At 42.9% G+C, this 57,671-nt stretch carries 53 protein-coding genes and 5 tRNA genes; 38 read left to right on the top strand and 20 right to left on the bottom strand.

Translation table 11 applies throughout. The annotated features are described in order from the left end of the window. Positions 1-158 precede the first annotated feature (158 nt). Positions 159-1,277, top strand: coding sequence for a C40 family peptidase (locus M3180_RS17710; protein WP_251669937.1), 1,119 nt, complete (start codon positions 159-161; stop codon positions 1,275-1,277). A 225-nt stretch (positions 1,278-1,502) separates the two neighbouring features. Here M3180_RS17710 and M3180_RS17705 read toward each other — a convergent pair whose 3' ends face one another. After that, the gene (locus M3180_RS17705; RefSeq protein ID WP_251669935.1) at positions 1,503-2,114 is read right to left on the bottom strand and encodes a YqaA family protein; all 612 of its coding nucleotides are present in this window, start codon (positions 2,112-2,114) and stop codon (positions 1,503-1,505) included. Positions 2,115-2,276: 162 nt separating this feature from the next. Further along, positions 2,277-3,389, bottom strand: a complete 1,113-nt coding sequence (locus tag M3180_RS17700) for an MGDG synthase family glycosyltransferase (RefSeq protein ID WP_251669933.1) — start codon at positions 3,387-3,389, stop codon at positions 2,277-2,279. A 127-nt stretch (positions 3,390-3,516) separates the two neighbouring features. On the opposite strand from M3180_RS17700, the gene kapB reads away from it, so the two are divergent. Further along, complete coding sequence (gene kapB, locus M3180_RS17695) at positions 3,517-3,894, top strand: kinase-associated lipoprotein KapB (protein ID WP_251669931.1); 378 nt, start codon at positions 3,517-3,519, stop codon at positions 3,892-3,894. Between the two features lie 718 nt (positions 3,895-4,612). On the opposite strand, the gene M3180_RS17690 is transcribed toward kapB, so the two are convergent. After that, the gene (locus tag M3180_RS17690) at positions 4,613-5,851 is read right to left on the bottom strand and encodes a stalk domain-containing protein (protein WP_251669929.1); all 1,239 of its coding nucleotides are present in this window, start codon (positions 5,849-5,851) and stop codon (positions 4,613-4,615) included. A gap of 404 nt (positions 5,852-6,255) precedes the next feature. Here M3180_RS17690 and gltB point away from each other — a divergent pair, with 404 nt between their 5' ends. Further along, positions 6,256-10,860: a glutamate synthase large subunit gene (gene gltB, locus M3180_RS17685; protein WP_251669926.1), complete on the top strand. Its 4,605-nt coding sequence runs from the start codon at positions 6,256-6,258 to the stop codon at positions 10,858-10,860. 882 nt (positions 10,861-11,742) lie between these two features. On the opposite strand, the gene M3180_RS17680 is transcribed toward gltB, so the two are convergent. Together M3180_RS17680 and M3180_RS22950 are read right to left on the bottom strand one after the other, a co-directional pair. Further along, entirely contained in the window at positions 11,743-12,180 is a 438-nt protein-coding gene (locus M3180_RS17680; RefSeq protein WP_251669924.1) for a bactofilin family protein, read from the bottom strand. After that, positions 12,173-13,207, bottom strand: coding sequence for a M23 family metallopeptidase (locus tag M3180_RS22950; RefSeq protein WP_251669922.1), 1,035 nt, complete (start codon positions 13,205-13,207; stop codon positions 12,173-12,175). Before M3180_RS22950 ends, M3180_RS17680 begins: the two co-directional genes overlap by 8 nt. 266 nt (positions 13,208-13,473) lie before the next feature. On the opposite strand from M3180_RS22950, the gene M3180_RS17670 reads away from it, so the two are divergent. Further along, positions 13,474-13,662: a hypothetical protein gene (locus M3180_RS17670; RefSeq protein WP_251670031.1), complete on the top strand. Its 189-nt coding sequence runs from the start codon at positions 13,474-13,476 to the stop codon at positions 13,660-13,662. Positions 13,663-13,786: 124 nt separating this feature from the next. Here M3180_RS17670 and M3180_RS17665 read toward each other — a convergent pair whose 3' ends face one another. Further along, positions 13,787-14,098 carry a dehydrogenase gene (locus tag M3180_RS17665; RefSeq protein WP_251669920.1) on the bottom strand — a complete coding sequence of 104 codons (312 nt, stop codon included), beginning with the start codon at positions 14,096-14,098 and terminating at the stop codon, positions 13,787-13,789. A 151-nt stretch (positions 14,099-14,249) separates the two neighbouring features. On the opposite strand from M3180_RS17665, the gene M3180_RS17660 reads away from it, so the two are divergent. The 4 genes from M3180_RS17660 to M3180_RS17645 all read left to right on the top strand — a co-directional run bounded on the left by M3180_RS17660 (position 14,250) and on the right by M3180_RS17645 (position 18,376). Further along, positions 14,250-14,861, top strand: coding sequence for a DedA family protein (locus tag M3180_RS17660; RefSeq protein WP_251669918.1), 612 nt, complete (start codon positions 14,250-14,252; stop codon positions 14,859-14,861). Positions 14,862-14,899: 38 nt separating this feature from the next. Then, positions 14,900-15,466 (top strand): thioredoxin family protein, encoded by a 567-nt coding sequence (locus tag M3180_RS17655; protein ID WP_251669916.1) that lies wholly within the window; start codon positions 14,900-14,902, stop codon positions 15,464-15,466. Positions 15,467-15,468: 2 nt separating this feature from the next. Continuing rightward, positions 15,469-16,119 (top strand): MBL fold metallo-hydrolase, encoded by a 651-nt coding sequence (locus M3180_RS17650; protein WP_251669914.1) that lies wholly within the window; start codon positions 15,469-15,471, stop codon positions 16,117-16,119. A gap of 100 nt (positions 16,120-16,219) precedes the next feature. Then, on the top strand, positions 16,220-18,376 hold the full coding sequence (locus M3180_RS17645) for a Tex family protein (protein WP_251669913.1): 2,157 nt from the start codon (positions 16,220-16,222) through the stop codon (positions 18,374-18,376). Between the two features lie 118 nt (positions 18,377-18,494). Here M3180_RS17645 and cmpA read toward each other — a convergent pair whose 3' ends face one another. Both cmpA and M3180_RS17635 read right to left on the bottom strand, forming a co-directional pair. Next, positions 18,495-18,641 carry a cortex morphogenetic protein CmpA gene (cmpA, locus tag M3180_RS17640; RefSeq protein WP_251669911.1) on the bottom strand — a complete coding sequence of 49 codons (147 nt, stop codon included), beginning with the start codon at positions 18,639-18,641 and terminating at the stop codon, positions 18,495-18,497. A 267-nt stretch (positions 18,642-18,908) separates the two neighbouring features. Further along, positions 18,909-19,265 (bottom strand): hydrolase/acyltransferase, encoded by a 357-nt coding sequence (locus M3180_RS17635; RefSeq protein WP_251669908.1) that lies wholly within the window; start codon positions 19,263-19,265, stop codon positions 18,909-18,911. 143 nt (positions 19,266-19,408) lie between these two features. On the opposite strand from M3180_RS17635, the gene M3180_RS17630 reads away from it, so the two are divergent. The 7 genes from M3180_RS17630 (at position 19,409) to M3180_RS17600 (ending at position 20,855) form a co-directional block, all read left to right on the top strand. After that, positions 19,409-19,879, top strand: a complete 471-nt coding sequence (locus M3180_RS17630) for a SprT family protein (protein WP_251669906.1) — start codon at positions 19,409-19,411, stop codon at positions 19,877-19,879. Between the two features lie 44 nt (positions 19,880-19,923). Further along, positions 19,924-19,999, top strand: a tRNA-Asn gene (locus M3180_RS17625). 5 nt (positions 20,000-20,004) lie between these two features. Then, positions 20,005-20,095, top strand: a tRNA-Ser gene (locus M3180_RS17620). Between the two features lie 142 nt (positions 20,096-20,237). After that, a tRNA-Glu gene (locus tag M3180_RS17615) sits at positions 20,238-20,312 on the top strand. A gap of 43 nt (positions 20,313-20,355) precedes the next feature. Beyond that, positions 20,356-20,431 (top strand) — tRNA-Lys (locus M3180_RS17610). A gap of 49 nt (positions 20,432-20,480) precedes the next feature. Continuing rightward, positions 20,481-20,566: transfer RNA gene (locus M3180_RS17605), tRNA-Leu, on the top strand. A gap of 79 nt (positions 20,567-20,645) precedes the next feature. Continuing rightward, positions 20,646-20,855: a hypothetical protein gene (locus tag M3180_RS17600; RefSeq protein ID WP_251669903.1), complete on the top strand. Its 210-nt coding sequence runs from the start codon at positions 20,646-20,648 to the stop codon at positions 20,853-20,855. A gap of 80 nt (positions 20,856-20,935) precedes the next feature. On the opposite strand, the gene M3180_RS17595 is transcribed toward M3180_RS17600, so the two are convergent. Next, on the bottom strand, positions 20,936-21,181 hold the full coding sequence (locus tag M3180_RS17595; protein WP_251669901.1) for a translation initiation factor 2: 246 nt from the start codon (positions 21,179-21,181) through the stop codon (positions 20,936-20,938). Between the two features lie 476 nt (positions 21,182-21,657). On the opposite strand from M3180_RS17595, the gene M3180_RS17590 reads away from it, so the two are divergent. Next, complete coding sequence (locus M3180_RS17590; RefSeq protein ID WP_251669899.1) at positions 21,658-21,906, top strand: hypothetical protein; 249 nt, start codon at positions 21,658-21,660, stop codon at positions 21,904-21,906. 138 nt (positions 21,907-22,044) lie between these two features. On the opposite strand, the gene M3180_RS17585 is transcribed toward M3180_RS17590, so the two are convergent. Continuing rightward, positions 22,045-24,219 carry a DUF2339 domain-containing protein gene (locus M3180_RS17585; RefSeq protein WP_251669897.1) on the bottom strand — a complete coding sequence of 725 codons (2,175 nt, stop codon included), beginning with the start codon at positions 24,217-24,219 and terminating at the stop codon, positions 22,045-22,047. Between the two features lie 143 nt (positions 24,220-24,362). Between M3180_RS17585 and M3180_RS17580 the strand changes: the two genes are divergently transcribed. The 4 genes from M3180_RS17580 (at position 24,363) to M3180_RS17565 (ending at position 29,184) form a co-directional block, all read left to right on the top strand. Then, positions 24,363-25,271, top strand: coding sequence for a copper amine oxidase N-terminal domain-containing protein (locus M3180_RS17580; RefSeq protein ID WP_251669895.1), 909 nt, complete (start codon positions 24,363-24,365; stop codon positions 25,269-25,271). A 148-nt stretch (positions 25,272-25,419) separates the two neighbouring features. Further along, positions 25,420-26,487: an FtsH protease activity modulator HflK gene (gene hflK, locus M3180_RS17575; protein ID WP_251669894.1), complete on the top strand. Its 1,068-nt coding sequence runs from the start codon at positions 25,420-25,422 to the stop codon at positions 26,485-26,487. A 14-nt stretch (positions 26,488-26,501) separates the two neighbouring features. Then, on the top strand, positions 26,502-27,368 hold the full coding sequence (gene hflC, locus M3180_RS17570) for a protease modulator HflC (protein ID WP_251669893.1): 867 nt from the start codon (positions 26,502-26,504) through the stop codon (positions 27,366-27,368). Between the two features lie 556 nt (positions 27,369-27,924). After that, entirely contained in the window at positions 27,925-29,184 is a 1,260-nt protein-coding gene (locus tag M3180_RS17565) for an MFS transporter (RefSeq protein ID WP_251669890.1), read from the top strand. Positions 29,185-29,341: 157 nt separating this feature from the next. Here the strand turns inward: M3180_RS17565 and M3180_RS17560 are convergent, their stop codons facing one another. After that, entirely contained in the window at positions 29,342-29,569 is a 228-nt protein-coding gene (locus tag M3180_RS17560) for a 3-dehydroquinate dehydratase (RefSeq protein ID WP_251669888.1), read from the bottom strand. 155 nt (positions 29,570-29,724) lie between these two features. Next, positions 29,725-30,639: an AraC family transcriptional regulator gene (locus tag M3180_RS17555; protein ID WP_251669886.1), complete on the bottom strand. Its 915-nt coding sequence runs from the start codon at positions 30,637-30,639 to the stop codon at positions 29,725-29,727. 148 nt (positions 30,640-30,787) lie between these two features. On the opposite strand from M3180_RS17555, the gene yicI reads away from it, so the two are divergent. The 11 genes from yicI (at position 30,788) to M3180_RS17500 (ending at position 44,044) form a co-directional block, all read left to right on the top strand. Next, positions 30,788-33,109, top strand: coding sequence for an alpha-xylosidase (yicI, locus tag M3180_RS17550; RefSeq protein WP_251669883.1), 2,322 nt, complete (start codon positions 30,788-30,790; stop codon positions 33,107-33,109). A gap of 154 nt (positions 33,110-33,263) precedes the next feature. Then, complete coding sequence (locus M3180_RS17545) at positions 33,264-34,307, top strand: AbrB family transcriptional regulator (protein ID WP_251669881.1); 1,044 nt, start codon at positions 33,264-33,266, stop codon at positions 34,305-34,307. A gap of 121 nt (positions 34,308-34,428) precedes the next feature. Then, positions 34,429-35,208 carry a sugar phosphate isomerase/epimerase family protein gene (locus M3180_RS17540; protein ID WP_251669879.1) on the top strand — a complete coding sequence of 260 codons (780 nt, stop codon included), beginning with the start codon at positions 34,429-34,431 and terminating at the stop codon, positions 35,206-35,208. Between the two features lie 27 nt (positions 35,209-35,235). After that, the gene (locus tag M3180_RS17535) at positions 35,236-36,261 is read left to right on the top strand and encodes a Gfo/Idh/MocA family protein (RefSeq protein WP_251669877.1); all 1,026 of its coding nucleotides are present in this window, start codon (positions 35,236-35,238) and stop codon (positions 36,259-36,261) included. A gap of 138 nt (positions 36,262-36,399) precedes the next feature. Then, entirely contained in the window at positions 36,400-37,329 is a 930-nt protein-coding gene (locus M3180_RS17530; RefSeq protein ID WP_251669875.1) for a glycoside hydrolase family 43 protein, read from the top strand. Between the two features lie 25 nt (positions 37,330-37,354). Then, entirely contained in the window at positions 37,355-39,160 is a 1,806-nt protein-coding gene (locus M3180_RS17525; protein ID WP_251669872.1) for a glycoside hydrolase family 43 protein, read from the top strand. A gap of 306 nt (positions 39,161-39,466) precedes the next feature. After that, positions 39,467-39,910, top strand: a complete 444-nt coding sequence (locus tag M3180_RS17520; RefSeq protein WP_251669870.1) for a hypothetical protein — start codon at positions 39,467-39,469, stop codon at positions 39,908-39,910. A 1-nt stretch (position 39,911) separates the two neighbouring features. Continuing rightward, positions 39,912-40,136: a helix-turn-helix transcriptional regulator gene (locus M3180_RS17515; RefSeq protein WP_251669868.1), complete on the top strand. Its 225-nt coding sequence runs from the start codon at positions 39,912-39,914 to the stop codon at positions 40,134-40,136. Positions 40,137-40,169: 33 nt separating this feature from the next. Then, a complete protein-coding gene (locus tag M3180_RS17510; RefSeq protein ID WP_251669866.1) occupies positions 40,170-40,892 on the top strand; it encodes a DUF4386 domain-containing protein in 723 nt (240 codons plus the stop codon). Between the two features lie 45 nt (positions 40,893-40,937). Further along, positions 40,938-43,307: a winged helix-turn-helix domain-containing protein gene (locus tag M3180_RS17505; protein WP_251669865.1), complete on the top strand. Its 2,370-nt coding sequence runs from the start codon at positions 40,938-40,940 to the stop codon at positions 43,305-43,307. A gap of 86 nt (positions 43,308-43,393) precedes the next feature. After that, on the top strand, positions 43,394-44,044 hold the full coding sequence (locus M3180_RS17500; RefSeq protein WP_251669862.1) for a DUF4386 domain-containing protein: 651 nt from the start codon (positions 43,394-43,396) through the stop codon (positions 44,042-44,044). 108 nt (positions 44,045-44,152) lie between these two features. Here the strand turns inward: M3180_RS17500 and M3180_RS17495 are convergent, their stop codons facing one another. After that, positions 44,153-44,545, bottom strand: a complete 393-nt coding sequence (locus M3180_RS17495; RefSeq protein ID WP_251669860.1) for a VOC family protein — start codon at positions 44,543-44,545, stop codon at positions 44,153-44,155. A gap of 251 nt (positions 44,546-44,796) precedes the next feature. Between M3180_RS17495 and M3180_RS17490 the strand changes: the two genes are divergently transcribed. After that, on the top strand, positions 44,797-45,738 hold the full coding sequence (locus M3180_RS17490; protein WP_251669858.1) for a CAP domain-containing protein: 942 nt from the start codon (positions 44,797-44,799) through the stop codon (positions 45,736-45,738). A 125-nt stretch (positions 45,739-45,863) separates the two neighbouring features. Here M3180_RS17490 and M3180_RS17485 read toward each other — a convergent pair whose 3' ends face one another. After that, on the bottom strand, positions 45,864-47,135 hold the full coding sequence (locus M3180_RS17485; protein ID WP_251669856.1) for a methyl-accepting chemotaxis protein: 1,272 nt from the start codon (positions 47,133-47,135) through the stop codon (positions 45,864-45,866). A 241-nt stretch (positions 47,136-47,376) separates the two neighbouring features. Here M3180_RS17485 and M3180_RS17480 point away from each other — a divergent pair, with 241 nt between their 5' ends. After that, positions 47,377-47,784 (top strand): O-methyltransferase, encoded by a 408-nt coding sequence (locus tag M3180_RS17480; RefSeq protein WP_251669854.1) that lies wholly within the window; start codon positions 47,377-47,379, stop codon positions 47,782-47,784. On the opposite strand, the gene M3180_RS17475 is transcribed toward M3180_RS17480, so the two are convergent. Continuing rightward, positions 47,772-47,966 (bottom strand): hypothetical protein, encoded by a 195-nt coding sequence (locus tag M3180_RS17475; RefSeq protein ID WP_251669852.1) that lies wholly within the window; start codon positions 47,964-47,966, stop codon positions 47,772-47,774. The genes M3180_RS17480 and M3180_RS17475 overlap by 13 nt on opposite strands. A 119-nt stretch (positions 47,967-48,085) precedes the next feature. On the opposite strand from M3180_RS17475, the gene M3180_RS17470 reads away from it, so the two are divergent. After that, positions 48,086-48,298 carry an alpha/beta-type small acid-soluble spore protein gene (locus tag M3180_RS17470; RefSeq protein WP_251669851.1) on the top strand — a complete coding sequence of 71 codons (213 nt, stop codon included), beginning with the start codon at positions 48,086-48,088 and terminating at the stop codon, positions 48,296-48,298. 87 nt (positions 48,299-48,385) lie between these two features. On the opposite strand, the gene M3180_RS17465 is transcribed toward M3180_RS17470, so the two are convergent. The 3 genes from M3180_RS17465 to M3180_RS17455 form a co-directional block, all read right to left on the bottom strand. After that, positions 48,386-49,387 carry a metal-dependent hydrolase gene (locus M3180_RS17465; RefSeq protein ID WP_251669850.1) on the bottom strand — a complete coding sequence of 334 codons (1,002 nt, stop codon included), beginning with the start codon at positions 49,385-49,387 and terminating at the stop codon, positions 48,386-48,388. A gap of 155 nt (positions 49,388-49,542) precedes the next feature. Continuing rightward, entirely contained in the window at positions 49,543-49,965 is a 423-nt protein-coding gene (gerQ, locus tag M3180_RS17460) for a spore coat protein GerQ (RefSeq protein WP_432806954.1), read from the bottom strand. 99 nt (positions 49,966-50,064) lie between these two features. Further along, on the bottom strand, positions 50,065-50,487 hold the full coding sequence (locus M3180_RS17455; RefSeq protein ID WP_251669848.1) for a cell wall hydrolase: 423 nt from the start codon (positions 50,485-50,487) through the stop codon (positions 50,065-50,067). 253 nt (positions 50,488-50,740) lie between these two features. On the opposite strand from M3180_RS17455, the gene cyoE reads away from it, so the two are divergent. Next, entirely contained in the window at positions 50,741-51,598 is an 858-nt protein-coding gene (gene cyoE, locus M3180_RS17450) for a heme o synthase (RefSeq protein WP_251669847.1), read from the top strand. Between the two features lie 22 nt (positions 51,599-51,620). Beyond that, complete coding sequence (locus tag M3180_RS17445; protein ID WP_251669846.1) at positions 51,621-52,250, top strand: SCO family protein; 630 nt, start codon at positions 51,621-51,623, stop codon at positions 52,248-52,250. On the opposite strand, the gene M3180_RS17440 is transcribed toward M3180_RS17445, so the two are convergent. Both M3180_RS17440 and M3180_RS17435 read right to left on the bottom strand, forming a co-directional pair. Further along, positions 52,247-52,615: a toprim domain-containing protein gene (locus tag M3180_RS17440; protein WP_251669844.1), complete on the bottom strand. Its 369-nt coding sequence runs from the start codon at positions 52,613-52,615 to the stop codon at positions 52,247-52,249. The two genes, M3180_RS17445 and M3180_RS17440, sit on opposite strands and share 4 nt — an antisense overlap. A gap of 964 nt (positions 52,616-53,579) precedes the next feature. Further along, on the bottom strand, positions 53,580-54,764 hold the full coding sequence (locus M3180_RS17435; protein ID WP_251669842.1) for an MFS transporter: 1,185 nt from the start codon (positions 54,762-54,764) through the stop codon (positions 53,580-53,582). A gap of 100 nt (positions 54,765-54,864) precedes the next feature. On the opposite strand from M3180_RS17435, the gene M3180_RS17430 reads away from it, so the two are divergent. Next, positions 54,865-55,365: a hypothetical protein gene (locus M3180_RS17430; RefSeq protein ID WP_251669840.1), complete on the top strand. Its 501-nt coding sequence runs from the start codon at positions 54,865-54,867 to the stop codon at positions 55,363-55,365. 22 nt (positions 55,366-55,387) lie between these two features. After that, positions 55,388-57,508, top strand: a complete 2,121-nt coding sequence (locus M3180_RS17425) for a peptidoglycan D,D-transpeptidase FtsI family protein (protein WP_251669838.1) — start codon at positions 55,388-55,390, stop codon at positions 57,506-57,508. The last annotated feature ends 163 nt before the right edge of the window (positions 57,509-57,671 follow it).

Genomic DNA, 57,671 nt, shown 5'->3' with positions numbered 1-57,671 from the left:
ATTAATTTTCTCTCACCATTAGAGAGCCCAGTTTTCGGGCGTTAGCGGTCTTAGTTATTTAGGAACCAAGGCAGATGCCCGTTGTTCCCTTCTAATTCTATAATGTGTACAACGCTTAACGAAGCGAATATGCAGCAAGAGGAAGGAGAACAGCAAGAATGAACTATTCTATAAAGTACAAAGTAACAACAGCAGCATTAGCAATTAGCATAGCTGTAGGAGGGTTATCGCTAGCACCAGCACCGACCACTTATGCAGCAGAGGTAAGCGCCATTAATCAGGTTGCAGAAGTAACTTGGGGTGTTAATCTTCGTACAGGCCCTAGCACAGCGAACAAAGCTATTCGTATGATCTCTAAAGGAGAGCAAGTAACAGTTATCGGTGTTGCAGCTAATGGCTGGCTGCAAGTAACAGACGGTAAAGGGAATACTGGTTACATCTCCAATGGTAGCAAATATACTGAGGTTGTAGGTAATTCAACAAGCGCACCAAGCAGCTCTAGCTCTAACAGTGCAGGTAACACAGTTAGTGCAAGCAGCAATCTTGGTAAAGGTACAATTGTTAGATCTGTATCTTTCCGTGAAGGAGCAGGTACATCATATCCTCGCATGCGTTATATTAAAAAAGGTGAGCAGGTTACTGTTCTAAGCAAAACAGGCAGCTGGTACAAAGTAACAGATGCTAATGGTGTAACAGGTTATGTATCTAGCTCAAGCAAATATATTTCTGTAAATGGGACAGGCTCTAACATTAATACTGGTTCCAGCAGTAACACAGGTTCTAGCAACAACACAGGCTCCAGCAGCAATTCTGGTTCAACGGTAACCAATTCAAATGCAGCTGTAGAAAAAGTGATCGCTGCAGGTATGAAATACTTGGGTACTCCATACGAGTATGGCTCGAACCGCAACACAACAACAACATTTGACTGCTCTGACTTTGTAAGACAAGCCTTCAAGGATGCGCTTGGTATTAATGTAGGTGGCGACTCTAGAAAACAGGGTGCCTATGTAAAAGAACTAGGCAATGCGAAAACAAGCATTAGCCAGCTAGAGCGTGGTGACCTTATGTTCTTCATGTCTTATAAAGGTACAAGCAAATCAAGCTACAGCGGAATCAATAAATCTACTGCTCGTATTACGCATGTAGGGATTTACTTGGGTGACGGTAAAATTCTACACACATACTCTAAAGAGAGTGGTGGCGTAAAAGTAGATACATTTACAGGCAAGCATTGGGAACATCGCTTCTTGTACGGCGGTAGTGCGATTAAATAATGTTGTGCAAATAGCTAAATAAAAAGCAGTGGGTGTCTCTAAAGTCAGAATAGTATGACTTAGAGACACCCACTTTTTGTATATATGCTGTGCTTTTCATGGCTAGAATGAGGATTTCGGGGAGAGTGAGCAAGCAGATGTCTACAAGTGAATGAAGCCAGTATTGAGAGTTAATAACCTTTCAATACTGGCTTCATTGCATTTCAATATAGAATATATATTATTTTACATTTCAGCTTGCTGTTCATTACCTTGCTCAAGCGCTAATAGCTTGCGCTCCTTGCGTTTTTTCATCCATTTTCTAACGAGTAGGAAGATGACAATGATCGGCACAACCGTAATGAAAATATAAAGCGAAACATTATGAACCATAGATTCCGCGGTTTTACCAAACATATAAAACAATGCGCCTACAACATAAAACTTTGTTGCTCTACCAATCGCGGCATAAGCCATCAGCTGCCAGAGTGGGTACTTTAATACGCCAGATAAGATAGTGAAAACTTTAAAGGGAATCGGCGTGAACGCACCGATGAGTATGGCGACAGAGCCTTTATTTTTAAAGTAGTTCGTTGCTTTTTCAGTAAGCTCAGGCTTTACAAAGCGAGTCAAGATACCTGTTCCGAATACTTTACCGATTAAGTAGCCGATAGGCGTTCCAATGAGACAAGCGATGAATCCAAATGTAGCTAACCAAAGTGCGTTAGTCGGATTGAGCATGCTTAACGATACCTGTGTAAAGAAAGCAGGTATTGGGAAAATAATGGCATCCAGAAAAGAGTGGATGGCAAGACCTAGAGGTCCGAAATTCCCCATAAATTCTACAAATTCTTCCATTAATAGCTTGCTCCTTTAACGAAATCTTCCAAAAACTATGACGAAAAAAGCAGATCTGCTACTTTATTGGTCAAGTAATTTCAGTTTAACACAGAATAAAAAGGTGTAGCGTCTATTTTTTTACGTAATGGGTAGGTAATTGGTTTCAAAAAAAAAGCAGTGCTACAAAAATTTGAGCACTGCTTTTACACAATGTAAAGGGTCGTAGTGTGTATTACGCGTATGCACAAGCTGTTCTCGAACCTCACTAATTTTTGTGCGATCATGAATAATCTTGAACCAACGATCGACAGTATCTGTGCTCGAAAGCATTTCACCAAAGCCCATATTAATAAAATACTCGCAGTTTTCTTCCTCTTGACCAGGAATGGGCTCGTAGAATAACATGGGGAGTGCTTTGCTTAGTCCTTCAGTACAGGTCATGCCACCTGGCTTCGTAACCAGTAGATCGCTAACTTCCATTAACTCATTAATATGCTGAGTAAAGCCAATAACATGAATATTTGGATGCTTAAATAGCGGATCAGCATCCAATTTTTCCTTCATATCATTATTGGAGCCTACACAATAGATGAGCTGAGTTGATTCTCGCCATTTGGTCATATAGGATAATACACTATCCTCGTGCAGGATTCCCCATCCGCCACCCATAATGAGTACCGTTGGCATATCCTTCAGGTTAAACTTAGCACGTAGCTCTTCTTTTGGTGAGGACTTCCAAAACTTCGGGTGAATAGGAATGCCTGTTACTGAGATTCTGTCCCGACGTGTTCCCTTTTCGATCAGCCGATCCTTCACAACATCTGAAGAGACTAGATATTGATTGACCTCATCATTCACCCATGAGCCATGGGCATCGTAATCTGTTATAACGGTTAACAGCGGCGTTTTTAAGCCATCTTCCTTCAGTTTACCGATCATCATGCCGGGTACGGGATGCGTACATATAATAACCTGTGGGTTGAGCTTCGCTACAACCTTTGCCGTTTGAGTATAGAATAAACGATAAAGTGCATTTTTGGTAATACGGTTCGTTGGCTTTCGGTAATTGCTCCGATACATCATGCCTACTACTTTAGGCTGCTTGCTGACGGTTTTTCGATACGCATTAATAATGATTGGAGCCATTACTGGGTTAAGAAAGCTGCCTAGCTCTAGGACTTTTGTAGAGATTTCAGGATTGATATGTTTTAATCCTTCACTAAGAGCATGCGCTGCTTGAGTATGACCAGAACCGAAGCCTTCAGATAGCAGCAATACTCTTTTCTTGCTCATAACATTCACCTTCTTCTTATCTTCCATATTACCCCGCAACTTCATCGTTACACAAGTCCAGTTTATTCTAGTTGCATCAAAAATCATCATCATTTACAGTAAATTTATAACAGAAGGAGGTATGTATATGAGTTCATTAGAGTTCCACATTGGTCAACGGGTTACTGCAAAGGTGAGAACTGGAGTTTACATAGGTGAGATTGTCGAGCGTTATGACCCAAGACTCGTTGTACAAGTATTAGCGGTCGTAAAGCATCCTGAGCAAGGAGATCTGCATCATCCATACAACCCGGATGTACCGATGTTTCATGAACGGAGAGCACTGGCCTATAGTGAGAAAACAACGGTACTGCCGAGAGATGTCGAGCATTATGAGGGCGATATTCCTGATTATAAAGAATCGCTGCTTCATGCAGCCCAGCAAGAGCTTGAAAAGCTAGACAAGCTTAATCGCTGGACTGCCAAGAGCATGGAAAATATGAAAGCATTAATGGAGTCCTATTAGTTCAGAGTTACCAGGACCGAGAAGGTTGAAAGAAGCTAGGGACTGAGAAGCACAGCGTACGTATTGGGTACGTGAGCACCGTAGCTTTCGGTAGCGTGACCTATTCGATGCCGAATAATCATCTCAGTCCTACTTCGTCATCAAATTCAAGTTTTTTGAACTTCAATTCTAATACGTGTTCAAAAAGTTCAGGATTCAGGACCGAGAAGGTTGAAAGAAGCTAGGGCTTGAGAAGCACAGCGTACGTATTGGGTACGTGAGCATCGGAAAGCCCGGCTGAATTCAAGATTCGAAGTCGAAAGACTCTCAGACATACATCGTCATTAAGCCTGGATTTTTTGAACTTCTAATTCAATGTGTGTTCGAAAGGCTTGGATTTCAGGACCGAGAAGATGGCACGCTACTAGAAAGCGAGGAGCGCAGCGTACGTAGTTAGTACGTGAGCACCGTAGCTTTCGGTAGCGTGACATATTCGATGCCGAATAATCATCTCAGTCCCGCATCGTCATCAAATTCAAGTTTTTTGAACTTCAATTCTAATACGTGTTCAAAAAGTTCAGGATTCAGGACCGAGAAGGTTGAAAGAAGCTAGGGCTTGAGAAGCACAGCGTACGTATTGGGTACGTGAGCATCGGAAAGCCCGGCTGAATTCAAGATTCGAAGTCGAAACACTCTCAGACATACATCGTCATCAAGCCTGGATTTTTTGAACTTCCTCTTAACGGTTTACGTATACCGTTTTCGTCTTAGCATGATACTCCACAAACAACCCAAGACCTTCAGATAGAGCAGCTACTGGTACATACGTCTTATTAAGCTCCTTATCTAGAAATGCTGGAGAAGCGTTTAATGTGTAGGATTGTCCGTTGACCTTGTAGGTTTTTGCGTCGATGGTTAATTCTACTACACGATCATCTATCGTAACGGTAGCTGTTTGTGTCTTGTTGCTCCAGCCAAGCTTTGCACCCATCGCTTGTGTAATATCACTCAAGACAAGATATGTTCGGCCTTCAATGAGCTTCGTTGGATAGCTGCTAATCACTTCCTTGCCGTTTACAACAACCGATAGAGGTATACCTTCCTTGCGTGGCTCCACGGTACGATAATCTCCCCATATTAATCGGCTATACTCTTCAGCTAATTTTTTGTAGCCTTTCTCATTCGGATGGATATCCAATTGAGCGATAGAGGTTAGATTTAACGCGTTATCCTCAATAACAGTTGATGCATCGATGTATTGAATGGCGAGCCCTTTTTTATTGAATTCTGCAATGATCTCCGAGAAGCTATTGTTTATAGTCGCGCGCGCATCAATTAAAACGTTCGCTAAATTACTGTCTACCTCTAAGTAGACCTCCTTGCCATTAATATTTAGCTTTGGAACGGGCAAGTATTGATTTTGCGTTGCAATCATAACGTCTGGATTCAGCTCAGATAGAATTGAGAGAATAGAGGTTAGCTGCTGCGCGTAGTTTTCCGTCGTTGCAGCAAGCTGACTGTTCAGCTGCTCTCGCTCCGCTGCAGTCCAGCTGCTCCAAGTTTTTTTCAAATCAAGCTGGGTCAAAATTTGTAGAAAGTCATTGCCGCCGATAGATAGCATAATAAGATCAGCATTAACAATATCGTCATGCAACTGTGCAGTATCTCCAATTAATGTATCCACACGCGGGTCTTTTAATCCAAGCTGAACTGCTGCTGGCTTTATCGCCTGCTGCTGCTTAGCCGCATCAAGCCATAGTTTCAGTCCTTCTGTACGTAAGCCTAGTACTCCATAGTTCGCATAGGTTGCACGATGACCATGGAATAGCGCTTGTTCATAAATCTGTTCTCCAATTCCGTAAGGCTTGAATTGATTGTTCAAGCGATGCTCATGCTCATAGCCAACAGCTAAAGAATCTCCTAAAACTAAAATATTTAAAGAATTTTTTTCTGTTTGCACTTTTCCGCTACTAACCATTGGCTGGCTAGCTGCTGCTTGCTGGGGTAAAAGTGTAGAAAATATAAGTACTGAAATGAATAATACTACAAAAACGCGATTTGTTGCGGTCTTACAATACTCCAAATTAGTGCACATAAAACACAAATCCTTTCGACTTAAATTCCTTTATTATAAAGGTTTTTCGCAAATACCCCTCTATATTTATTGTTCAAAAAGTGCTAAAATCATTTCATTACCAAACAAACGGGTGATTAAGACGCTTTGTTGTGAAACAGGCAATACGAAAAATGAAAAAAATTTAGACAAGGTGAACAATTAGGGATAAGAGAACATTCTTAAAATCTCTTATATCTATTCTATTATAAGTTGTTCCAAAGCAGAAGAGAGATATGGAAATTTTTATGATAGAGGGGAAATAGATAATGAACAGAAAATTAGTTAATTTACCACCTAGACAAGGACTATATGACCCGCAATTTGAGAAAGATGCTTGTGGTATGGGCTTTGTCGCTAGCATTAAGGGAGTAAAGTCGCATGATGTTATAAGTAAAGCATTAAACTTGCTTGAAAATATGGAGCATCGCGGCGGTCAAGGCAGCGAGCCGAATACAGGCGATGGCGCAGGGATACTAATTCAAATTCCACACCAATTTTACTCAAGTGAGTGGAAAAAGCAGAACATTGAGCTGCCAGAGCCAGAGCAATATGCGGTCGGAATGATGTTTATGCCGCAAGATGCTGCTTCACGTCAAGAAATCGAAGCAGTACTGGCTCAAATCATAGAAGAAGAAGGACAGGAGCTAATCGGTTTTCGTGAGGTTCCTACGAACGATAATGGGCTAGGACAATCAGCGCTGTCGGTTAAGCCATATGTCGCGCAAGTATTTATTAGACGTAATGCAAATTTAACAGACACAATGGCTTTTGAGCGTAAGCTGTATGTTATTCGCAAACGTGCTGAGCTTGCTGTGCGGTACGGGGAACAGAGCGGAGGAGAGATGTTCTACTTCTCTAGCATGTCCTCTCGTAAAATCGTATACAAAGGAATGCTGACAACCGAACAGGTTCGTTCCTTTTACATTGAATTGAACAACCCTGAAGTCGTGTCCGCTATGGCAATGGTGCATTCACGCTTCAGTACAAACACATTTCCGAGCTGGGAGCGTGCGCATCCTTTCCACTATATGATTCATAATGGAGAAATTAATACGTTGCGCGGCAATGTAAACTGGATGCACGCTAGACAGACGCTGCTTGCTAGCGAGTTGTTCGGCGATGATCTGGAAAAAATTATGCCGATTATTGCTCCGGATGGTTCAGATACAGCGATGTTTGACAACACCTTTGAGTTTTTACATCTTGCAGGACGCTCTTTGGCTCATGTGGCTATGATGATGGTGCCAGAGCCATGGTCTAACCATAAGGAAATGGATAGCTCGCGCAAAGCGTTCTATGAGTACCATAGTACGTTAATGGAGCCATGGGATGGCCCAGCGGCTATGGGCTTTACGGACGGCTTGCAGATTGGTGCGATGCTTGACCGTAACGGCTTGCGACCTGCTCGCTATTACGTGACGAAGGATGAGCACATTATACTAGGCTCTGAGGCTGGTGCTGTTCCAATTGAGCCAGAGGAAGTGCTCTACAAGGATCGACTGCGTCCTGGTCGCATGCTGCTTATAGATACTGTGAAAGGCTGCATCGTTCCAGATGAGGAGATTAAGGCAATGATTGCTGAGGAGCATCCTTATCGTCAGTGGCTTAATGAGCATTTAGTCGATCTAAATGATCTTCCAGATGCGCCTCTTCTGCCAGAGGTTCGCCCAGAGAGCTTGCAGCAGCGTCAGCAAGCGTTTGGCTTTACGTATGAAGAAATTCAACGCATTATCGAGCCGATGGCAATTAGTGGCCAAGAGCCGCTTAGCTCAATGGGCTACGATGCACCGCTTGCAGTATTATCCGAGCGACCACAGAGACTTTACAGCTACTTTAAACAGTTATTCGCACAGGTGACGAATCCTCCGATTGATGCGATTCGTGAAGAATTGATTACATCGACGGTAACGACGATTGGCCCTGAGCGCAATCTACTTATGCCGGAGCCAGAAAGCTGTCGTCATGTAAAGCTCGCTACCCCGATTCTATCGAACGAGCAATTCGCTAAGCTTAGACATATTCGTCGCGAGGGCTTCAAGGCGATGACGCTTCCGATCTTCTTTGCTTCTGGTAGCGGAGAAAAAGGGCTAGAGCGAGCACTGGATGAGATGTTTGAAGCCGCTGATCGCATTATTGCGAAAGGGCATAACTTAATCATTCTATCTGATCGCGGTCTAGATAAAGATAATACAGCGATCCCAGCTTTGCTTGCGGTATCTGCACTGCATCATCATTTAATTCGCAATGGTAATCGTACGAAGGTTTCCATCTTGTTAGAGTCTGGGGAGCCAAGAGAGGTACATCATTTTGCATTGCTGCTTGGATATGGCGCAAATGTAATTAACCCTTACCTTGTTTTCGAGACGTTGGAAGCACATATCGATAAAGGGACTCTTCGTGGTCTGTCCTACTATAAGGCGGTTAATAACTATATTAAAGCTGCTACAAAAGGTGTTGTTAAGGTTCTATCTAAAATGGGCATATCGACCATTCAGTCGTACCGAGGCGCTCAAATCTTCGAGGCAGTAGGACTTGAGGAAAGCTTAATTGAGAAGTACTTTACTTGGACGCCATCTCGTATTGGCGGTATACATCTGACGCAAATCGCGAAGGATGCACAGGCTGCACATGATCTCGGCTTCTCTGCCAATGAAGGTGTTGATCGAGTACTTGACTCAGGTGGAGAATATCAATGGAGACGTGAAGGCGAGGAGCATTTGCTAACTCCGCAAACGATCCATACGTTGCAGCAGGCAGCGCGTAAAAATGATTATAAGCTGTACAAAAAATTCTCTACGCTTATTCAAGGAGAAAACAAAAAACATCTAATGCTTCGATCCTTGCTTGATTTTAAGAAGGATGCTCCATCTGTACCGTTAGAAGAGGTTGAGAGTGTGTCCTCTATTGTAAAACGCTTCAAAACCGGAGCAATGTCCTTCGGCTCTATTAGCCAAGAGGCTCATGAAAGCTTAGCGATTGCAATGAATCGTCTAGGTGGACGTTCCAATACGGGTGAAGGCGGCGAGCATCCATCACGCTTCCAACCAGATGAGAATGGCGATCTTCGTCGCAGCTCCATTAAGCAGGTTGCATCCGGACGCTTTGGTGTAACTAGTCAGTATTTGACAAATGCCGATGAAATCCAAATCAAAATGGCACAGGGAGCAAAACCGGGTGAAGGTGGTCAGCTTCCAGGTCAGAAGGTGTACCCATGGGTTGCTGAGGTTCGTGGCTCAACGCCAGGCGTTGGACTAATCTCACCTCCTCCACATCATGATATTTATTCGATCGAGGATTTGGCTGAGCTAATTCACGATTTGAAAAATGCGAATCCTGCTGCACGAATTAGTGTTAAGCTTGTCGCTGGTTCAGGTGTCGGAACGATTGCTGCTGGTGTGGCAAAAGCAAGAGCGGATGTTATTACGATTAGTGGCTATGATGGAGGAACAGGTGCTTCACCAATTGGCTCAATTCGACACGCAGGCTTGCCATGGGAGCTAGGTTTGTCTGAAACGCATCAGACGCTAATGCTTAACCAATTGAGAGATCGGGTAGTGCTGGAGACGGATGGTAAGCTGATGAACGGTCGCGATGTTGCGATTGCAGCATTGCTTGGTGCAGAGGAGTTTGGCTTCTCTACTGCTCCGCTTATCGTGTTAGGCTGTGTCATGATGCGTGTATGTCAGCTGGATACTTGTCCTGTTGGTGTAGCGACACAAAATCCAGAGCTACGCAAAAACTTTACCGGAGATCCTCAGCATATTGTGAACTATCTAACCTTTATTGCTGAAGAGCTGCGTGAATGGATGGCTGAGCTAGGCTTCCGCACCGTGGAGGAGATGGTAGGCCGAGTAGATCGTTTGCAGACGAGAGAGCTTGATGAGCATTTGAAAGCGAAAGGAATCGATCTGTCTGCAATCCTGTACAATCAAGAGCCAGCAGAAGGCTCAACACGCTATCAATCTAAGCTGCAAAACCATGGTCTTGAGCTGTCACTTGATGCACGTGAGCTGATCCCTAACGCTAAAGCAGCACTAGAGAGCAAGCAGCAGGTGAGAGGAACGTATCCGATAAAAAATACGGACCGTGTTGTCGGCACAACATTAGGCTACGAGGTAACGAAGCGCTATGGCGGGGAAGGCCTTCCTGAAGATACGATCTGGTATCATTTCGTTGGAACAGCGGGTCAATCGTTTGGGGCGTTTGTACCGCAGGGGATAACCTTATCTGTTGAAGGTGATACGAACGATTATTTCGGTAAAGGACTATCAGGCGGTAAGCTAATCGTCGCACCTTCTGAGAAATCAACATTTGCCGCTGAAAGCAATGTCGTTACGGGTAATACGGTGCTCTACGGAGCAACGAGCGGTGAAGCTTATATCCGCGGTATAGCGGGCGAACGTTTTGCCGTGAGAAACTCGGGCGTACGTGTCGTTGTTGAAGGAGTAGGCGATCATGGCTGTGAGTATATGACGGGTGGCCGAGTTGTTATTCTTGGCGAAACGGGCAGAAACTTTGGTGCAGGGATGTCTGGTGGCGTCGCTTATGTATACGATCCTGACCGCAAGCTGATCGAGCGTAGTAATCTTGAAATGATTCTGCTTGAGCATATGGAAGAGCAAGAGGATATCAATGAGCTGCAAATGATGCTGAAAAACCATGTTCAGTACACAGGAAGCACGGTGGCATCTCGAATTTTGTTGCACTTTGCTGATGAACTAGACAAATTTGTTAAAGTAATTCCGAAGGATTATAAAAAAATGCTGCAGCATATTAAATCTGCGCAGCAAGCTGGACACGATCAGCAGGATGCACTGCTAATCGCATTCGAGTCTAGTAAAAAAGAAGCGTTATTAACGACAGCAAAATAAGAATTGTCGAGATAATCGCAAGCTAAAGCTTTGGGACTACATAATTGTAGTCCCAAAGCTTTAACATCACCTCATTTGAAAACTGCACCTCAATTGTTACATTCCATAACAATTGTAGGTGCAGTTTTTTTATGGTGAAGTATACATTTTAAGAAGATAAACGTGCAACGCTATGCTACGAATCAGACTACACTATGGATTGCTGATTGGTCGGAACAAGATTGTTGGATATAGAGAGTATGTTAATAAATGCTAGAAGAAATAATACAAGATGTAGGGAGAAGCCGAGTGCACTTTGCCATGTGAAGTCTGCTCCACCAACGAGTATCCACCAAAACAAAGGGAGCAATTGAGCGGCAGACGTAATCAGCATAGAAAGCAATATTATTCCTTGCAGACTCCGTTTTACTATAGCGTGGTGCTTGAATATGCTTGTCAGAAAGATAAGAATTAGAATGCTAATTCCGCTATAGATCGTGTATGTAGCCCAAAGCTCAACGAGCCCTTGCCCATCTGCAACCGAAGAAACAGCTTTGAATAAAGAGAATGTTGAATGAAAATTTAGTGTATATAAAAGCCCTACACACACAGATAAGATGGCTGCAGCATATGAGATGACATTGCTAGTAACTAAACGTTTTATACTTATAATATGAACTCACTCCTTACAAATGGAACTAATATCCAGACGCAATTTCTTATTACAATGTTTCAGCTTCGGCATTATGCTTTTATGCACAATACCAACTATTAAGTCATGCTAGCAATGCTACCACAACGAAAAGGCGGAGTAATTTGGTATCAGCTGTAGGCTAACCAATTACTCCACCTATTATGAAACTAACTTTTATGAGACAAAACTCTTGTTACCAAGTGAGGGAATTATCCAGCCTGACGGGCCTTTGCCTTCTCTTGTTTGTCGTGCTTATCCTGTTTATCTTCTTGTGATTTTGGTATCGTGCTAAGCTCAGATTTTATAGCAGTGTTCATCTGACATTCACCGTTAAACGCGCCTCCCTCTTGTACGATAATCGAGTGAACGAGTGCATTACCGTTAAGCTGGCCAGAAGGAGTAATAATAAGACGACCGCTTACCGTGACATTTCCTTGCACTTGACCGGCAATCGTTAGTGTAACACAGCTAATATCGGCTTGCGCCACTCCGAATTCCCCGACAATAATATCTCCCTTTGTAGTAATTTCACCGTGAAATTCACCTTCGATCCGTAAATTGGCCTCTGTCAAAATATTGCCTTCCACTACTGTTCCTTGACCAATTAATGTATCGGTTCCAATTAGTTTCTTCGTATCCTTAAACATGTTGATCCTCCTTAACGATCTTTTCATTACGTAGAAATGGAAGGGGCGAAACGGCTTGCTCGTGCTGCAAAACCTGAAAGTGAAGATGGGTGCCTGTGCTTCGTCCACTGCTTCCCATCGTACCGATCTTTTCGCCTCTAACGACTTCATCTCCTTCCTTCGCTTCAATAGAATCCAAGTGCATGTAAACGGTGCGAAGGTTGTGAAGATGCTCCACGATGACAAAGTTGCCGTAAGCTCTATCGAAGCCAGATTCGACGATAACACCATCGGCTGCACTAAAGACGCCGTCGCCTTTTTTACCTGCAATATCAATCCCTGCATGGAAGCGAAGACGTCCTGTAAAAGGATCTGATCGATAACCGAAGCCAGACGTAATATAGTGCTCCTCCGTTGGCCAATAATTAGGATAGCTATCAACCTGCTCTCTTACATATTGTGCTCGTGTCAACGTAGTCTCCATAGATGCTTTAAGATTCTCCAGTGTTTGGCTCATTTGAACAATTGGAGCATCGTTTTGATAAGCCATAGTTGCAATATGATATTGACTACGAGCTAATTCAGAGCTTGCAGCCTGGTTAGGTATGACCTGTGATAATGGCTGTTTTGTAAGTTCTCTATTCATGTGCAACGGCACATCTTCTCCATAGGTTTGAATAAAGTCCTGTAGCTGAGCTTCTAGCGCTTTAAGCTCTTGCAGTTTGCTGGAGATGGATAGTTGCTCCTGCTGTAAAGCTGACAATTGAGCAGCTAGATTGCTAATTGTAGCCTCCTTCGTTAATAATTCATCACTATGCTCATGAATCATAGTGGAATATTGAAGCTGCAAGGCTTTATGTTCTTGTTGAATTCGATGAAGATCCGAATGAGCCTTAATCTGGAGTCCGACAACGACACCACTAAAAATCGCCATCAGTGCTACAGGTGCAGCAATTACAGATCGCTTAGATACGTTAAATTGCTTCACGGACTGATCAGGTCCACGCATCAACAAAAACGACCAATGGGAGCGCTGTTTCTGCTTCACGCACATACTCCTTTCGTCTTCGTGCATCTCTTTCGAATAGAACGTTCTATCACTATGTATTCTGAAAAGCTATAAAACATGCATTCAATTTGAAAAAGTAGTCTAAAAGAATGATGAATGGCTGCGCACAATTGCACGAAAAAGTGCGATGTATGAGGGGAAAAATGCTGGGAACGATAATATCGATTTACTAGCGAAGTCAGCAAGCTGCAGGCAGCAGAATAGATGTTGTCGGTGGTGGGCTGTCAGGAAAGGGGTGACGAATGATGAGAAATCGATCTAAAAAGAATCAAGATTCACCCGATCTTTACTTTGATGGACGAAGAGAATATGAGATGGACATTGATCGTATGGTGAATGAAGGTCTTGGCGGCGGGACTGTTACGCTGCATAACGGCTTAATCGACGAAACAACGACAGATACGACAGGCGTTTCTGACGGCGTTGCTGAATAGCTGCTATTGCATAGTGATTAAACAATACAGGGCTGAATGCCAGCTGTTAGGTAACAGCGGATTCAGCCCTGTAATTGTAGGTGAAAGAGTGCGGTGATACAACCTATGATTAGCGATGACGGGCTCAGCAGCCATAGGCAGCCTTGAAAGCCTCTACGAAACGATCACGGTCAACCTCCAGAATGCTAACGAGCTCGTCGCATACGTTTGCTTCCCACCACTCAACTTGCTTTTTTCGATTGCTGCGGTGCTCATGTATCCATATAAGATTAGCGGCAACCTTCTGAAAATACACCTTTTCGGCTTCTTTTATTTTATGCTCGGGTATCCATACCTTCATCCGTTTAATCGTACGATATAACTCGGATTTACAGGTTCGGCGAATGCTGCGAGCAGTTGGCAGGTCAGGCTGATGATTAGCTCTCTGTTGCTTCAACACGAATCAGCTCCCTTCTACTTATGTATATGCAGCTAGAGTTGGGCTGGTCACCAAAGCCTTTGTATCAAGGACATATGATGTTCGATTGGAAGCATGTCTTTACATATGGTAGAATATCGTTTAGTAATACATATGATGGGGGTTGGAGATGGAAAGCTGGATTATTGAAATTATGGAAAAATTTGGGTATCTTGGGATTTTAATTTTAATTGCGGTTGAAAATATTTTCCCGCCGATACCATCCGAGATCATTCTTACTTTTGGCGGCTTTATGACGACAAGAACGGATTTGACTCCGCTTGGAGTTATAATCACTGCAACGCTAGGATCATTGATTGGTGCAATTATTCTATATTATATCGGGCGTATCTTAGAGGTTGAACGTCTGGAGAAGATCATTGATCGTTGGGGGAAGCTGCTGCGAGTGAAGAAAGAGGATATTCACCGTGCAGATGCTTGGTTTGATAAGCACGGAAATAAGGCTGTATTTTTTTGTCGCATGATTCCATTAATTCGCAGCTTGATATCGGTTCCTGCCGGGATGTCAGGGATGAAGCTGACTCCTTTCTTGTTCTATACGACGATTGGAACGCTGATTTGGAACACAGTGCTTGTACTACTAGGTACAACGCTTGGTGATCGTTGGGAAGACATTGTAGAGTTTATGGATGTATATTCGAATATCGCTTATGCAATTATTGCAATTGCGATTGTCGTTGTTCTGGTGCTGTATTTGCGCCGATTCAAAAAGAATAACTAATTCGCTTAAAAATTTAAATAGAAAGAGGTCTACATACGATGAGTAAAAATGTTGCAAACAAGCTTGGAAAAGGACTTACACCTGAGCAATTTATCGCGGGCATGACGAAAAACCAAGAGCAATTTATCCACAATAAGGAGCAGTTCAGCTGGCCTTCTGAGGATGATCGTGAGTTTTTTGAGTCACTAAACAATCGTGATGATTTGCGCTGCTTAATTCTGATGGCAGATTGGTGTGGCGACGCTGTTCGCAATATTCCGGTCGTATTTAATGTATTGGAAAACAGCGGCATTCCGATTGATGTGTTAATTATGGAAGAGCATACCGACACGATGGATCAATTTTTAACTTTCGGCGGTCGATCCATTCCAATCGTTCTTATTGCAGATACGGGTGGAGCAGTTCTAGGACAATGGGGGCCTAGACCAAAGCATGTACAAGCAGTAATGGCTGAATTCAAAGCGACTAATCCGGATCCAAATGCTCCAGACTATGCTGACCGCATGGCTAAAGTTCGTGAAGAGATTATGAGACAATATGGCGAAGGCTATGGCTATCAAAATTATGTTGTAGCTGAATTACGTGAAGTATTGGAGAGCATTTAACGATGAGCAATTTTTCGGTAGAGAGCTTTTCATTAGGACCATTGCAGACGAATTGTTATCTGCTAACGGTGCAAGGAGAAACAGAAGGTAAGCGTAAAGGAATTATTATCGATCCCGGCATGAATCCGAAGCGACTCCTTGATCGCATTGAGCAGGTAGAGATTGAAGCGATTCTGCTGACACACGCTCATTTTGATCATATGGGTGGTGTTGACGAGGTGCGCAAGGAGGCAAATTGCCCTGTCTATGTGCATGATCTGGAAGCCGATTGGCTGACGGATTCTCGCAAAAATGGATCGATGCGCTGGCAGGATGTTACCCCGCCGCTTGCAACAGATCCAGCCGAGCACGCACTGGATGAAGGGATGGAGCTGAAGCTGATCGACCATACGTTCAAGGTACTGCATACGCCAGGGCATTCGCCAGGCAGTGTAAGCTTTGTGTGCGATGGTCATATCTTCTCTGGCGATGTGTTGTTCCGCTCCTCAGTAGGCCGTACGGACCTTCCTGGCGGACGTGAAGCAGATCTGTTTGATTCCATACAAAATAAATTGTACAAGCTAGCAGACGAGACGATTGTCTATCCAGGACATGGTCCACGGACTTCGATCGGCTATGAAAAAGCTAACAATCCATACGTAAGACTGACATAGAACATTTCAGAAGCATTCCTGCACTAGTCGAGGGATGCTTCTGTTGCCTATTGCTACGGTAATGCTGCGGTAAGCATGGAGAAAAGGATGGGGTATAGACATGGCATTGAATATGGTAGAGGAAATTGCAAAACAGCTCGCAATTCCTGTGAAAAAGATTAAGTCTGCAGTCGAGCTGCTCGATGAAGGGAATACGATTCCATTTATCGCGCGCTATCGAAAAGAGATGACCGGCGAGCTGGATGAAGTACAGCTCAGATCGATTGAGGAAAAGCTGCAGTACTTGCGTAATCTGCAAGCACGAAAGGAAGAGGTGCTCCGTCTAATTGAGGAGCAAGGCAAGCTTACAGACGAGCTTGCAGCAGCGATTACAGCAAGCGCGAAGCTTCAAGAGGTTGAGGATCTGTATCGTCCTTATCGTCAGAAGCGTAAAACAAGAGCAAGTGTGGCTAAGGAGAAGGGGCTTGAGCCACTTGCCTTATGGCTGCTGGAGCAAAAGGGTACGGACTTGCTAGGTGAGGCTGCACGTTATGTCAATGAGGAAAAAGGGGTTGCTACAGCTGAAGACGCGCTGGCGGGAGCGAAGGATATCATCGCTGAGCAGCTTGCAGACGATGCGAAAATACGCACTTGGATTCGGACCTTCACCTTCAGTCAGGGAATTATGCGTACGGTGGCAAAGGATGCAGAGGCCGAGAGTGTGTATGAGATGTATTATGATTACCAGGAGCCGATTGCTAAGCTGCCACCGCATCGCATCCTTGCGATTAATCGTGGAGAGCGTGAGGAGCTGCTAAAGGTTAGTCTCGAGCTCGATATTGATAAAATTGAGCAGTACATCCATAAGGGGATTGTGAAAAGCTATGCAAAGCCCGAGGTCGTTGAGCTGCTTGACGATGTGATTCAGGATGTCTACAAGCGTTTGATTGCACCGTCAATCGAGCGTGAGGTGCGCGGCGAATTGACCGATAAGGCCGAAGCACATGCGATTACGATCTTCTCTGCCAATCTGCGTAATCTGCTGCTGCAACCACCGGTTCGCGGTAAAATTGTGCTTGGCGTAGACCCTGCATTCCGTACGGGCTGCAAGCTTGCAGTCGTTGATGATATTGGGAAGATGCTAGAGGTTGGTGTATGCTACCCGACTGCACCGCATCATAAAACAGCAGAGGCTGAAAAGCTGATCCGCGGGTTGATCGATAAATACAGCATTGAGCTCATTGTCATTGGCAACGGAACGGCATCAAGAGAAACGGAGCAATTTATTGCGGATGTCATTAAACGCCACTCGCGAGCTGGAGAACTGAAATACATCATCGTCAATGAAGCGGGGGCATCTGTGTACTCTGCTTCACCGCTCGCAGCTGACGAGTTTCCTGATCTGGATGTAGCAGAGCGCAGTGCAGTTTCGATTGCGCGACGTTTGCAGGACCCGCTAGCAGAGCTCGTTAAAATAGAGCCCAAAGCTATTGGAGTAGGACAATATCAGCATGACGTAACGCAGAAGCGCTTGGAGGAGTCGCTGGGAGCTGTAGTCGAATCGGCAGTTAACCACGTTGGTGTTGATGTGAATACAGCTTCACCTTCCTTGCTTTCTTATGTTGCTGGCATCAATGGGACGATCGCCAAAAACATCGTGCGTTACCGTGATGAGAATGGTCGCTTTACGAAGCGTAATCAGCTTCAGAAGGTGCCCCGCCTCGGTGCAAAGTCCTACGAGCAATGTATCGGCTTCCTGCGCATTGTAGATGGTGAGCAGGTGCTGGACAATACTCCGATTCACCCTGAGTCCTATAATGTTGTCAAAGCGCTGCTTAAGGAGCTTGGTATGTCGGAGGCAGCTGTAGGAACGGATGTGTTGAACGAAGCGCTGAATTCAATCCAGCTTGAGGAGCTGGCGCAAAAGCTGGAGGTCGGTGTGCCAACGCTGACGGATATCGTCGAGAGTCTTCTGCGTCCAGGTCGTGACCCGCGTGAGGAGCTTCCGCCGCCGATTTTCCATACCGATGTGCTTAACATTGAGGATTTAACGAAGGGCATGGAGCTACAAGGCACGGTGCGCAACGTCATTGACTTTGGAGCATTTGTCGATATTGGCTTGAAGAATGATGGGCTTGTCCATATCTCTCAGCTAAGCGATCGCTTCGTAAAGCATCCGATGGACGTTGTATCTGTTGGTGATACCGTAACGGTATGGGTGCTCGATGTTGATCTTAAGCGAAGCCGTGTCGCATTAACGATGAAAAAACCACAATGATCGTGGTCATAAAACTGAATTAATTAAGTGATTAAACATGAAAGCCATTCATTTTGCGCGAGAGATCTAAGTCTAACGCAAATGAATGGCTTAATTGTTTGTACGTGCTAATGTCCAATTATATGGATTGATTGTTATCCGTATCGCTTTTCATATGATAGGATTGAGAACGGTAGAAGTACCAGCAATCATTAAGTAGACGTATTTTTCGTTTATCGCCACGTTGGAATGCTCGCATTAATTGATTCTTAAGCCAGTGGGGCATCGCTATACCTCCTTGTGCATGTAGCTTATGGTGTTGTATAACATATGTCCTCTGGGCTTATCTCGTGCCTGTCTTAATCGAGTCAATAAGAAGAGCTGCCAGGGTGTAATCCCATGACAGCTCTAGTGATGTAGCATATGATTGAATTATACCGTGTAGTACATAACTTAATAACTAAGTAATAACCTTAGCGTCGAAAGCCTATAGAGAATATGTGCACTTTTAAGCTTATAAACTTATGGAGTTGAGCGTCACTACGGTAATTGCTTAAGCTTCTTCTTCTAGTTCTTCATACCATTGCTCTAGCTGGGCTTGAAGTGCACGAATTTCCGTTAACAATGAAATTAGCGGGTAAGATTTTTCTTTAATTGCAGAGAAATCTGCTTCAAGTGTATTAATATAATCTAAGCCTGAGACGATGCGGGCATCGCTTGAATGAAGCTCAACGGCATCACATTCAGCAACAGCAAGCGGAAGAACAGGTACTTCTTCTGCTGTTAATTTATCGATTTCCTTCTGCAGGCGCAGGTTAAGCGCACTTAGCTGGTATGCATGCGTAGCGGGCATTTCAACAAAAGTGAGCTGGGTTTGTTGCTGCAATAAGACATAGCGCATAATAGCCATAATAAAATGAAACTCTCCCCTCAATGATAGCAGTTCTACTTGACAGTTTAGCGTATAATTCAATTACAATTCAAGTAGTGAACGGATACTAGAAGAGATACACGATAATATTATTTTATTTTTCATAATTAAGGTGATTGTATATGAACAATGAAGAGCTTCAGCAATGGGTGGAGGAGGTTTCGCTGCAATACTTTGGCAGACCCTTTATCCATAAGGCGACATTCAACGCAAGACTAAAGGCGACTGGTGGCCGCTATTTTACTCAGTCACACAATATTGAGATTAGTCCCCATCAGCTGGCTGCATTCGGTAAGGAAGAAACGGAAAAAATTATAAAGCATGAGCTATGCCATTATCATTTGCATATATTAAACCGTGGCTACAAGCATAGGGATCAAGATTTTAAGCAATTGCTTGCTCATGTGGGAGGCTCGCGCTATTGCAACACGCTTCCTGAGCGAAAGGAAGCTAAGAAACGGGAATATCGCTACTTGCTGCAATGCGTGCATTGTGGCCAGCAATATTATCGGAAAAGAAGGATGGATGTAAGCAAATATCGCTGTGGTAGATGCAGTGGAAAATTAAATGTAAAAATGCTTGACAAAGAATAAGGGACATGGTAGATTATTACTTGTCCGCTTTATCTTTTTGTTGTTCCCTGATAGCTCAGTTGGTAGAGCACTCGACTGTTAATCGAGTTGTCACAGGTTCGAGTCCTGTTCGGGGAGCCATTCATGGAGAAGTACCCAAGTGGCTCAAGGGGACCCTCTGCTAAGGGGTTAGACTGCGTAAGTGGTGCGTGGGTTCGAATCCCACCTTCTCCGCCATCATTTTTCTTACTAGGAAGATGCTGATAATGGACCGAACTAACCGGTCTTTTTTATTTTCCTACATTAGAAAAAAAAGTTGTTGCATAGTGTAAGTTGATGTGTTAAGATACATCTTGTCTCTTTTGAAGTTAGTTTGCACGGCCCGTTGGTCAAGGGGTTAAGACACCTCCCTTTCACGGAGGTAACAGGGGTTCGAATCCCCTACGGGTCACCACTATTCTTATGAGAGCAGCTCGCATGAGTAACAATAATCATGAGAGCCATTAGCTCAGTTGGTAGAGCACCTGACTTTTAATCAGGGTGTCGAAGGTTCGAGTCCTTCATGGCTCACCAGTTTTCTTCTAAGTAAGTCAGCTGGATGAATATTATAATGTTCCCATTTGCGGTAGTGGCGGAATGGCAGACGCGCCATCTTGAGGGGGTGGTGGGTGAATACCCGTGGAGGTTCGAGTCCTCTCTACCGCACCATACATATAAACGTTCAAGTCCTTGCATAGCAAGGACTTTTTTTGTTATTTCATCGAATAGGTGATATAGGTGATAAGTTATGGAGATTGAAGAAATCTATACTCGAAAAAAATTAAGACAAGCAATATTAAAACAACTCTATGATTTGTATTTTTCGGGAGGACCAGAATGGCCGTCTAAAACTAAAGTTATGGGTTTAACAGGAACAAAGAAGCAATTGTACATTGATAATGAGCATCACAAGGCGTATCATTCTCTTTTCGCACGGCAGATGGGATTGATTACATAGAAGCCCTCATGCTATCTGAAAGCAAAAATACGTAAGTTGTATTCGTGTAATAGTCTACAAAGTTATATCTTATCGTACGGTTAGCTCAATTTATTTCTAATCGAAATCAATTCGTTAATATAATGATCAATCTGTGCCTGAGTTTCCTCGAGATGATCGGTTGCTGAAGAACTCCGAGTATCTGGTTCAGGGTTTTCTAATAGGTCTAATGTTAAAGCAGCTGCATAGGCAGCGATTCCATCACCAATTACCACTATAGCAGCACCGATAAGTGCGAGTCTTGCGATTTTTATCTCTCTGGATTCCTCGTCATTTCTATTCTTCATGATGATGAATTCCTTTCTGTAAGAACGGGATAAGAACCTCTAGGCACATTATATGCGGTACGTTCGACTATGGAGACAAAGAATTAAAAGGACCGAGCACTATCCATCAAGTGGTCAAGAAGCTGTAGTTACATGGGAAAACCTGCTAGTCCTATTATGGAACGATGTATGTTAGAATGAGGTTGAGAGGGGCAAGTACCTTCTTCTAAAGGAACTTAACGTTTGCGTGGTGGCTTACGTTTCTAGGTTCCTTTTTCTATATCTACATATTGTTAATTCAGAGCCGCTCTTAGAAGCGGCTTTTTTTGTGCTTGTATAGCTATAACACCGGGAAATTGTCATGTAATCACTTGAAAACGAACACTTGTTCGCATATAATGTAATTATTAATTAATGGCGACGATCTGATGTAACCGTATGTTGGCTGGCAAGATCCTTCCATTATATTAATAGCTCTGTTTAATGGAGGTTAGATCATGGAAAGAAAGCTAAAGAAAAGGGTAATTATAGACAGGCGGGAGCTTATCAGCGATGCACTACGGCAAAGTATGCAGTATAAAATATCGTTGTCACTCCATATGTATGATCCATATGAGGAGCTTAAAGTAGTAGGTATCGTCAATAACGTTAGCACATTACATGGACGATTTCGAGTGGATGATGATTGGTTCAACATTGATGATATAGAGGATATCGTTGTCGAAGATACGAATAAAATTTCATGAGGCTTTGTTAGATTGCAGACAGCTATAATATCTAATGCTGCAATGAAGCGAGCTGCAGTTATTGTGTCGTGCCACAGAGGCAGAAAAGCCGCTCATCTTGCGATGAGCGGCTTTGTTAATTAGTTATTTAGTCAAATCCTACTGCGTTTTATTTTGGTCGTCTGTTTTATTATAGAGAAGGTAGGACACTAAGATACCGACTCCGCCCAGTACCGTAAACAGGATGGACTTAATGAGAATGTTTAGGAACGTAATATCAATAAATACGACCTTGAATGCGATCACGAGTAGTAGAATAATACCCGTTAAGCGTGCCTGTGCAGCACTGCGAGTCGCTCCATATGCAATGGCGATAATAGCGTAGAGCAGCCATGCAAAAGAAACAAAATATGGCCTTGAGTCTGACGTACCTATTAGCTCACCTACAAGATTACCGAATATCGTAATAAACCAAAAGGCTAGTGCAGCTTCAATCCAAAGGATGGTTGACAGCCATACCTTAACGTTCGCCGGATTATGCGCCTCTTCTGATTGTAGGGTTTGCTTGCATTCACGATAGATGACTGGGAAGCTTGCAAGAACGACAATCCAGCAAAGCATCTCATAAGAGAGAATGGCATCAAGCGGCTCAAACATAATACTAACGGTGCCGATACCTAGCGCTGCTGCTCCGAACCAGCGTAGCAGGTTAAGGTTATCCCTTAAGCCGTACAGAACGAGCGTGACACCGGTACCGTAAAGAATAAGATTCGTGTATGGAGTGCCAAGCAAATTTATAAAGAAGCAAATTAGCGCAAATGCCGCCAATAATGCGCTAATCTCAATACGTAGCTTGAATGGTGAGCGCTGTTCATGCTCCTCATTGGCTTCTCCACGTTCAAAAAATAAGATAGCTACAGCGTAAGCTGCTGCGATGATGATCGATACGATCAGGAAAATCGTGCTCTTACCGCCGTAAATATGTGCTGTCCAGCTTATGATGGCTAACACACCAACAGCCTGCATGACATGAGACTCAGCATGAAGCTGCTTTCGTTTCATATATTGAATGAATACAACGAGATGCTGTGCCAGCAATGCAGCAATCAAGAAGCCATTGGAAGCCTCCGAATGCACGTTGCTTGTAATAATTAATGAAAAGTGCAGTAAAAAATATGCGATGCCGTGAGCATATCGGTATTTCAGTGCTGAGCTGAGAAGCATCATGCTAATTGAAATAACTAATTGTACAAGCAGGTATGGAATCGCATGTACATTTTGAATATCGATTAGATATACGCATAGATATGCTGAGAATATCGCGATACATACGAGCAGCTGGGAACGCCAGCGAATAGCCGAATAGATAATAAGAGCACAGGATAATACATAAAAAGCAGCGGCTATGACCACACCGAACAGTTCATAGGATAGATGAGCTATTGATATCGTAATAATTAAGACACCATGAGCTCCTCCAAGCAGCGCTTTTCCGAGTATGGGTCGCTTGCTCCGCTGATGCTGAAGCATACCTGTTACGTACATTGCGGTTGCTAGCAGTAAGCCTAATATACAGCGAACAGGCTCAGTAATAAGACCAAAAGCAACGCCCGCTATAAACAGCATAAGAATACCGATAAGCAGGATGATGATAAATACTATTGGAAGTACATAGCGCACCAAAATGTTTTCCATGCTTCGGCCGGATGCTTTATTAGGTTGATTTGACACCATGTTAGGAATTGGCTGATTGCCAAGATTAGGCTGCATATGGTTCGGGAAATACTGCTGCTGACCAGGAGCTCCGTGCTGTAAGTGCTGTGGCTGCCTTGGACCTGCGCCCTGCTGTACATGCTGCTGCTGTCCTGGACTTGTGCCCTGCTGTACATGCTGTTGCTGCGCTGGTCGTGCGATCTGCTGCAAGTGCTGCTGCAAGTGCTGTGGCTGCCTTGGACCTGCGCCCTGCTGTACATGCTGCTGCGCTGGACGTGCGCCTTGCTGTGCATGCTGTGGCTGCGCTGGATGGACGCTCTGCTGTACATGCTGCTGTCCTGGACCAGTGCCCTGTTGACCTACCGGATTTTGTTGCAAATGCTGTTGTCCATCAGCATTACGGTGCACCTGTTGCTGTGGCCCGCCCATACTCTGTTGCTGATTTAGTGGCTGTCTTGTAGGGTTACCCTGATAATCAGCTGCAGGTGGTGGGTGAAGGGCTCCCTGCTGTATTGTTGCTTGTGTCTGCTGGGGGGGCGATTGCTGCTGTCCCCCGGAGCTTTTTTTCAGCTGCTGCAGCTCTTGCTCTACGGCTGCTAGGCGCTGTTCAAGCTCTGACACTCTTTTATTCCACTCGATCTGGATCTCCTCCTTGAGATGAATTGGTCATATACGTTCACTTTATTCTCAAATATTGGTATGATATACGTGTTTTGATTATATGCTAGCAATACAATTTCAATTAGAGAGGGAGAGCTTAGTTAATGAAAAAATGGTTTGCACTTATTGTAATGCTCACATTATTACTACCGGCTAGTATAGCTTCTGCTGCAGCTCCGACAGATCCTATTAAGGTTTTTGTTGATGGCAAGCAAGTGAAATTTGACGTCGACCCGATTATGTCAAATAATAACACATTGGTCCAATACACAACAGTGTTCAAAGCACTAGGAATGAATTATTCATGGGATCAGCAAGAAAAAATGGTAACGGGCTATAATGATTATATTTTAATGCATTTAAAAATCGGAGAAAATGTTGCGTACATTAACAACAAGCAAGTAAAAATGGATACGGCTGCAACGGTACTTAAGGGCAGAACGCTCGTGCCTATTCGCTTTATAAGTGAGGCAACAGGCGCAAAGGTTGTTTGGGATGGGAAGCAACGTACGATTAATATAACGTCTGCTCCTGAAAAAAACGAGCTTTCAGTATGGCTTAGAGATCAGCAATGGAATGACAGCTTTGCCTCCGTTATGGAAAGTGAAAGTTTAGAGCTGATCGATCAAGACAAAGCACATATACGCTATGAAGCGATTGACATAGCTGGCTTTACAGCATATCCTACGTACTATTTTGATGGAGATAAGCTGTTTAGCCTTGATTATACGTTTGATGTGCAGGCTCAATCGAATATGGACTACTTGCTTGCCATTGGTACACTTTATAATGAATTGGAAGCACATTTTGGTGAGCCGTACCGCGATGAGCTTTATTTCTATGATGAAGCTGATTATCATGAAGATGTTGAACGATTCGCAGACAGCATCGCAGCTGGTGAGGCAGAGCTAACGACAACTTGGCAGATCGGATATACGGAAATCGAGCTTGCCGCGTTTAGCGATGAGCAGGGTGGAATTGATCTGTATATCTCTTTGTTTAATACAAAATAATGTAAAGCTAACGTTAGTTAAATAGTGGGCATCCTCAAGCAGGATGCCTTTCTTTTTGAAGAAACCTTAAATAAAGCTGAAAAAACTGTGACCATTTGTTGAAAATGCCGTATAACATATCAGTAATCTAGAGAGGAGAGAACAACATATGAGTTTTGAAACATTTAAGCCAGAGCAGGGACCACCGAACAATAATAAACCAGAAGTTAATATGAAGTCAGTAAGAAAATTTGTCGTTATTGCTATTGTTGCAGTTGCATTGCTTTATATTGGTTCGACGTCCTTCTATACGGTAGAGGAGAGGGAAAGAGCAGCGGTGTACACCTTTGGTAAAATTACACATGAAGCAGGTTCAGGTCTGCACTTTAAACTTCCGCATCCGATCCAACAAGTACAAATCGTTCCTGCTGAGCTAACCCAAAACATTGCTATTGGCTATCGTGAAACAGCCAGCGGAGATGAAGTAGTAGAGGAAGAGGCAATGATGATAACAGGTGATGAAAATATCGTAGCAGCTGATGCGGTTATCACTTGGAAAATTAATAATATTAAGCATTATTTAACGAATATCGAAAACCCGGAAACCTTTTTACGTAATGCGTCTATCGCTTCCATTCGCTCAGTCATTGGTGCTCAGAAGCTGGATTATGTCATCACAGACGGTAAGACAGAAATCCAAGAGCTAGCTCGTATCCAGCTTGTTGAGCTTATGGATAAGTACGAAACAGGAATTCAAATTATTGACCTGAAGTTCCAGGATATCGAGCCACCTAGCGGTGAAGTTTCGGATGCATTCCGTGCAGTTACGAATGCGCGTGAGCAAAAAAATACGAAAATTAACAATGCGATGAAATATGAAAATGATCGTATTCCAAAAGCACGCGGTGAGGCTCAAGCGTTAATTGAGCAGGCTGAGGCGGAGAAAGCATCTCGTATATTGAACGCACAAGGGGATGTTGCTAAGTTCAATGCGATCTATGCGGAGTACTCAAACAATAAGGATATTACGGAAAACCGTTTAATCCTTGAAACGTTAGAAAAAATTCTACCTAATGCTCAGATTTTCATTACGAACTCTAACAGCGATACTGTGAATTATTTACCGCTTAATGAGATGATGAATCGCTCAGGCTCTACAGCAAGATCAAGCTCGAGCACGACAAGTCAGTCTCAATCAACACCAAGCACCAATAATTCTCAATCGTCAGCACAGTAAAGGAGGAGCATAAGATGAAAAAATGGTATGGATTAGCAGCACTTGTTATCGTATTCGTTATTATTGCTGCTGGCTCGCTGTTCGTAGTTAAGGAAGGCGAATATAAAATTATACTGAGATTCGGAGAAGCCATTGATGCAAAGAAGGAGCCTGGTCTTTATTTTAAGGTTCCGTTCATTGATAACGTTACATCGCTACCTAAATATCAGATGACCTATGTCAATGCTCCAACTCAAATTATGACGAAAGATAAAAAGATTATTTTCGTAGATAACTATACGGTGTGGAGAATTAATGATCCGCAAAAGTTTATTAAGACGAGTCACACGGTTTCTGCAGGTACACGTCGTATTGATGAAGCGGTATATAACTCAGTCCGTCGTAAGTTATCTGAAGTAAACTACGATGAGATCATTAGCGAGAATACCGCACGCGGTAATTTGAATGATGATATCACTAAGGACGTCGCGGTAGCTTTACAGCGTGACGACTACGGAATCCAAATTGTAGATGTTCGTATCAAGCGTACTGATCTGCCAGAGAGCAATAAGGAAAGTGTTTATAATCGGATGATTTCTGACCGTGAATCAATCGCTGCGCGTTACTTGTCCGAAGGTGATGAAGAATCTCGCAAAATTACATCAAAGGCTGACCGTACTGCACTTGAGCTAATGGCTCAGGCTGAAGCAGACGCGAAGAAAATCGTTGCAGAAGGCGAGCAGGAAGCAGCTAAAATCTATAACGACGCTTACGGTAAAGACCCGCAATTTTATAATTTGTATCGTACATTAGAAAGCTATGTCGTGACGCTAAGCAATGAGCCTGTCATCATGATTCCAATCGATTCACCATATGCTAGCATACTGCTAGGTCAGCAATAAGCGTTGATATGAGCGAAAGCTCTGAAGTACCAAACCTAAAATGAACGACGAAGCAGCTGTTCCCATTAACAAATAGGGAACAGCTGTTTTTTATGCAATAAGAGCCAGTTGAAGAGGCATTCACATAGCTAGAGCAAATTCGGGTGGTTCAGCTGCGTGTTATATGATATTTCATATAACTAGAGCGAATGCGGTCGAAACAGCTGCGTTTTATGTGATAAATCACATAACTAGAGCGAATAACGGCGATACAGCTGCGTTTTATATGATAATTCACATAACTAGAGCGAATCCCGGCGAAACAGCAGCGTTTTATATGATAATCCATATAACTAGAGCGTTTTACGGCGGTACAGCTGCGTTTTATATGATAAATCACATAACTAGACCTAATTCCGGCGAAACAGCTGTGTTTTATGAGATATTCCATGCCTCGAAAGATTTACGAGGAAACTTTATTAAAAATTTGGTAGGTACTATACAAAAGCCGAAAGATATAGTATGTTACTTCTCGGACAGTATCGATGTGATCATCTGAAAAAGAAGGTAACTGAGCATGGCACAACAAAATAAGCCTCATCATCATTATGCTTTAGGCATGCATATGCCGCCACGAGTTTGGTGGAACGTTCGAGTTGATTTTATTGCTACACTGTTTTTTAGCTTATTTAACGTCGTAATGAATCAATTTTACATTGCCTTCGCGATTCAGGAGGGTGCATCGAATTTACAGGTTGGCATATTGTCGGCAGCACCTGCGATCGGCTTAATCTTTTCGCCGATCTGGGCATCCTGGATCGAAAAAAGCAGCAGTCCGAAGCCATTTACGATATGGCCGAATATGATTGGCCGCTTGCTATTATTACTACCGGCAATATTTCCTGATCCCAATGTATACGTGGTGACAGCGGTTATCTTCCAGCTGCTAATGGGCATTCAAGCTCCTGCCTATGCAGCGCTAGTCTCTCGGATATATCCAACGAATATTCGTGGTCGACTAATGGGATACGTACGCGTAGGATCGGGTATGCTGATGATTCCGCTAGCTTATCTAGTAGGAAGCTGGGCAGATATATTGGGTCCACGTGGTCCACTTATTGCTGCCGCAATCGCTGGGTTTATCTCGGTTAGTATCTTCAATTCTATTAAAGTATCAAAGCAAGGCAGCGCTCCAAAGACGAGTGCCGTTAAAGAGGTGGCAAAGGTAGGGCGCAAGCAGAAAATTATAGAGCAGTTTCAGCTTATAAAAAGCAATCGGCTGCTTGCGATTTTCTTAATAGCAACAACATTTTCGGGCTTTGGCAATATGATCTCCATTCCACTGTATCAAATTATTCAAGTGGATATTCTCGGGCTAACTAACGTAGAGATCGGCTATGCGCGTGTAGCCTATTATGTTGCGCTGTTGCTAACCTTTTGGCTAGGCGGCATTATGATAGATAGAATAGATATTAAATATATTCTGCTTATCGGCATAAGCGCGTACGCAATCGTTCCTATGCTGTACAGCTTATGGGGAACCTATCCAGCTGTACTGCTCGGTAATGGCATCCAAGGGATTGGAGAAGCGATCTGGGACATTGGCATTATGGCATTTATATTTAAGATTGCACCTGGTAGAGAGGCTGTAGTATTCGGAATCCACCTTATGTTTTTTGGGATTCGCGGGTCTATTGGGCCAATACTAGGAACTTCATTAACGGGTACCCTTAATATCGATGTCATCTTAATGATCGCGTCGACGTTTGCTTGGATCGGCACATTGCTCTTCTTATGGGGAAACAGAAAGGAACCGCAATTAGCGGCTCAAAAATAGCAATTCATACAATAGCAATTCATACATTAATGTAGGTATAACCAAACAAATAGATATAAACAAAAAAAGCCTGGCTATTGAACGGCGCCTTAAGGTTAGAGAATGTCTAACCTTAAGGCGGAAGTTCAGCCAAGGCTTTTTCTTATAGAGAGTATGTTTAGTATAGAGAAATAGTAAGAGTATGGTGTTCAGTCAACGCATGCAATGTAGCCTCGGAGCCTACGATCTCAATACTGATCAGCGTAGCTAGACATTGCTTCAGCGCTTGTTTGCCAGTTTCCCATTTGCGATTAAGAATGGATTCAAGCTTGCGCATTGCTTTCTTATTTTGTTCACTCATATATACAGGGATTGCTTTATTTTGGAATACGAGTGTAGTTGCCATGTTACCAACCTCCAACACTGCGATGATTTATATACAGTGTAAAGAGCAAACCTTAATATTTCCTTAAAAAATTTTGAAAAAACTATGATATTCGAGCATTATGCCACAAATTCCGATGAAAGTTTTCTCATAATGAATGGAAGCCAGAAATTTGATCATACTTTTAAGGATTCAGCGCCCGCATGAAGCATTCGTTTGCGATAGTCTGATGGCGTACAATTCATTTGCTGGCGAAACACTTTTACGAAGTAGCTCATATGATCAAAGCCAACATCCATCGCAACAGAGGAGATCTTATTGCTCGGATCAAGCAGAAGCTCCGCTGCACGGCGAATTCGGTACGAGTTAAGGTATTCGATCGGGGTCTGACGTGTCATGCTTTTGAAGAAACGAATAAATTGGCCCTCACTCATCGGGATTTGCCCAGCAATTTCAGCAATTTTTAGCGGTTGATGATAATGCAGCTGAATATAGGTGATCGCTTTTTTCAGGCGTAGCGATTTCGTTTCATTGTTTAATCCTTTGCTTCGATTCACATGTCTGCCCTGCGGCAGGATGGTGTGCAGCATGGCGTACAGCTGTTGCTTCGCCGCCAGCTCATAGCCGAGGTCACCCTGATCACAGATCGATAGCAGCTCGCGAAGCTGAAACAACAGCTGACGCTCCCAACGTGAATCGCCTGTAATATGAACTGGAAATGTCTTCGTACGGTCTAGAAAAGGAGCAATATAATTTGCTTGTATATGATCAAAGCTGGAGCTTGAAAGCAGCTGTGAATCAAACACAACTGCACCGTACATACAGGTTGAATTGTTATAAGAATGTCCAGCATGAATTTCCCCGCTATCAATGAACACCGCTTCCCCTGCCTTGACAGGAAAATAGTCCGTGTCGAGCTGGAACAGTACTTCGCCCTCCATTACATAAAAAAATTCAACCTCATCATGCCAGTGGCATTCGAGTATCGGTGCGCCTGCAATATTTTGATCTATCCAGTAGGAGGCAAGCGGAAAGGAATCATTACCATGTCTTCTATTTTCCTTCAAGCTCGTTTTAATTGTTAAGTCCATGCAACTCACCTTCTCTTCAAAACATCAAAATAGTGCTATATTTGAGCATTATTCTGTTAGATTTAATGAAATAATATCACTATAATGCAAGTATAACACATATATTACTGTCCAAAACATTTTCACATAGAAAGGTTGTGCAGATCCTATGAAATTTCAAAACGGAAACTGGTTAATCCATGAGCAGTTCAATGTTCAAGGCGCAGTACAAGCACATGATTTTTATGAAAAGGATGGAGTGCTTACAGCTTACGCTGCTCCACGTCCGATCGTAACACGTGCAAATATGCTAGATACGATGCTGCTTACGATTCAATTTCACTCTCCGCTTCCAGGTGTCATTGGCGTTAAAATTATTCATCATGCGGGTGTTCGTGATGTTGGTCCTAACTTTGAGCTATCCAAATCTGCTGAAAGTCATGCAGTTATCGAGGAAACAGAAGAGTATGCGATGCTGACAAGCGGCAATCTAAGCGTACGAATTGCAAAAGGTCCTGAGTGGAAGGTTGACTTCCTACGCAATGGCAAGCGCATCACAGGCAGCCAGCAAAAATCTATGGCTTACATTAAAGAAGGCAAGCATAAGGCGTATGTACGCGAAGAGCTTGATCTTGGTGTTGGCGAATGGGTATATGGTCTAGGCGAGCGCTTTACTGCATTCGTGAAGAATGGACAAACGGTCGATATTTGGAACGAGGATGGCGGTACGAGCTCTGAGCAAACGTACAAAAACATCCCATTCTATATTACGAACAAAGGCTACGGCGTATTTGTTAACCAGCCTGAGCTAGTTTCCTTAGAGGTTGCTTCAGAGAAGGTGAAGAAGGTTCAATTCAGCGTAGAAGGCGAATCGCTTGAATACTTCATTATCGATGGTCCAGACATGAAAGGTGTACTTGATCGCTATACACAGCTAACAGGTCGCCCAGCATTGCCACCAGCTTGGACATTTGGTCTATGGCTGAGCACATCGTTCACAACAAACTACGATGAGCAAACGGTAAATTCCTTCGTAGACGGCATGGTAGAGCGTGATCTTCCGCTTCATGTATTCCACTTCGACTGCTTCTGGATGAAGGAGTTCCATTGGACGGATTTCAAATGGGATGAGTCTGTATTCCCTGACCCAGAAGGCATGCTTGCACGCTTGAAGGAGCGCGGATTGAAAATTTGTGTATGGATTAATCCATACATCGCTCAACGCTCTCGCTTGTTCGAGGAAGGTAAAGCGAACGGATATCTTGTTAAAAAGCCTAATGGCGACGTATGGCAATGGGATCTATGGCAGCCTGGCATGGCGCTTGTAGACTTCACAAACCCTGCAGCTTGTGAGTGGTATGCATCTTACCTGCGTGAGCTAGTAGATATGGGCGTTGATAGCTTCAAAACAGACTTCGGTGAGCGTATCCCGACAGACGTTGTTTACTTTGACGGCTCTGATCCATATAAAATGCACAACTACTATACACAGCTATATAACAAAGTTGTATTCGAAGTGCTGGAAGAGAAGCTTGGTAAAAATGAAGCAGCCGTATTTGCTCGTTCAGCAACAGCTGGCGGTCAGCAATTCCCAGTACACTGGGGTGGAGACTGCTATGCGGACTATGAATCAATGGCAGAAAGCCTTCGCGGCGGTTTATCACTAGGCTTGTCTGGCTTTGGCTTCTGGAGTCATGATATTGGCGGCTTCGAGAATACAGCGCCAAGCCATGTGTTCAAGCGTTGGCTGCAGTTCGGCTTGCTATCCAGCCACAGCCGTCTTCACGGTTCCAAATCTTATCGTGTGCCTTGGGATTATGACCAAGAGGCAGTTGATGTAACTCGTAAGTTTACGAAGCTAAAAAGCTCACTAATGCCATACTTGTACAACACTGCTGTTCAAGCACATGAGCAAGGTATTCCATCTATGCGTGCGATGGTATTAGAATTCCACGGTGATCCTGCCGTTGAGCAATTGGATCGTCAATATATGCTTGGTGATTCCTTGCTAGTTGCTCCTATCTTTACTGAAGAAGGCGAAGTAACGTACTACTTGCCTGCAGGTAAATGGAACCATCTATTAACTGGGGAAACGGTTGATGGTGGTGTATGGAGAACAGAAACCTACGACTTCATGAGTCTACCGTTATTCGTTCGTCAGAACAGCATTCTTGCAATTGGGGCTGTTAATGATCGTCCTGATTATGATTTTGCTGACGGTGTTCAGCTACAGCTGCATAACTTGCAGGATGGTGCACAAGCAAGCACAGTTGTACGCGACGCGAAGGGTAATGTTTCATTGACAGTTGAAGCTTCTCGTAGCGGGAATGCGATCACTGTAGCTGTAAAAGGCGCAAGCAAACCATTCTCTGTAGCAGTGAAAGGTGAAGCAGCGGCTAAAGCAGTTACAGGCGTTGACGCAAAAGTAGAGGAAGGCGTTATTAGCCTTGGTGCTGTCGGCGATGCAAGCTTTACAATCGAGCTAGCTTAAGTGTAAATATTAATTTTTATGAGCTTCAGATGCCGGCAATGCTGGTATCTGGAGCTTTATTTCATATAGACAAAGTATGGAACTTAAAGAGCGATAACTGGTATACTGGTAAAGCGCCTAAGCGCTATATTTAACTAAAGGATGTGGCGAGAAATTGCTCCCCATAATAAAGGTGCTTGGTTCAGCTTCAGTTGGCGTCCTCTTGTTTCAGCTGCTTCATTTGCCGATGCCGTGGCTGCTTGGACCTATATTTTCAGTCATGCTAGCTCAGCTTACAATTCGAACAAAAACGAGCTGGGTATGGCCTAGCTGGCTTCGTAACTGCGGATTAGTGCTGCTAGGAGCTGCAATAGGTGAAGCCTTTACCAGATCAATATTTTTGAATATCGGAAATTATTTGCTCTTGATGCTGATGCTCAATATTGTACTGCTATTCTTTTGTATATTGCTCGCATTCGTTACACAAAAGCTAACAGGAATGTCTTTTATGACTGCATTAACCTCTAGCATACCGGGTGGATTATCGCAGTCTGTTACGTTTGCAGAGGAGCATAAGGGCATAGACCTTGGCACTGTTACATATTTTCAAGTCATCAGGGTACTCTCCATTGTCAGCATCGTACCCTTTATCGTTAGCGGTCAATTGCTACCCGATGCTGTACACCACCCGGAAGAACCGTTTTGGAAAATTGCACTGTATGTGCTGCTCGCTTTTGCTTCCGTTCCGCTAGGTAAGCTGCTTAAGCTGCCTGTTGCCTATTTTTTAGCACCGGTTGTTGTAGGCATTGTCATTAATGCTTTCGGGGTACAGCCACCAGCGATTCCTGATTCAATGCTGCATGCTGCTCAGCTTTCTATAGGAGCATATATTGGTCTTATGCTAAAGCCAGACATGATTAAGCTCCCCTGGAAGGTCATTATGATGGGACTTATTAGCGCGTTAATCCTATTATTATTTAGCTATGGCTGCTCGATTGTACTCGCAAAGCTTGCGCAGGTTGATATGATAACGAGCTTTTTAAGTACTGCAGCGGGCGGGATGGATCAAATGAGCTTAATAGCAACCGCAATGAAAGCGGATCCGGCTTTTGTTACGTTATTTCAACTATTCCGATTGCTCTTTATTTATTTTATTGTATTTCCACTGCTGCAATGGGCTGCTAATAAAGTGACGCGAAAAGCTACTGATCTATCATAATGACAAAATCGCATAAGTTTATGCTAATTCGATTAATGTTTTTCTGCAGATGTATGCGCTATACTTATATCAAGTAAAGCAAAATCCAACATAAACATGAAATATAAGGAGCGCGTGTACAATGAAGAGAATGAATATTGGTGTACAGCTTTATACACTTCGCGATCAATTAGCAGAAGATTTTGAAGGTACGCTGCGTCATGTGGCAGGATTAGGCTATGAGGGTGTAGAATTTTTCCATTATGGTGATATTCCGGCAGCACGCATGAAGGAGCTGCTTGATGAGCTTGGACTAAAAGCAATTGGCTGTCATATTCAGCTTAGCAGCTTAAAGGATAACCTGCAGGCTGAGATTGATTACTTGAAAACGATTGGCTCCAAATATGCAATATGCCCTTGGCTTCCTGAAGAGCTTCGCAGTGTAGAAGCATGGCAGCAGCATCTTGTTGATCTGGCTGCCATTGGTAAAGCATGTACAGAGCAAGGAATCGAGCTAATGTACCATAATCATGATTTTGAATTCAGTACGCGAATCGATGGTCAGATGGTATTCGAAGCATTGTTTGAGCGTGTACCAGCAGAAGATCTAAAGGTTGAGATGGATATTGGCTGGGTACAGTTCTCCGGTATTGATCCAGTTGCATATATTCAAAAATATGCTGGACGCCTGCCGCTGCTTCATCTGAAGGATTACTTAAAGGAAAGCCGCGACCCAGAGAAAACAATTGATACCGTCGAGCTTGGAGAAGGCGATTTACCACTAGAGGCTATTGTTAAGGCTGCTTCTGATGCCGATGTAGAGTGGATTATAGTAGAGCAGGATTCTTGCACGAATCCACCGCTTGAATCCGTTGCAACAAGCATGAACTGGCTTAAAAAGCACTACTTAAACCAATTTTAATAATCGTACTAAAGGAGAGAGTATTGAATGTCTAAAATTAGAGTTGCAGTAATTGGTTGTGGATCTATCGCAAAATATCGTCATATTCCTGAATATGTTGAAAATCCGAATGTTGAGCTAGTCGCTTTTGTTGACCCTATTATTGAGCGTGCAGAGCACTATGCGAAGGAGCTTGGTGGCAAAGCATACGCCGATTATAAGGAAATGCTTGCAGAGGTAAAGCCAGATGCAGTAAGCGTATGTACGCCGAACTACTTGCATGCTGAGCAATCCATCGAAGCAGCTAAAGCTGGAGCACATGTGCTTGTTGAAAAGCCAATGGCTGTAACTGATGAAGAAGCTGCAGCAATGATTGAAGCTGCTAAAGCGAACAACGTAAAGCTTATGGTAGGACATAACCAACGCTTTATGCCTCCTCACGAAAAAGCAAAAGAAATTCTTAAAACTGGTGTACTTGGCAAAGTGCTTACATTCCGTACATCCTTTGGCCATCCTGGTCCTGATGCATGGAGTATCGACGGTGCAAATAGCTGGTTCTTCCGTAAAGAAGAAGCAATTATGGGCGCAATGGGCGATCTAGGTGTTCATAAGTCAGACCTTATCCGCTGGATGCTTGATGATGAAGTATCTGAGGTTGCTGCATTCGTTGGAACACTAGATAAGAAGGACACTGAAAGTGATGATAACGCATCCTGTATTCTTCGCATGAAATCAGGTGCGATCGGTACACTTGTAGCAAGCTGGACTTACTACAAAGGTGAGGACAACAGCACAATGCTATGGTGTGAAAACGGAGTAATGCGCATCGGTACAGATCCAGTCGACCAGGTTATCGTTGAGCTTCGTGATGGTACAGTTAATAAATATCAAACCGGAGAAATTTCTACGAACGAAAAGCAGCTTTCTAGCTTTGTTATCGATAAATTTGTAGAATCGATCGTTAACGATACAGTACCTGCGGTTACGGGTGAAGAAGGAAGAGCATCACTTAAAGTTATTCTTGATGCATTCGCTTCACAAGAAACAGGAAAAGTAATTAAAGTTACCGAATAATATATGTGAATTTAGAGCCAGTATGGAGGAGACGATCCCTCTATACTGGCTTTCTTTTTATTGAATAAATACAATTTTATTGAAATGAAATCGGTTTCAGTTTAGAATAAAGTTAAGAAAGAGAGGAGGAAATAGAGCATGAGCAATATTATTGTTGAGCAGCGAGCTGATCCTTGGGTATACCTGCACACGGATGGCTACTACTATTTCACAGCTTCTGTACCTGAGTATGATCGCATTGAGCTGCGAAGATCAAGTAGCTTAGAGGGCCTAAAGGATGCTGAGCCCGTAGATATATGGCTAAAACATGAAAGCGGTGTCATGGGTGGCTTAGTATGGGCGCCTGAGCTTCATTATATCGATAATAAATGGTATGTCTACTTTGCAGCAGGCCATTCAGACGCAATATTTGCGCAAAGAATTTATGTACTAGAGAATGCATCAGCGAATCCGTTACAAGGGGAGTGGGTAGAAAAGGGGCAGGTGACGACTGATTGGGAGTCCTTCTCCTTAGACGCTACGACCTTTGAGACTGGTGGTAACCGATATCTAGTATGGGCTCAGGAAGACGCTTCGATGGGTAGAGGCACTAATTTATACATCGCTCAGATGAGCAATCCATGGACCCTTCAAAGCAAGCAGGTCCTGATCGTAAAACCAGATCAGCCATGGGAAAGAATCGGCCACAATGTTGTAGAAGGGCCTGCTGTACTTCAGCGCAACGGTAAAATCTTTATTACATATTCAGCAAGCGCTACAGATCATAACTATGCGATGGGCATCATATCTGCAGATGCTTCAAGTGATCTGCTTCATCCAGATTCATGGATCAAAGCAGAAGGGCCAGTATTCCGTTCACATGAAGAGACACAGCAATATGGACCAGGTCATAATAGCTTTACAACGACTCTTGATGGCAGCAAGGATATTCTCATTTATCATGCTCGGCCTTATAAGGAAATTGACGGTGAGCCGCTGTTTGATCCTAACCGCCACGCAAGAGCTCAAGCATTTACTTGGAATGCGGATGGCACACCTTACTTCGGTTATCCAGGAAAGTTCATCTAATTTGTACACTGGAGGGAAATTGGCGATGTCTACGATTTATGGTGGTTATTTGCTCGCACATTTTATTGGAGAGCAACCAGATGGGGAGCAAGTGTATTTTTCTTATAGTGAGGATGGCTTACATTGGAAGGACCTTAACGGTGGTCAGCCAGTGCTACGCTCTGATTTAGGTGAAAAAGGGGTGAGAGATCCATTCATTATTCGCTCGCCGCTAGATCATCATTTTTATATCATTGCTACAGATCTGCGAATCGCTAGTGGCAAAGGCTGGGGTGCTGCAGTAACCGAGGGCAGCAGAGACATTATCGTATGGAAGTCCGCTGATTTGGTCAATTGGTCTAAGCCTTGGGCTGTTACGGTTGGAATCGATGGAGCTGGCTGTGTGTGGGCACCCGAAGCGATCTATGATGAAGAGGCACAAGATTTTCTTGTATTCTGGGCATCAGCGACGGAAGGCTTAGATAGCTCAGAGCGTAAGCACAAAATATATAGTGCACGAACGAAAGACTTTGTTCATTTTAGCAGCGCAGAGCTATATATCGAGCGAGATAATCATATTATTGACACGACGATCATTGCCCACGAAGGAAGCTATTATCGTCTATCCAAGGATGAGACTACGAAAAATATTACGCTTGAAAAAGGTAATAGCTTACATAAAGACGCGTTCACTGCTGTAACTGCTCCGAATTTAGAGAAAATATATGGTGTTGAAGGGCCACAAATCTTCAAGCTTAACGATCGTGAGGAATGGTGTTTAATTATCGATCGCTTTGCAGAAGGCAAAGGGTATCTTCCACTGCTGACGACGGATTTGGACAGTGGTGAATTCCGGGTCGTGGAGGAAGGTGATTTTGATCTTGGGGCGAGCAAAAAACGGCACGGCAGTGTCATTCCGATTACGATTGACGAGTGTGCGCAGCTGCTAGCCGCATATGGCGATGGACATCAGGTGCTGCCCGGTCAATATGCCGATCCAGACCTTGCGAAGTTTGGAGACCGCTACTATCTGTATCCGACATCTGATGGCTTTACTGGCTGGTCAGGTACTGAGTTTCATGTATTTTCATCAGATGACCTCCGTATATGGAAGGATGAAGGTGTCATTGTAGATTTACTGTCACCTGACGTTCCATGGGCAGTGGGCAACGCATGGGCGCCTGCCATTGCTGAGAAGAACGGGAGCTACTATTTTTATTTCTGTGGGAAAATGGCTAACGGCGTGAGCGCGATTGGTGTTGCTGTTGCACCGGCGCCTATCGGTCCATTTACTGCTATGCCTGAGCCGCTTCTTACGATGGAGCAGATGAAGCGTCTATCGATTAAGATGGGTCAAACGATTGATCCAGCAGTTTATAGGGAGGAAGATGGCACCTCCTATCTATTGTTTGGCAATGGAGATGGTGCTATCGTGCAGCTAGGCAGCGATATGGTCAGTGTCGTTGAGGAAACGATGGCTAATATAGAAGGTCTACATGATTTCAGAGAGGCCGTTACGGTTCTTAAGCGAGGAGGCTTGTATCATTTTACATGGTCCTGCGACGATACAGGCAGTGAGAATTATCATGTTAACTACGGTACGTCGAAGCACCTCTATGGTCCAGTTACCTATCATTACCCAGTGCTCATGAAGAACGCTGAAAAAGGTATGCTTGGTACCGGTCACCATTCGATTATGCAAGAGCCTGGCAAGGATGAATACTGGATGGCGTATCATCGATTTGTCACGCCTTTATCTCGCTTTACAGAAGGAAAAGGCTATCATCGCGAGGTTTGTATTGACCGCATTACCTTTGGTGAGGATGGTCTAATGCAGCCGATAACGCTTTAGATGGTGACTACAGCATATGAGATCACAAGAGCCTGACGGAATTTTACTGTTAACACGAACTTAGCCTTGAACTCACTATAGGACGAAAAACGACCCACTGAGGTCGTTTTTTTCGTTTAGCTCAACTTTATCGATCGCTTGAATTCGCCCGCAAGGGCTCCTTTTCATTCATTTACTAATTTATGTTCACGATCGTATGTAAAGAAAATCATACAATGTGTAAAATAAACTTGACATAGTGTATGGAATATATTACATTTTGTATAACAGAATTTACTTATTAACCTTGTAAAGGTGGAATGGTGCATGACGTATCAAGAAAAGAAAAGTATTGTATCAATGTTCAGCTCAATCCTTATTTTCGTAGTCTATTGCTTGTACATGTATCCGAAATATCCAGGGGGGGAACTATCTTCAGAAGCTTTACGTTATTGGGGGTCATTTGTCCTAATCTTAACCGTGGTAACGATCATCGCGCACATCATCATTAGTATTATTTTTAACATCATTTTTAGGATGACAACTGGTGAGAAGGAACCGACATTTGCGGATGAGCTCGATAAACTGATTGAGATGAAGGCCAATCGAATCTCGTTTTTTATGTTTATCATCGGCTTTCTACTAGCGATGGGAACACTGGTTATGAATGAGCAGCTGCAGACGATGTTTATCATCCTCATTATCGCAGGGTTCATCTCTGACGTGATCGGTTCTGTTATGAAGCTTTATTACTACAGGAAAGGAGTCTAAGATGGGTAAACACCTTGTTGGAAATCATATTAGAAGATTACGATTTAATCAGGACGAAATGACGCAGCAGCAATTGGCCGACTTGGTGGGCGTAACAAGACAAACAATCGTGGCGCTTGAGAAGGGAAACTATTCCCCATCTCTGGAATTGGCCTTTCGCATTGCTCGAGTGTTCAATTTGCCTCTAGAGGAAGTGTTTTTTTACGAGGACAGTGCTAAGGAGTAAGTAATGGCTCTTGAAAACAAAGGAGGCAACAATATGTATACGAGCAATACGGCTTCAAAAATGGTAGGGTTCTTCTTCATACTTGCTGCGGTTTCGGCTATCGTTGGCCTATTATTGTACGACCCGATTCTAAACAGCCCAAGCTATTTCGTAGATGGTTCAGCACATGGCAATCAGGTCGTATGGGGAGCCATAATGGAGCTTGTTCTTGTCTGTTCGGCTATCGGCACTTCAATTACGATGTTTCCCTTGTTAAGGAAATACAATGAAAGCTTAGCTCTTGGGCATGTGTGTTTTAGATTTCTTGAGGCTGTTATCATTTTAATCGGTATTATTAGTGTGCTTTCCCTTCTATCCTTAAGTCGGGCGTATACGTCAGGTATTGTCACAGATACTATTTCATTGGAAGCTACGGGGGTACTATTAAAAGCAATTCATGAATGGACATTTATGCTTGGTCCAAACTTTATGCTCGGCATTAATACGATGCTATACAGTTATATTTTCTACAAATCAGGGCTTGTCCCAAAATTTATACCGATTCTAGGCATGACAGGGGCGTCGCTTGTATTCATTGCAGCTTTGTTAGAGATGTTTGGTGTTATTTCACAGATTTCAGTGTGGGGGGTTATGCTTGCACTTCCAGTAGCGGCTAATGAAATGATCCTTGCCGTTTGGCTCATTATTAAAGGCTTTAACACCACCGCATTCAGAGTTAACAATAATAAGCAAATATCTGCTGGAAAGATGATATAATTCACCCAGGAAGTCATTACTATTTATCGTGAAGCGGGTGAAGTAATGGTAGCACCTCTAATCGCTACGAAGCTTAATGTCCCTAGGCTTAGACCTGATACAGTAATACGCCAACGTTTGATTGGTCTGCTTGATCAAGGGCTGCATCGAAAATTAACCTTGATATCGGGTTCTACAGGGTATGGGAAAACTACATTAGTAAGCGATTGGCTTAGCAAATGTCATCGTCAAGTGGCATGGCTTTCACTAGATGAAAGAGATAATGAAATTGCTGGCTTTTTGGCTTACCTTGTTGCAGCAATGCGTAACCATATATCTTATCACGAATGGTATGTCACAGATTTAATCCAATCTCCTCAGTCACCACCGCTCCCTTCTATAATCTCAGTTCTAATCAATGATATATCGCGACTAGCAATACCTATCGTACTTGTACTTGATGATTACCATGTGATTCACGCTAAGTCTATTCATGACGCCGTATCCATGCTGCTAGAGCATATGCCCTCGAACTTGCATATTGTGATCTTAACACGTGAAGAACCAGAATTATATTTGACGACCATGCGGGTTAAGAACGAAGTCAATGACATCGGCGTCATGGATTTGCGATTTAATGATGAGGAGATAGCCTCTTATTTGAATGATATGATGAAATTAAATCTGACTAAGGAATCCGTCGTTATGCTTGAAAAACGTACGGAAGGATGGATTGCAGGGCTGCAAATGGCTGCTCTTTCCATGCAGGGTCAACAAGCTGAGCATTCAGAGCCATTGCCGCCATTATCTTTAGTTAATCAACATGTTCTGCTCGATTATCTCTTCAATGAGGTATTGCTTAGACAAACAGAATCTATGCAGAAGTTTTTACTATATACTTCGATTCTTGATCGATTTTGCGGATCGCTATGTGATGCCGTGATGCTTGAGCAAAGCTCTGTCTCGGGAGAAGAGGTACTGCTGAAGCTCGAAAACGCTAATCTATTTATTGTTGCGTTGGATAATGAACAACAATGGTATCGATATCATCATCTTTTTGCAGAATTGCTCACTCGTCAGCTACAGAAGCGGGCTCGGTTGGGAGAGCTGGAGGATGTTGCTTTAATGCATCATCGTGCAAGCGTATGGTATGAGAAGAATGGTCTTAACCTAGAAGCCTTCCGTCACGCGGTAGCTGCTAATGATATAGAAAGGGCTGCTCGTCTCGTCGAAGGGAACGGTATGCCGCTGCATCTTCAAGGTGAGGTTACGCCTGTGCTGAACTGGCTAGAGTCTTTACCGGAGAAGGAATTGAATGCAAGGCCGTCGTTATGGGTGATGTATGCTTCGGCACTACTGATGGCTGGCAGACCAACAGAGGTTGAATCTAAGCTGCTGGCAGCAGAGGCTGCATTGGCGGTAATTAATATGGATGCAAGCGTTAATAACTTGCTAGGTATAATCGCAACTACGCGCGCAGCAGTTGCGGCTATTGCGAGCTCTGGACCGCCTGAATTGAGGCTGATCGTAGCAGAAGATGAACTACTTTCGACGGATTCCATTGACAAAACGAATGAGCTTGTTGGACAAATTGTTCCTGCACATAACAAAAACAAGCGGGACAATCATCAAGTAGATATCGTAATTGCACAATGCGGTCTTGCTCTAAAGTATCTTGATTCTAGCTTGCTGCCAGTGCGTATTACGGCACTTTGGCTGCTTGGTGATGCTCACCAGCATCGCAACAATCTTGTGGAGGCGAAACAAGCTTTCATCGAGGTACTGACCGTTAGCCGTAAAATAGGAGGCAATATCATTGAAGTGCAAGCCTATGTTGGCCTCGGAAATTTAGAAGAACAGGAAGGACAACTACATAGTGCAGAGCAGTACTATAGCAGAGCATTGCTAGAGCACGGTGATAAGCCTTTGGCTGCGATATGTGAAGCATATATAGGTTTGGCAAGAATTAGTTATGCATGGGACGATCAAGAATCCTCGATGAAATATGTACAGAAGAGCCTTCAATTGGCGAAACAAGCAGATAACAAGGATATGATTGTTTCGTGTAAACTTATGATTGCTCGAATTACGCTATTACAGCAGGGGGCTTCAGACGCAATGGATTACATTGACGCTATCAAAAAATATGTTCGCGCACATAGACTCTTGAACCGGTTAGCAGATATTGAAGAGTTTGAAAAAATAGCGTTACTTTATAAAAGAAATGTACCAGATTATATCGAGCCTTTAACGACACGAGAGCTTGAAGTACTGCAGCTGATTGCTCTCGGATACTCGAATCAAGAGATTGGAGATAGGCTATATTTAGCGCTCGATACAGTGAAGGGTCACAATAGACGTATTTTTGCCAAGCTACACGTAGAACGACGTACAGAAGCGGTTGCGACCGCCCGCAAGCTAGGCTGGATTGAATAAATCGAACTCAACACTTTAGTGTCTATTCATCTTTTTCCACTACGGATATGCTGAAAGTAGATCCATAGTTGAAAGGAGAATGCATAGTGATCACTAGAACGAATGAGAGGATAATCGGCGTTTTATTCCTGATTGCAACTGCATCGTATATGATCGGTAGCACGCTGATCGAAGCTAATCTTACTTCTTCTGATTATTTGTCTCATATCTACTCGAATCGTACTGAAATTTATATTGGTCTGTTACTTGAGTTTATGAATTCCGCTGTAGTTGTAGGTATAGCCATGCTATTATTTCCATTGTTGAGACATCACAAGGAATCGATCGCGATTGGCTATTTAAGCTCAAGAATTATAGAGTCGGTACTTCTTATCGTAGGGATAATCAGCCCACTCGTTCTACTAACTTTAAGTGAGACCTTTAATACAGCGGATGGTACGAATTGGGAAAGCTATTCCGTCATCGGAGAATTGCTTATTAAAGGTCAAGAGATGACTTTTGAATTGGCAATGCTCGCTCTTGGCATAGGAAGTGTAATGATCTGTTACTTGATGTATCGAAAGAAACTGATTCCACGACCTCTATCCTTGCTAGGGATTGTCGGTTATGCTTCGCTTTTCGCTAGCAGCTGCTTATCGATCATTGGAGTTGACCCGGGAATTGTTTTATTTATTCCTGGTGGAATATTTGAGATTGGTTTTCCCATCTGGCTAATTGTTAAAGGATTCAACAAGTGAAATTGCAAAGAGGCCCGATCTTGAGGATTGGGCCTCTTTACGTGCATAGGCTTGAGAAGGGATATCAAGCTGTTAGTCTATAAATTTGACTCTCGGTACCTACGTATTCTATGGCAGGTTCAATTGCCAAGATACCCCGAATTTATCGTTCACCCAAGCAAATTTTTTACTAAAACCATAGTTGTCCATCGGCATAAGTAGCTTTCCGCCAGAAGATAACTGCGTATAAAGCTGCTCTAATTCTTCTTCTGTATCGCATACGACGAAGATAGAGAAGGAAGGCGTAAATGTGAATTGATGTTTTACATGGCTGTCAATGCACATAAATGATTGTCCTTTTAATGTAAAAGTTGCTTGCATCACACTGCCTTCGGTTCCATTTTCATTTGGTCCGTAACGAGTAATGCTTGTTATAGCTGAATCCTCAATCACAGAAGTGTAAAAATTCATAGCTTCCTCTGCAGTTCCTTCAAACATTAAAAAAGGCATAACGTTCTTCACGTAGTTTTCAGCTCCTAAGTTGGTTTAATTGAGTTCTAATTCACAGGTTTATTATAGATGAATGTATTTTAATAATACAAGCCAGCCAATAAGTTAAGCGCTTTCATTTTTATATTGGTAAATTTTATTGCATGCTAAGTGAATTTTGCTTTGCTAGGATGAAAATGTAGGTAGTTCGGTACCAATGCCTAAGGCTAATGTCGGCATCCAAAGCTGATAGAAAATTTACTAACATATTCTAGGAGGTACTTATGAAGAAGAATACATTCAAACGAGGTGTGGCTGTACTTGCAGCTACAACACTTATTGCAACTTCAGGTTTAACTGTTTCTGCAAATAGTCAAGCAAAAAAGGAAGATACGTTTAGCTTCCCACAACAATCTCTAATTATTCAAAAAATTAATGAGAAGCTAGGTTTATTCTCGAAAGAATCAAAAATGACTGTACAATTAGGTCCATGGAAGCTTTATTTCTTAAGTGGACAGTTTTCTCTAGAGTACGCTCAGCCAGCAGCACCAACTGCACAGCCAACGAAGGCACCAACAGCGGCACCGACTGCACAGCCAACAAAGGCACCAACAGCAGCACCAACTGCACAGCCAACGAAGGCACCAACAGCGGCACCGACTGCACAGCCTACGAAGGCACCAACAGCAGCACCGACTGCACAGCCAACAAAGGCACCAACAGCAGCACCGACTGCACAGCCAACAAAGGCACCAACAGCAGCACCGACTGCACAGCCAACAAAGGCACCAACAGCAGCACCGACTGCACAGCCTACTCAAGCTCCGACAGCAAAACCTAGCACTAACCCAGTCGTTGCTACGGAAGCTCAGCAGGAAATTCTTTCTCTTGTTAACAAAGAAAGAGCAGCAGCAGGACTTTCTGCGCTTGAGCTAGATACGAAGCTTAATGAAGTAGCGACAGAGAAGGCACGTGATATGGCAGTAAATAACTACTTCAGCCATACTTCACCGACTTACGGATCTCCTTTTGACATGTTAAGTGAATTTGGCGTTTCTTATCGTACTGCAGGTGAAAATATTGCTTATGGACAAACATCTGAAGAGCAAGTAATGAACGATTGGATGAACAGCCCAGGACACCGTGCGAATATCTTAAATGCTAATTACACAAAGCTTGGTGTAGGCTATGTTCAAGGTAAATGGGTACAACTCTTTATTGGCTAAGTATAAGCACTGATTGAACATTACTTTACCCCATATTAAATTAATAAGCTAAATAAAGTAGGGCCTGCCCAAAGTCAATCGAATGACTTTTTGGACAGGCCCTTTATTACATATTCTGAAGCATATTATTTTAATTTAAATACTTGGATTGTCCGTTGAAGCTGAGTTGCCATATTTAACATCTTTTCTGTTTCTTCAACGACTGCTTGTACGGATGGAATTTGTTCGTTCATGGATGCAGATACTTGCTCAGTTCCTGCCGCAGATTGCTCTGTAATGGCAGAGATGTTTTGAATGGCAGATGAAATATGCTTAGCGCTCTCTAGCATATTATCACTTTCTTGTGAAAATTGATAAATTTGCTCTCCGATAAATTGAATACTTTCAACGATCTGATTGAAGATTTCTTCTGTCTGACGAATATGCTCCGCTTGCATACTAACAACTTCTTCATTAAGCTTCATATTCTCAATTGTGTTCTGAATCCCTTTATCTATGCTCTTAACAAGATTGAATACCTCTTTCGTGGAGGACGTAGATTCTTCAGCAAGCTTTCTAACCTCCTGAGCAACAACGGCAAAGCCTCGGCCGTGCTCACCTGCACGAGCAGCTTCGATGGAAGCATTCAAGGATAACAGATTCGTTTGCTCAGCGATCTCAGAAATCGCCTTCGTCATCGCACTAATACCTTTTGCGTTTTCTGCCAGCTCCTTGATCGTGCTCGCCACTTGCTCTGTTGCTTCTATATTTCTGCTCATGCCCTCACTTTGATTCTCTAGAGCAATTCTACCGCGATTAACAAGCTCTATCGTCTGTTCTGAGCGTACGTTCATTTCTTTCGTTGCTACTGCATAATTAGAAACCTTTTGTTCGATTTCGTTAATCGACTCGGTCATCCCAGAAACATCCTCAGAGATGACATTAGCACCAGTTGCAAGCTCGTTTGCCGAAACTGCGACCTGCTCCATCGTTTGTTTAATGCTATTATTTTTTTCGAAAATGCTACGGCTCGTTTCAGATACATGCTTTGTAATGTTCATTGTTTCAGATAAAAGTTCTCTTAGCTTTTGAACCATGCTGTTGAATGTATGACCTAATTCACCTGCATTTGTCGCGTCAGTATCGATGGTTTGCGTAAAATCCCCTTTAGATATACGATTGGCAGCACTTTGAATTTCATGAAAGGAAGCCGTGATTGCATGTTCTGTAACAAGAACGATTGGGTAAGCGATACCATAAGCAACTGCAGCAATGATAATGATTGGAGTAGTATATTCACCAACAATGAAAGAAAACACTAGCGCAAAAATTGTCAAAATGGAAAGATTGGTGTATGTAACAAACATAATCTTGCTTTTTACGGATAATGAATTAAACCATTGCGTTATTTTCTCCATATGAAAGCGCTCCTTTTTCGATATTATCCATATTATAGCACCACTTTTTAGTTCGGTCTATGACAGAAATGGGTAATAATTCTTATTGAATTATAAGAAAATACTGCGTGAGATACAGTTGCATTGCGTGGTTACGGGTATTTTATACGTGGTTTACGGAAAAAATTGCGGTGAATTAACGTAGAATATTCGCTATATTTGATACATACCGACATAATTTAGTGAAGAAAGGAGCTTTTTGATGAAGGAAATTTCATTAGCAAGACAAATCGACTTTGTTTTCAGGCAGCTAGAGAATGAGCTGACAGGAGCGTGCGCTGGGACTGTATTACTACAAATCCGTAATAACACGATTGGTAAATTTGGGGTAAAGCATCATCCCATTTACCTAAAGAACAATGAAATTGAGGCAGAGCAAGAAGGGTTAACGAGAGATCAGGTGGAAAGCTTTCGCAGCTTAGCGATTGAGGCCTTGAAGCTGAAGCGTAATTGGACTCACGGTGAAATATTATATGACTTCTCTGTTAGACCTAACCGAAAGGGATGGTCGGCAAGCGTGTTATATGAGTCCAATTACAATATGTCGACTTGGAATAATAGCATGACCACTTTTAGTCCGCGTAAAAGCTTAATTGATTATTCCTCTTGAGATTCAGGCTTTACATTCCTCTTATTGTAACGTTTACGAACCACAAACCCCACCCCTATTGTAGCAACCGCTAACAATCCCCAAATCATTACCCAAACCATACTGTGAGCAATTGAAATCGACATTGCACTTAAAAACAATATTCCAATCGTTGCAAAAATCAAAGCTAAATATTTAGGCATTTTTAATTTCTCCTTAAAAAAAATGAATTCATCGTGTATAGTAATTGTTTTCGTGCACATAATATGTTTGCAAGCTTGCAAATGAAATTATGCGAAGAGGTCGAAAGGAGACTTACATCATGGCAAACAGAAGCAATCAATTAATCGTTCCACAAGCACAACAAGCTTTGAACCAAATGAAAATGGAAGCTGCTCAGGAGTTGGGTGTTCAACTATCTCCAGAAGGATATAACGGTAACCTAACGACTCGTGAAGCAGGATCTGTCGGTGGATATATTACTAAAAAGCTAGTTCAAATCGCAGAACAACAACTGTCCGGCGGTCAACGTTAATATTTTTACCACATTATTAAGTGAGAGCTCAAGGGAAACCTTGAGCTCTTTTTATTATATCTATTTACTACGTTTGATCAATGACTGCTAAGATGGAGATGGATTGAGCTTAGCCTCCTGATACAAACGCTTATACAGCTTACGATCATTCAGCCAGCCCACATATGAAGCGATAGGCTGCTGTTGATGATTATAAAATACAATGGCTACGAATGGATACTGCTTACGATAGCGATACCTGGCATCGCACCAGCGTACTTCTGTACCCCAGTCATGGGTCGTTACGTTGGCGACTGTATGATAGGAAAAATCAAGCAGTGCCGCAACAGATGGGTGTGATTTTGATTGCTCGATTAAAGGATGTTCATCAGATGAAACAGTTTCAAGCCAATTGATTTGGCCTTTAATGTAGCTGCCTAGCTCGTAGCTTCCATCAGCTCGCTTTAGCATGAGATGCCAATAGCGAAAGCGAACGGTTGGCATAACCGTTAATGTGTCGTCATCTGGCAGAGACATTTTCCGTGAGACGGTTACGTCAATCCATCGATGATAGATCGTTCTCACTACATAATATAGGAACAGACAAGCATATAGCGTAGGGAAAACAACGACAGGCTCTGCCATTCCAGTAATCCATAAAAGCACTGCAATAACATGTGTTATAAAAATAAATGGATCAAAGATATGGATAATGTTCCATGAGATCCACTTTTTCGAAAAAGGTCTCAATGCCTGTGTACCATAAGTATTAAACAAGTCCATAAACACATGTAAGCTCACTGCGAGAAATATCCAGCCTAATAAATGAAGAAGGCCAGAAGGTTTTGGAACAAATAAGTACAATAGAGCTGTAAGTATAACTGTCCAAAACATAATAGCAGGAATCGAATGTGAAAAGCCTCGATGCTGACGAATATAGGTTTCATTATTTTTTAGCCGAGTAATGGTGTCAAAGTCTGGAGCTTGTGAACCAGCAATTACTCCAATCATTATTACGGTTACTAATGCAGGATCGGTTTGAACGAGAGGATCAAGCTGCGACAAGCCTGCTAAGCCGACGCCAATTACAAAATGTGATGCAGAATCCACTGAGTAGCCTCCTAATCAATAATGTCCTCATCAGTATTAACCAAGCTTACCACTCCATAATCATTCAATAAAGCATAACGCTGCCTGAAAACATGAAAAAGCTATGAATTCTCTCCTCTAATGAAAAGAGAAATCATAGCACAAAGGATTTTTAATTATAATGGTGGCGTCTCTGGGGTTACAATTTGACCATGGAACGGATACTCATAATTAATCGGCTCATCGAACGTTACATAGTCAAGATTCAGCATAAGTAACAGGTGACGCTGTCCAGTTCTCGGATCACTAATAATAATATGATCGCGACCAGCTGCCTCGATAATACCTACGAAAATTTTTGCATTCCATTGTGAGTTGTTCTCATATGTCATATAAAACGTACCGACTTTTCCGCGGTTTAGACGTAAAATATTTTCTACATAGGATTCCTCAAATTGTGGCTGCTGTGTCACGACTGTCTCACCCATTGGTGTAACCATTGCTCCGCTCGGTACTGATGGTGGTGGAGTCATTGCGCTGGTTGGAACGAATTGAGCAGGAGTCATCGCACTAGTTGGAACGTACTGAGGAGCAGCCATCGCATCTCGATAGAATGGTGCATAATTCTGAGGGTAATAATAAGATTGATCAAAATAACTCATTACATGTAACTTCCCTTCATTAATAAAATAATAATGTTAATACACGCTAGGACAGTTTTGAGGGGTAGGATGAAAAAAGCAATGACTCTTGAATCTGCCACTGTTCGGTTGGTCATACCAAGTGCTAGGGCAGCTTCCACTAGGCCGGAAAAACCATAGCGCGAAGGTTGCAGGATGGGTTCGTTCTCCACCAATTGCTCGCCTTGCAAGTCGAATCTCACTTTCACGAGCTCTCTGATAAAAGTAACCCTTTTGCGTTGCTTCGAAGCCGCCTGGACTTTGATAAACCATGTCGGGGATCGAGCGAATATTTCGGAAATCAAGACATTCCCCAAGCACTCGATTTACACCAACATTACCTACCATAAGCATGCCTAATTCACCTTCACCCTCTGCTTCTGCTCGCATCAATCGAGCAAGCATTCGGGTATGCTCTGTATTAGCTTTAATGACAGCCATGATATAGTCAATCAGCTCCTTATTTAGTTTTTAGGCGCAAGACTATACGGTATACTATGGAACTAGGCACTCATGTGTGACAATGATTTTGGGATGGATATGTGACATTGTTTTTGTCACATTTGAATGACGAATTAATGAACAATAATAGTGAACATTGTCACAAGCTTTATTTTTCGGTATGATTAGTTACGGTTCATCAAGATGGATAATCGCAAATATAGTGTGTTGCGTAAAGCGGGAGGATTAGCAAGTGTTAAAAGATCTAATAAGTTTAACGAAGCCCAACCTGTTGCGACTGAACATTTTTGCTGCATTTGCAGGCTACTGGATCGCTTCAAAGTGGACTTTTGATTGGGTATTATTAATTTGGATGCTAATCGGCAGTACCTTAACGATGGCTTCTGCAACGGTCATCAACAACTATTATGACCGCGAGCTTGATATGAAGATGGAACGCACACGAAATCGTACGTTGCCATCTCAACGAATGAAGCCAGCGCATGTATTGATATATGGCATAATACTTGGGGTTGTCGGATTAACTGTATTATTTACGCAAGTCAACGTAATTAGCGGTATACTTGGAGTGATAGGCTGGATCGCATACATTGTTATTTACACAATGTGGTTAAAACGCACCTCTACTTGGAGCACCTCGGTTGGTGGTATATCTGGAGCAATGCCTCCTGTTATTGGGTATTGTGCAGTGACCTCTGAATTTGATATGGGTGCATTTTTGTTGTTTGCGTTTTTATTCTTATGGCAGCCTGCACACTTTTGGTCGCTTGCTATCCGGAGAGTGGAGGAGTATCGAGCTGCAGGTTTTCCATTGCTTCCCGTAGTAAAAGGGGTTAAGCGAACGAAGATTCAAATGATACCGTATCTCGTACTGCTTTTGGTCACCGTAATTTTACTATATACTTATAATTTGGCTGGCATGTTTTATCTCATTGTCTCTACTGTTCTTACCGTTATCTGGATAATTCATACATTAACTGGTTTCACAGCTAAAGACGATGACAAATGGGCGAAAACAAACTTTCTTATTTCAGTGAACTACTTAATGATTGTATTTATTATGTTAATTATCAATACTACAAAGCTGTAGCTCTGAAAGGGGAAAAAGAGACATGGCATTCTTAAAGAAGTATGCTTTTCAAATTGCTTTAGTTTGTTTGATTTTATTAATGGGTGGCTATTTGCTGTACATGTATGTGTTAAAGCCTGAAGCTCCACTTACAGTAAAGCAGGCGGCACCGAGCTTTTCTCTAACTGACATCGATGGCAATGAAGTTAGCCTAGAATCGACAAATGGTAAAAATAGAATTGTTTACTTCTACTTTGCGAGCTGTCCTGATGTATGTCCACCGACAACCTATTTGCTAGGTGAAGTACAGGATATATTAAGGGAAAAAGGGGAGCTTGGAGAGAAGGTCGAGCTCATCTCGATTACGTTTGATCCAGAAACGGACACACCTGAAGTGATTCGAGATTTTGCAGAACGTACAGGTGCAGAGTTTGATTCATGGAAGTTTTTACGTGCACAGGATAAAGAAGAATCCATTGAGCTAGCACGCGAATTTGGTGTAGCAGTCATCTATGACGAGCAGAACAAAACATTCTATCATAGCAATATTATTTCCCTTGTTGATGAGGATGGAAATATCCGCGAATGGATCAATGGCTCGCCTAATCTCGAAGCGGGAGATCCTGAGTTGACAGCGGAAGATATTTACAAACAATTAAAGAAGCTGTACTAAAATTCATCTTTATGCCAGCTTGAAGCAGGATTAGCAGGGAATATGACAAATTCCTCTAGTCCTGCTTTTTCTAATTGCCCAGCTAAATAATCAAGCGGCGTTCCTTCTACGCCTTTGTAGCCTCGTTTGGTATAGATGTGAGTAGCGTCTGGAAACAGCTCTCTTAGCAGTCCACGAATACGCCGTCCAGAGGAATCATTGTCCGTGAATATAAATACTTCGTCATGACGAAGCTCATAAGCAATCGACTGCAGCTGTTTGTTACCTGGTGTACCAAACGTACAAACAATATGGATTTCATTATCCAATACTTGCTGCAGCTTACTGCGATCATTCTTACCTTCAACGATGATGGATATTCTCATGATAGCTTACCTCCGTAGCATGAACTGAAGCTTAGTTTACCACGGTTGAACGATAAATAAAAACAGAGCTGTAAACCTAACAGCTCTGTAAAATGCGCTTCATAATCGACGCCGAATCTGCTATTTAAGTTACATCGTAATCAAAGTCGTACTTTTAACCTACCCAATAAAATAAAGGTTCAAAAGCTAGGCTTTCAGTACCAAGAAGCTTGGACGTTAGTAGAGACCGAAGAGCGCAGCGTACGTTATTGGTACGTGAGCACTGTAGGGTTCGCTAGCGTTCAAGATTCGATGCCGAATATGCTATTTAAGTTACATCGTAATCAAAGTCGTACTTTTAACCTACCCCTTAAAATGAAGGTTCAAAAGTTCGGCTTTCAGCGCTCCGCTTGACCATCTCTACGCTCGAACCTTCCTGCGGAAGGAGGGTCGCTTTAGAGATGGTAAGCTTCGCTGGGGTTAGTAGAAAATAAGTAGCGCAGCGTACGATGTTGGTACGTGAGCAACGGAGTTTTCGCTAGCGTTCAAGATTCGATGCCGAATATGCTAATTAAGTTACATCGTAATCAAAGCCGTACTTTTGAACCCACCCATTAAAATCAGGGTTCAAAAGCTAGGCTTTCAGTACCGAGAAGCTTGGACGTTAGTAGAGACCGAAGAGCGCAGCGTACGTTATTGGTACGTGAGCACTGTAGGGTTCGCTAGCGTTCAAGATTCGACGCCGAATCTGCTATCAAAAGTTACATCGTAATCAAAGTCGTACTTTTAACCTACCCCTTAAAATGAAGGTTCAAAAGTTCGGCTTTCAGTACCAAGAAGACGGAGTGCTAGTAGAAATCGAGTAGCGCAGCGTACGTACTTGGTACGTGAGCAACGGAAATTTCGGTAGCGCTCCGTATTCGATGCCGAATCTGCTATCTAAAGTTACATCGTAATCAAAGCCGTACTTTTGAACCAACCTATCCTATATAGGTAGGGTGAGTTTAGGTGGAGTACGCTCAGGCAACGCATTAAACGCAAGAGCAACTGCGAGAATGACAAACGCAATAAAGTATGGCGAGATAAAATCTCTTAAGTGACCGGCAAGAAACGGTCCAAGAAATGCGCCAATGGATGAGGCAATGGCGAGCATAGAGAATGTACGTCCATAGCGCTCACCATCACTTACTTGAATAAGCCAATGGGATAATGCAGGGAACACAATGCCTTTGCACATACCAATGAGCAGCAATAACAGCATAAAAGGAATCGATAGATTCGATGCAAGTAAAAAATACAGCACGGCTAACGCAATGGTGCCTAATATCGTTCTGTAGGCTGGATTATACTTGTTAATAAACAGCATACATAACGTTATTAAAGATCCAATACTAATGACGGTAAATAATAGGCCAGTAGTCATAATTGAGCCATTATTTTGCACCATTAATGGCAGTTCAAACGTTAATATACCTAGAGCACAGCTTAAACCTATTGGAATCATGAAAATTTTCCACGATAGTGAAGTTGATTTTAAGGTATCGCCACTTTGTTCTATGGTATGATGATTAGGTGAAGAAATTTCAGGCTGAGCGTTTTGATTTGCTTTGCTAACAGGTGCAATTTTACTTTCTTTAATGAAAAACATTGCTAATATCGCAGTGATGATTAGGATCCAGCCTAATATATAAAAAGCGGCTGTAAAACCGAGTTTAGCAACTAGAAAAGCACCAGCGGCAGGTGACACAACGGAGGCAAGTGTATGAACCAATCCGTTGCCGGCCATTAATTTTCCTTGCTCGCTTATATCTGTGCTTAATCTCGCTAACAATGATAGACATGCAGGTGATAGAAACGCGAGCACAAATCCTGCGATAGAGCGAAGCAGAAGCAGCTGCCAAGGGTTCGTAACGTATGCTTGGAATAATAGAATTGCACCAGCTAATAGTAGGCTGATTACGATAAATGGGCGGCTGCCAAAGCGATCCACATATACGCTGGCCATCAAATTACCGGGCAAATGAGTAATGGAGTATAAGCCCATCATTAATCCGATAAAGGATGGAGCAGCACCTAAGCTGATAGCAAATGGTGTCAGGATCGGGTACTGAGCGTGCAAATCAAAAAATGCAATGAATAGAAATAAGTAAAGCCATAATGCGGTTTTCACAGGCATATGCCTCCTTCTAGCATAGTACTAATACTTGTACGCATGATGAGGACAACTTATGTCTACTATTCATTTGGTGTAGATTAAAAGGGGGATGAACATGAGCTTTTTAGATTTTTCGAGTTACGATTGGGAAACATGGTTAACATTTATTCAAGAAAAATGGTACGTTTTAGTCATTGGGCTAATTATCGTGCTTATCGTCATTAACGTTGTCAAAACAGTTGCCAAATGGGGGCTTATCCTGCTCATCGTGCTGGGACTGATTATGTATAGCGGTTATAGTCTTGATGATGTCAAACAAATTGGTACAGAGCTTGTTACATCTGGTATTGAAGAGCTGAAGGAAATCGGAAGTAAGGTTGCAGATAATGTTAAGCAGGATGCGCTTGACGCAATGGTTGAGGAAGCGAAAACCGCATCCTATGAAGCAGGTGAAGGTGGTGCCTTTACAATTACTACGACTTCGCTCGTTGTTAAAGGTCAATCTGGAAGTGATGAGGTTTCCATCTCGGTAAAGGGTGCTCCGGCATTTAAGGTGAAGAGCAATGACGTTATTGCTGATTTCATTGCTCAAGCTCAAAAAAACAGCAATAAGTAACATGCAAGGAAGGTGAACGAGGATGCAGGATGATCCAAAGCAAAGAGAAATTAATCGACGAAAGCAATTTTCATTTCGTCTGAATATATTTTTCTTTATATTGTTTGCAGTGTTTAGCGTGCTGATCGTTCGCTTAGCAGTGCTTCAGTTTGTAGAGGGACCGCAATTAAGTGCAGCGGGAAGTAAAAAGTCAGAAAAACACGATCCTATCGCTCCAATTCGAGGCAATATCTATGACGTGAATGGTAATCCCATAGCATACTCCTCCTCCACACAATCGTTGTACTATAACATTCAACCAACGATTCGAGGAGGCAGGAGCTCTACGGATCAAGCAGTAGAGATGGCTGAAAAGCTCGCAAAGGTTTTTGAAACCTATGGTGATGAAAAGAACATGATGACGAAAGAGGATATCATTCGTCAGATGGATTTAGAGTACAGACGGAATTATATATCTACTCCTCGAAGAATTAAAACAGGGCTAACGAATGAAGAGCTTGCTTACATCATGGAGAATCAATCAGAGTTCGTCGGTGTGAATATTCATGAAGAAAGTGTTCGCCATTATTCTGAGGATACTGTTGCCGTTCAGCTCGTTGGTTATCTGAAAAAATATAGTGGTGCACGAAATTCTTATGAGTTTTATGCCGAAAAGATGGAAGAAACGAATCCAATCTATAAATACCTTGAGCAAGAAGAGGTTGGCTTCGATGGGATAGAATATATGTATCAGGACGTCTTACGCGGTACGAATGGATTGAAGTCTTACCCTGTAAACAGCGCTGGAGCGATAACAGGTGAGATCACGATAACGAATCCAGAAAAAGGCGCTGATCTGTATCTGACCATTGATAAGGATCTGCAGCTTCATACAGAAAACTCCATTATGGCTCATTTGGAAAAAATTCAAAACTCACCATTTCCATATGAACGAGCACCATATGCAAAAACTGGCTTCGCCGTTGCAATGGAAGTGGAAACAGGCAAGATCGTAGCGATGGCAAGTATGCCAGATTATGATTCTAACATATGGGCAGGAGGAAGTATCAGTCCAGAGGATTATGATAATTTCCTGCACGTCCTCAATAACGGAACGATACGTACCGTTTACGGACCGTACTCCGATGAGGAGAGACCAGGTCATCCGTCCTCAATTGTTAACCTTGGTTCGACAATAAAACCGCTGACCGTGCTCATTGGCTTGAATGAAGGATTATTTACAACATCGACGTATTATAACGATACCGGGCGTTTCACGTACGGTAAGGCAGGACATGAGGCGTATATCCGGAACGCAGGGAATAAATCACTTGGTAAAATTGATGGTGCGCTAGCGATTGCCAAATCCTCGAACCCATTTATGGCTGCTATGATCGGTGATCGACTATACAAGCGTGGTTCTGTCAATGGAAAGTCAAGCCTTGAAATATGGGATAGCTATATGAAGCAGTTCGGACTTGGCGTATCGACAGAGAGCGGATTAGCATATGAAAGCGCAGGAGTAATTGATTATTTCTCAGAGGCTGAGCGAGGCAGTCCACAATCTGCATTAGTCTATGCATCTTTTGGGCAGCAAGGGAAGTATACGACGCTCCAGTTGGCGCAATATACTGCGATGCTTGCTAATCGTGGAAAACGGTTGAAGCCACAGTTTGTCAATGAGATTCGTTCTTCTACAGGAGAATTGCTTGAAAGCTTTGAGCCTGTCGTCTTGAACGAGGTTGACATTCCTGATGAGTACTGGAAAGAGATCGAGACGGGAATGTCTCAAGTAAAAGGGCAAGGCTTTGATGGCTTTGGTCATAGCTATAATAGTAAAACAGGTACATCAGAGCAGGATGTGAAAGGACGCGTAGCTGAGAATGCGGTATTTATCGCTTATGCACCAGCAGATAAACCGAAGCTGGCAGTCGCAGTCGTTGTGCCTGATGGTGGCTTCGGAGGCTGGGGAGCAGCACCGATTGGACGCCAAATCTTTGACGCGTACGATGCAGTGTTTGGCTTAAGAGATAAACCGAATGATGCTCTATATGAGAAATTGTTTGGTAAGAGCAGAACAGGCACGAACGATAGCACAACTGAGACCGAAGGTGCCGATAGTGATGTAGAGCAAGATAATGAAGATAATGTTCAAGCTGAATAAATAGAGCCAAAAAGTATATGAGCAAGCATGGAAGTTTGAACTGCCCCCTGTCAAGTAGACAGTGGAAATAGTAAAAGAGACATTAAGCGGCTCGAGTCCTGAATTCTAATGGGCTCAGGCCGCTTAATCGTTTTTGATACCTATGGTGATTGTAGAAATGAAT

This window comes from Paenibacillus camelliae, from assembly GCF_023715345.1.
Classification (GTDB): Bacteria; Bacillota; Bacilli; order Paenibacillales; family Paenibacillaceae; genus Pristimantibacillus; species Pristimantibacillus camelliae.
Note: the sequence above shows the minus strand (reverse complement) of the source record. Positions and strands in the feature narration are given on the sequence as shown.

Coding starts and splice junctions, on each gene's coding strand:
- M3180_RS17710 (WP_251669937.1), top strand. CDS start 159: ATGAACTATTCTATAAAGTACAAAGTAACAACAGCAGCATTAGCAATT.
- M3180_RS17705 (WP_251669935.1), bottom strand. CDS start 2,114: ATGGAAGAATTTGTAGAATTTATGGGGAATTTCGGACCTCTAGGTCTT.
- M3180_RS17700 (WP_251669933.1), bottom strand. CDS start 3,389: ATGAGCAAGAAAAGAGTATTGCTGCTATCTGAAGGCTTCGGTTCTGGT.
- kapB (WP_251669931.1), top strand. CDS start 3,517: ATGAGTTCATTAGAGTTCCACATTGGTCAACGGGTTACTGCAAAGGTG.
- M3180_RS17690 (WP_251669929.1), bottom strand. CDS start 5,851: ATGGTTAGTAGCGGAAAAGTGCAAACAGAAAAAAATTCTTTAAATATT.
- gltB (WP_251669926.1), top strand. CDS start 6,256: ATGAACAGAAAATTAGTTAATTTACCACCTAGACAAGGACTATATGAC.
- M3180_RS17680 (WP_251669924.1), bottom strand. CDS start 12,180: ATGTTTAAGGATACGAAGAAACTAATTGGAACCGATACATTAATTGGT.
- M3180_RS17670 (WP_251670031.1), top strand. CDS start 13,474: ATGAGAAATCGATCTAAAAAGAATCAAGATTCACCCGATCTTTACTTT.
- M3180_RS17660 (WP_251669918.1), top strand. CDS start 14,250: ATGGAAAGCTGGATTATTGAAATTATGGAAAAATTTGGGTATCTTGGG.
- M3180_RS17655 (WP_251669916.1), top strand. CDS start 14,900: ATGAGTAAAAATGTTGCAAACAAGCTTGGAAAAGGACTTACACCTGAG.
- M3180_RS17650 (WP_251669914.1), top strand. CDS start 15,469: ATGAGCAATTTTTCGGTAGAGAGCTTTTCATTAGGACCATTGCAGACG.
- M3180_RS17645 (WP_251669913.1), top strand. CDS start 16,220: ATGGCATTGAATATGGTAGAGGAAATTGCAAAACAGCTCGCAATTCCT.
- cmpA (WP_251669911.1), bottom strand. CDS start 18,641: ATGCCCCACTGGCTTAAGAATCAATTAATGCGAGCATTCCAACGTGGC.
- M3180_RS17635 (WP_251669908.1), bottom strand. CDS start 19,265: ATGGCTATTATGCGCTATGTCTTATTGCAGCAACAAACCCAGCTCACT.
- M3180_RS17630 (WP_251669906.1), top strand. CDS start 19,409: ATGAACAATGAAGAGCTTCAGCAATGGGTGGAGGAGGTTTCGCTGCAA.
- M3180_RS17600 (WP_251669903.1), top strand. CDS start 20,646: ATGGAGATTGAAGAAATCTATACTCGAAAAAAATTAAGACAAGCAATA.
- M3180_RS17595 (WP_251669901.1), bottom strand. CDS start 21,181: ATGAAGAATAGAAATGACGAGGAATCCAGAGAGATAAAAATCGCAAGA.
- M3180_RS17590 (WP_251669899.1), top strand. CDS start 21,658: ATGGAAAGAAAGCTAAAGAAAAGGGTAATTATAGACAGGCGGGAGCTT.
- M3180_RS17580 (WP_251669895.1), top strand. CDS start 24,363: ATGAAAAAATGGTTTGCACTTATTGTAATGCTCACATTATTACTACCG.
- hflK (WP_251669894.1), top strand. CDS start 25,420: ATGAGTTTTGAAACATTTAAGCCAGAGCAGGGACCACCGAACAATAAT.
- hflC (WP_251669893.1), top strand. CDS start 26,502: ATGAAAAAATGGTATGGATTAGCAGCACTTGTTATCGTATTCGTTATT.
- M3180_RS17565 (WP_251669890.1), top strand. CDS start 27,925: ATGGCACAACAAAATAAGCCTCATCATCATTATGCTTTAGGCATGCAT.
- M3180_RS17560 (WP_251669888.1), bottom strand. CDS start 29,569: ATGGCAACTACACTCGTATTCCAAAATAAAGCAATCCCTGTATATATG.
- M3180_RS17555 (WP_251669886.1), bottom strand. CDS start 30,639: ATGGACTTAACAATTAAAACGAGCTTGAAGGAAAATAGAAGACATGGT.
- yicI (WP_251669883.1), top strand. CDS start 30,788: ATGAAATTTCAAAACGGAAACTGGTTAATCCATGAGCAGTTCAATGTT.
- M3180_RS17540 (WP_251669879.1), top strand. CDS start 34,429: ATGAAGAGAATGAATATTGGTGTACAGCTTTATACACTTCGCGATCAA.
- M3180_RS17535 (WP_251669877.1), top strand. CDS start 35,236: ATGTCTAAAATTAGAGTTGCAGTAATTGGTTGTGGATCTATCGCAAAA.
- M3180_RS17530 (WP_251669875.1), top strand. CDS start 36,400: ATGAGCAATATTATTGTTGAGCAGCGAGCTGATCCTTGGGTATACCTG.
- M3180_RS17525 (WP_251669872.1), top strand. CDS start 37,355: ATGTCTACGATTTATGGTGGTTATTTGCTCGCACATTTTATTGGAGAG.
- M3180_RS17520 (WP_251669870.1), top strand. CDS start 39,467: ATGACGTATCAAGAAAAGAAAAGTATTGTATCAATGTTCAGCTCAATC.
- M3180_RS17515 (WP_251669868.1), top strand. CDS start 39,912: ATGGGTAAACACCTTGTTGGAAATCATATTAGAAGATTACGATTTAAT.
- M3180_RS17510 (WP_251669866.1), top strand. CDS start 40,170: ATGTATACGAGCAATACGGCTTCAAAAATGGTAGGGTTCTTCTTCATA.
- M3180_RS17505 (WP_251669865.1), top strand. CDS start 40,938: ATGGTAGCACCTCTAATCGCTACGAAGCTTAATGTCCCTAGGCTTAGA.
- M3180_RS17490 (WP_251669858.1), top strand. CDS start 44,797: ATGAAGAAGAATACATTCAAACGAGGTGTGGCTGTACTTGCAGCTACA.
- M3180_RS17485 (WP_251669856.1), bottom strand. CDS start 47,135: ATGGAGAAAATAACGCAATGGTTTAATTCATTATCCGTAAAAAGCAAG.
- M3180_RS17480 (WP_251669854.1), top strand. CDS start 47,377: ATGAAGGAAATTTCATTAGCAAGACAAATCGACTTTGTTTTCAGGCAG.
- M3180_RS17475 (WP_251669852.1), bottom strand. CDS start 47,966: ATGCCTAAATATTTAGCTTTGATTTTTGCAACGATTGGAATATTGTTT.
- M3180_RS17470 (WP_251669851.1), top strand. CDS start 48,086: ATGGCAAACAGAAGCAATCAATTAATCGTTCCACAAGCACAACAAGCT.
- gerQ (WP_432806954.1), bottom strand. CDS start 49,965: ATGGCTGCTCCTCAGTACGTTCCAACTAGTGCGATGACTCCTGCTCAA.
- M3180_RS17455 (WP_251669848.1), bottom strand. CDS start 50,487: ATGGCTGTCATTAAAGCTAATACAGAGCATACCCGAATGCTTGCTCGA.
- M3180_RS17445 (WP_251669846.1), top strand. CDS start 51,621: ATGGCATTCTTAAAGAAGTATGCTTTTCAAATTGCTTTAGTTTGTTTG.
- M3180_RS17440 (WP_251669844.1), bottom strand. CDS start 52,615: ATGAGAATATCCATCATCGTTGAAGGTAAGAATGATCGCAGTAAGCTG.
- M3180_RS17430 (WP_251669840.1), top strand. CDS start 54,865: ATGAGCTTTTTAGATTTTTCGAGTTACGATTGGGAAACATGGTTAACA.
- M3180_RS17425 (WP_251669838.1), top strand. CDS start 55,388: ATGCAGGATGATCCAAAGCAAAGAGAAATTAATCGACGAAAGCAATTT.